Below are 44790 nucleotides of genomic sequence, written 5' to 3'. Positions count from 1 at the left end.
GTTGCTCGGCCAGTGAGGCTGCGAGAGTAACGAGTCTTTGAGTGCGTCTAGGGTCATTTAGATGGGCTTGACCGAACTGTTTTTGTGCCCAGAGGGTTGGCTCTATATAGGTCATGATAATCATCCTTGTCATTGCTTAGATGATCAGATCATGAAACCTAAAAATAGTTCAAAAAAAATCCCCAAGCGTGGCTTAGGGATTTGTGTATAAGAGACAGGCTTACTTAGCTGGCTTTGACTTCTATACGAATTGCTTTCTATGGCACACCGTGACCTTTAGATGCCACCCATACGCGATACCACTGTTCGCGCGTCAGCTCGATTTTCAGTGCATCAACGGCCGTCTTCACACGCTCAATCTTACCAGAACCAATAATTGCAATTGGACTAGATGGTAAACGACGAACCCAAGCGTAAATCACTTGATCAATGCTGTCTGCACCGACTTCTTGACGAATCGCCTCTAGCTCATCACGAACGCGAACCGCTTGCGCTGAATCACCACTGAAGATGCTACCACCACCGAGACAAGACCACGCCATCGGGCGAATGCGGTTCATCTGCAGTTGATCTAGCGTGCCATCATGAGCCACTTCGAAGTTCAATGGGTTGATTTCAACTTGGTTGGTCACTAACGGCTTACCGAGTCGAGATTGAAGCAGTTCGAACTGACGCGGTGAAAAGTTAGAAACACCGAAGTGCTTAACTTTACCTACTTTGTGTAGCTCTGCGAACGCTTCTGCTACTTCATCGGCATCCATTAACACTTCAGGGCGGTGAATCAACAATACATCGATATCGTTAACACCTAAGTGCTCTAATGAGTTATTTACTGATTGGTAAATATGCTGCGCGCTGGTGTCATAGTGATTGATCTTACGATCTGGAGTGTGGTCACCACATAGGTTGATATCGCACTTGGTGACGATTTGAATATCATCACGAAGGCTTGGTTCAAGCGCTAAAGCCTCACCAAACAACTTTTCACATTGGTAGTTACCGTAAATATCCGCGTGATCAACAGTTGTGATGCCAAGATCAATATGTTGCTTCAGGAAAGTCAGGCGTTGTTGCGGGGTCATGCCCCACTCTGCTGTACGCCAGTATCCTTGCACCAGCTCAGAAAGTTCTGGGCCTTGTGGCGCTATCGTTACTCTTGCAACCATGGGTTGTCTCCTTTATCAATACTGAACGTATCCTAATCTCGTTTTACCGAAGGCTCAACGTATAACAAATGGCAAAGCTAAACGCTTATTAAAAATGTGAGAGCCGCAGAAAAACGAACACTTAAATGAATTATAACTTGCTGTCTGCCCGCGAGCCGTTCTCCTGAAAGGCTTGTTTAGCCTAATAAATAACGAAACTATCTATAAATTTGAGTAATTAAAAACGATTAAGTTCAACCGTTAAGTTGTCACCATCACTCTGTAACTGAATCCAAGGAGAAGTAGAGCTAGAAGAAGATAAGCTAGGCACATTCCACACACTCAGTTGCTCTGCTGAACCGTGAGGCGCGTTGATGAATTCGACCAGCTGTTTATCCACCTTATCGAAACCAACACCTTCATTTCGAGCTTGTTCGAGTTGAGCTGTAACATCGAATTCATCTTCACCAATACGAATTGAACTGAGAGCAAAGCCATCTTGGCGAAGGTATGCCTGAAGCTTTGTGTAACTTAGGTCCGAATATGGCAGGTTTAAGCGAACTGTTTCAACGCTTGAGTCGCCCAGTTCCAGTTCCACATACACATCCAGATCGTAATATTGGGTTAAGTCACTGCATAACAGCGTATCTTCGATCTCACCACAATCCATCAACTCGATGTCGTTAATATAGTTTTGAGAATTCGGCTGACTTGGGCTGCTGTTAAATACTGTTCTTAGCCACCAGCTTTCGGTTGCTTGCGCTGAAAATGAAATAGCATTGAGGGACAGCATTAGAGGCAAGATTAGAACTTGAAAGATTTTCATCGACTGGGCTTATTTAGCGCTATATGAAGTGTCCATTATACGTGACCAAACGACAAACAACTGCTCGAGTCGCAAATTTTAGGCGAAAAAAAACGGGCATACATGCCCGCTAGATAATTTCATCACCGAATAACGTAATCCGTCACGTTGAGAACCATTACGAAAGAGAGAATATCACTCTCCCACAACAGTTACAAAATGACATACCCATTACTTGTAGCCACCTTCAATAGCAGGCTCTTCAAGCGACAATCTGACTTTGTTACGTTGAATAGCTTCTGGCGGCAAGCTGATGAAGCCGTATTGGTTCAAAACGACTTGATGATCTTGTGACAAGGTAAGCCCAACAAAGAACTCCTCTTGTTCCGTAAAGCCTTTGCGATGCGCTGGAATATTCAAGTACATGTAATAAACCGTTGCTAACGGGTAACGACCAGAGAGGATCGTTTCTTTGTTTAGGTCGTAGTTCACACCTAGGTTATCAACCACGCTCAACCATTTCACATCAGAGATCTGATCTGAGTAAACGGTGTAACCAATGGCGGCATCTTCGTCTTCAATCTTATTAATCAGATCAGGTAAATCCGCTAAGAACTGAGTATGGGCATATTCTCCTTCTGTTCCACATTCGACCCAACTTGAAAAGGTAGTATGGCCTTTCAGGTTGTGATCAATGGCAAAGGGCAACATATGAGTATCTAGGCTTTCACCGTTACGAATATCACTACTTGCTGACCATTTTGGATGTTTAGGATCGTTAGAACAACCAAACACATCAATTAATTCAGCGACGGTGATTGATGTCGCAGGGTTATTTTCATTGGCTAGAATCGCAATCACGTCAGCGGTAAACATCAGCTCTGTTGGCCTATAACCGTAACGCATATCAAACCTTGCCATCTCTTTGTCAGTCCACTTTTTGGAAGTGATACCAACACGCGAGCGCTGCATGATCATCTGTTCTGGGACGCTGTCACTCAACAAGATTTCTAAGTCGATCTCTTGGCTCTTAAGCAGATCTTCTACAAGCCCCTGCATATTCGGCTCAATCGCGACCAAACCAATGTCACTGGCATCATTTGCAAATGTCGATACAGAGAACAACGCAGGTACAGCAGCAAGCAGCAAGCCCGATTTATTAGCTAGACATTTCATTACTGGCCTCCTACTGGATCAATCGACGTTTTAGACTCAACATCGCTATTACTATCGAGCTGCATTTCTGAAGTGAAGATGTTCCAAGATGGGTTCACTTCCATGCTTTCTGTTTTAATCACCGCGATCGTTCTACGCTTACGCTTGTGAAGATGCTGAGTTAAGCTGGTTATCTGAGTAAACTCTTGTTCAAAGATTCGCTCACCATTGATGCCTCTATCAATCAATGCGTCTCGAATCACGCCCGTTCTTTTCTTGGCCAATGCTTTGTTATACACGTTTGTACCTTCAGCACTGGTATCTCCGACCAAGGTAACCGAAGCATCAGGCTGCTCTCCTAGTAAACGCACCAACTCATTTAATACAGCGGTATGATCAGGTTTAAGGTCATACTTATCAAAATCAAATGCCACACTTAATACTTCAACGTCTTCGACAATTTTCCAATTGGCACACCCTTTAATGTCTACCGTTACACCTTCTGGCGTATCGGCACATAGATCTCGCTGGTTAATCACACCATCTCGGTCATTATCCGCTAAGTCATCAATTTGGTGGCGTGTCATTGTCGTATCAGGCGTTTCTGCACATCCCATTAGCAAGATAGAGCTAAGTAGCGCTAGTTTAAAATATCTCATTACTTATTCTCCCCTTGCCACTCTTCTGGATGTTCAATCCTCAACGCATACGTCAACATACCCATCGCATTTAACACTCGATAAGCCGCTAACGTTTGATCATATTCAGTGCTGATGAAGTTTCTTCGAGCCAAAAACACTTCTACTTTTGCATCCAGTACATCAAGAAGGCTTCGTCTGCCAACATTGAATTGCTGGATATAGCCAAGCTCTGCAATTTTCGCTGCATCAACATTCTGTTGAAGTAAGGATTTTTGCTGCTCAAGCATTTTGTAAGCGTTCCAAGCCAGTTGTGTACCTTCTCGAACCTCACGCTCTGTTCGTAATCGGATCGCCCTTGCCTCTTCCACTCGCCAAGCTGACGATTCAACCCTGGAGTCGGTAGAGAAGCCATTAAACAGGTCATAATCCATCGTCAACATGATACGTGCATCTTCATCGACACCGCCTGGCGGGTTAGATACGTTGTCATTCTTATTGGCATGAAGCTCAAGTTTTAGTTCTGGGTAGTAATCCCCTTTCTCGCGGCGCATCTCTTTACGAGCCGCGTCGATATCAAGCAAAGAGGCTTTGATTTCAGGGTGATTCTCGACAGCTTGTTCAAGTGCGACCTGTGCTGAGCTTGGTAATAGAGCGTAATCAAACCGGGGGTAAACCAAGTTCACCGCAGGTTTGCCAACCAAGCGTAGATACTGAGTTTGCAAATCAAACAGGTTGTTCTGAGCGGCGATAAGTGAAGACTGCGCGGTCGCGACACGGGCGGAGATTTGAGCCAGATCCGAGTTGCTACTCAAGCCTTTGCTCTTTTTATCTTGGATATCTTGATAGATCTCTTGGTGCTCTTTTACATTACGCTTAGACAATTCAAGTAGCGTCTCTGCTTTTAGGATATCGAGGTAATTTCTCACCACATCTAACGATACGTTTTCAGCTCGCGAAATCAGAGTTAGACGCTCAGCTTCTGCTTCGAACGTCAGTCGATCGACATTCGATGTGGTTTTAAAACCATCAAATAGTAACTGGGATACTTTAACGCCAATTTCCGTTCTCGTTAGGCCTCTATCATCGCTATCGAGTTTGCTGCCACTGTTGTAGCGTGTCTCTTCATAGCCTGCTGCCGCGTACAAGTTCACTTGTGGCATATACAAACCACTCGCAGCGTCTCCGTCTCTGACCACCGATTGGTATCGGGAGTATTGCGCCAATATCTCTGGGCTATAGTCGATGGCAAAGGCCACGGACTCTTCTAATGAAGCTGCTTGAGACAGCCCACTCATTAGCAAGCAAGAAGAGAGTAAGAATTTTGAATGCATTACACTTCCTTTTATATTTATGCTTTAACCCACTTCATCGTTCACGAAGTGAGTTTTCCTTAGCTCGTAAAATAGGTTTTAACCAATAACTCAATACTGTTTTCTCTCCGGTTAATATATCGACCGCGACTTGCATCCCTGGGATAATGCTAAAGGCAGAGTTTTGTTGCTGGTCTTCGTTTAACTGAATATGGGCACGATAATAGGCGTTTCCGTCTTCCGTTTGTAAGGCGTCGGCACTCACGTAAATCACCTCGCCTTTAAGTCCGCCATAAATGACGAAATCATAGGCCGTGAATTTAACTGTCGCACCCAGCCCGTTATGAACAAACGCGATATCTTGCGGAGAGATTCTCGCTTCAACAATCAGGTCACTGTTTGATGGGATGATCTCAATGATTGGCTCGCCGGGACGAACTACACCACCAATGGTACGCACAAAGATCTCTTTGACTGTGCCATCAACGGGCGCAACAATTTCGGTACGCTTGAGTTGGTCGGCAATCGCCTGCTGGCTTTCGTTCAGCTGCGCTATCTTGCTCGCCACTTCATTCAACTGGCCTTGCACTTTGGTACGAAAATCTAAAGCGATACTTCGATGATCCGCTATCGACTCTGAGTAGGCAGCTATCTGCTTCTGCGCTGCTACTTTTGAGCTAGCAATATCACCTTTGAGTTTGACTACATCACGGTTGAGTTTAAGTAGCTCAACTTCCGCAACAGCACCGCTCGCTACCACGTCTTTCAGCATGTTGCGCTCACGAATCACAATCTCGAGGCTGCTTTCAAGAGTCTGGATATTATTAAACGTATCGACACGAGCTTGGTCTTGTTGCTCGATACGAAGTGCCGCCTCTTCCAGTTCAGACTTCAACTGTCCTAAACGTTCTCGGTAGTTCGCCTTGGCATTCATTAACGCAGGGTGGCTTGATACATCAACCGCAATATCTTGAGGCACCAAGACCACTCGCTCATACCACTCTTTCGCATCGTTATTTAAAACGACCGTCGACAGCTCAGCCTTTAATCTTAATTGCTGAGCAAGCAAGGTATCCGCTTGTTGAGCCGACTCTAAAAACGCCGCCTTAAAACGTGTGTCTTCTAACTTAGCTAGAGGTTGCCCCTTCACTACAGATTGGCCTTGTCGCACCATGATCTCTTGAACCAGTCCACCTTCTAAGCTCTGAATGGTTTGCACCGAAAGACTTGGAACGACTTTACCTTCACCGATCACGACTTCTTCTAATGTTGCCCACGTAGCCCAACCGATAATTGATACAATGAGTAGAGCACTCAACCAAATCAGCTTTCGAGAGCGGAATGCTAAGTGGTTGTTGGTCCATTGAATATCATTACTCATGACGACCTCCCTTCACCACAGATACCGTCTTAAACCGGCTCGTACCTTTAGGTACACTTTTCTTCTGTAAAGAGAGAATTTCTTTAGGTTCACCTTCTGCCACGATTTGACCTTTATCCAATACAATCACTCGATCACACATCATCAAGAATGAAGACTTATGGGAGCTGATTAGCATTGAGGTTTCTCTCGGCATACTTTGAAGTGCATTAAAGAACTGAATCTCGGCCTTCTTGTCTAGCGCGCTGGTGGGCTCATCCATGATCAATAACTTTGGACAACGATACAGAGCTCTCGCAATGGCAACGGCTTGGCGCTGACCACCAGAAAGTAACCGACCACCCTCACCGACAGGTGTTTCAAGGCCATTGCTTAGGCGCCCCATGTAACCATTCAAACCCGACTGTTGAAGAGCTTGTCTTAGCTTTTCTTCATCAACGTTGGTCGCACCAAGCGTAACGTTGTCGTAAACACTGCCAAAAATAAGATTAGTGGTTTGCCCTACCCAACCCATGCCACTACGCAGAACGCTGGTTGGCCATAATTGCCCATCGATTTCTTGATAGAAAGCTTGTCCTGTTGTTGGCAAATACTGGCGCGCAACAATCGATAGTAGAGTTGTTTTACCCGCGCCTGCCGCACCGACAAGACCAACTCGCTCACCCGGTTTGATCTCTAGGGAAATCTCCTTTAATGCAGGGCTTTGAGTCTCTGGATAAGTAAACGTCACTTCATCTAACCTAACCCCACCATCAAAGTCTCCTTTGTCGATAACTTGGTGTTTGGACTCTTCCTGAGGTAGCTCCATAATCTGATTCAGCCCTTCAACGGCCGAACGTGTTTGCTGGAACCTCAGCAATAGAAGAGAAAGCTGGTTCACCGAACTTGCAGCGCGCCCACTCAACATCACAACGGCTATCAAACCACCCATACTCAGCAAGCCTTCAGAGATCTGATACACGCCGAAGATGATCAGAGTGATGGTAACGATCTGCTGACTGGACTGAATAGAGTGCGTCACGATATTGGAGTAATGACGAGATTGAGTCTGCCATTGAGAGAGCGACGAAATCGTCTGTTCCCAACGCTTCTGGGTAATACCCTCTGCATTGTTTTGCTTGATATCCGGAAGGGTTGTTAAGCAATCAAACAGCTGGGCTTGTCTTTGTGTCGAGAGACGTGCGGTTTCATCGAATGTTTTCTCGACCTTGCCTTTCATCGCGATGCTCAGCACAATCAAAACAAGCATGATCGCGACAGGTATGAACATCATTGCGCCACCGAGCCAGCCGATAAGCAGTAGGAATAACAAAGTGAATGGCAGATCGACTAAAGTGACTAACGAGATAGAAGTGAAGAAATCTTTCACGCTATCGAAGTCTTGAAGCTGTCTGGCAAATGCGCCTACCGATTGAGGTCGATTTTCGAGCTTCATACCAAGGACTTTCGAGAACAGCTGAGAAGACAACTTGTTATCAATATAGCGCCCAGCCATATCAGTCACAGAGCTTCGTGAGCTTCTCAATACCCAATCAAAAATAACAACGATACCAACGCCTGCTGCTAATACCCAAAGCGTGTTAAACGCTTGGTTTGGCACAACACGGTCGTACACATTCATGGTAAATAACGGAACCACTAGCGCAAGCACGTTGATCAAGAACGAAGCGATAAACAGATCGCGATACCAAGGCTTCACTTCTTTGACCACCCGCCACAACCAACGGGTGTTGGATTTACTGTCATTGCGCTCATGTGCCTGAACACGGGCGTCATCAAGCGCTTGAGCACCCACTTGCCAAACAAATGCATCCACTTTAATGACTAAGTCTTTAAGGAGAATTTGTTGGCTTAAGTTGGATTCACAATTCAATACTTGAAAGTCGCCAACGGAGCTTTGGGTTACGACAAGAGGAGACCCTGTCGCGGACTCAACAGCAACAACAGGGAACTGACATTGATTCAATAATTCTTTTTTAACGTGGCTCAGCGTTAACCCCGATTTCTCAATCGCTCTTGGAAAAAGGGATTCATTGAGCCTGCCTTCATTTAAAGGTAGGCCAGACACTATTTTGGAAGGGTGACTGCGAACATTAAAATGCTCACACAACCACTCAACACAAGCTAGCCAGCTGTCTTTTTGTTCTACCAATCTAAACTTCCTTTTATAGACTGTACATCTAACTTACAGCGTTAAATTATTGTCTTCTATCATTTTTTGTAAAATTTGTGCTTCTAATGCACTGCTACTGTCACCTTGATACAGATCGTCGTACGTGACATCAGCTAGCAAGATGTTTTGTTGAACGTCTTCGTCACCATTAGGTTTAATAGAAATGGTCACACCTTCACCAGATTCTTCTAAATCTAGATATTGTGTTGCCCCTAGCCCTGTATTAAGCCCTAGGCTTCCCAAAATACCCGAGAGGTCAATTGCATCAGTGTCTGGAGACGCATCAAAATCTTGAATCACATCGTAGCTTGGTGCTTCTGCACTCCCTAAGCCTGAAGATGCGAACACAAAATTGTCAGAGCCTGTACCGCCAATCAACAGATCGTTATCATCTGTCGCGGTAATCGTAGAATCCCCTTCAGCGACAAACTCAATCGATACGGTTTGGGGTAACCCGACCGCTTGGTTATTGCCTATCTCTGCAGACGGCTCTATCGTTAGGTCAAATTGATCACCACTGTTGTAGCCCCCGGTAATCGCTAGGTTAGGCACATCTGCCAAGTCCACCACATATTGACCATCGACCATAGAGCCGTGTGAGAACGTCAAACCTGCGGGAATATCATGAATTGTAATGAAGCCCACTTCTGAATCAGCAGGGTTTACAAGAGAAAGGTCTAAACCAAGAGGAATCGTGCCACTTGCTTCTGCCACGATCGAAGAATATTCAACGCTCAATAACGGTGCATCAGGCTCTGGTGTGATAATAAGCGTCATGTCTTGCGAGCTCGGGTCACCCGTGTCGACCACTAACTCACCGAGTACCGTATTTTGATCAACCGTTCGGCCGGTAATCGTAATATCGAGGTTACCAAACGCATCGCCTGCAAAGAATTCGAGCTCATCAACAGAACTTGCTTTAACGAGGATCGTCGCCTGTATGATGCCACCAACACGGGTGAAAGAACTGGTTTCTGATCCAATTCGAATTCGGTCTAACCCAACTAACCCTGATGGGTCCGAAGTTCCATTCACTGTTACCGTAATCGCTAAAAACTCATCACTGTTAGTTTCAAAGCTATTGGCATCAAGAGGAATCACGATGCCATCATCTTCACTTCCAGTGAGCTGTTCAGGTAAATCGAAGAACTCAACTTTGTCACCTATAGGGTTAACACCTACAGTAAATTCAGATTGTGTATAACGGATATCCGTCGTACCAATTTCTTGAGTAATCGCCTCTAGAGACAGATTAATGTCACCACTAAAGTCTCTTGGTGGCAGAATGACTAGATTAGATAACTGACTTGGATCTAACTGCCACTCATAGGTAGGGTTTCCATCGAAGGTACCGCCATCAGCACCATTGTTTGGAACCAACTCATAGTTGTCTCCGATTTTAATAGCGACAACTGCGCCTTCAGGAACTCCCTTTAACGAAAGCGACATGTTTTCAGAACCATCTTGGTCAATGAGCTCTGCGCTAAGTGATGACAATGAAATGTAGTTATCCTCGTCGCCGACTATATCCTCTGTCACCAAGTTCGCCGCATCAGCGACTGGCTCAACGGTGATCGTGACTACGGTCGTTTTATCTTGCGTATCCGTTTCAACGACACAATCCGCTTCATCGGTAATATTTGCAGTTACCGTGAAGGTGATATCGCCGCTGTAATGTTCAGGTGGTGTTACCAACACATCACTCAAGCGGCTAGGATCCGTTACCGTCCAAGTACCATTGCCATTATCAACTAACAACCCGGTGTCAGTTGGAGTTTCAGACAAGGTCGCTCCATTCGAAATGCTCACCGTTAGAGAGTTAACGGTTTCTTTACCGGTAGCGCTATTGCCTTCACCAGTGATTAATTGTCCATCTTCAACGCTATCACCAAGAACCAGTTCAAGGTTAAGGTCTGTCGCGATGTCTTCTTGAATGGTTGTGGAGTCGGCTTCAACCGTAATGTCATCGACCACAGGCAGAACTTGGATACTAATGGTTTGGGCCGTCGTCACCGTATCACCGCTACATGGTGAGGTCTCAATTGTCTCTATGGTGAAATCAATACACCCTGCAAAATCTTCATCCAAGCCCGTTAACGTTAGTTTCGAGAGTCCATCTGCAGTGATCGAGTAACCAACTACTTCGCCAGCCGCGTCATATTCCGCAATAACACCATCACCCGAAATCTCGACGCCTTCAGGAAGAGAATCGGCAGGAATATAGAAAGAGATCGTATTGTCTGGGTCATTCGCTACATTAGTATTGAGCAAGCCCGTTAAATCGATATCTTCACCTTCATTAGTCTTAATATCACCACCCGGTTGAATGGGACTTGGTGGGCCAACAGGGTCACAAGAACCGCCACCGCCGTCATGACCAGTAATTTGCAGCGGGAAAGTCGCATCAATATATCTCGCATCATCACCATCAATCACACGAGCACGAACCACAATATCCAGTACCGGAGTATCACTTGGGCTGGAAATCGTCGCATTATCTAAAATGTACGCTGCGAGTTCTTGGAAAGAGTCACTCGTTAACCCATCCGCCGATATGATCCAATTCCCAGAGCTATCTTGCGCAGCACCATTAGGGTGCTCAACAATCAACGAATTGCCGTCGGGAATCTCGATCAAAATATAATCTAGGTACTCTGACCCATCGATATCCGCGTCGACGAACGTCACGGCGTTAGAGATATCAACAGGCGAGCCATCTGTACTCTGTAACAGCTCTGTAGAGCCTTCTAATCGAGTATCTAGCTCGACACGAGCATCGACAGTCACGCTAATGGATCCGGTAATATCTTTAATATCCGTTGCACCAGTTGGAGAGGTATCCGTGACTTCATAGGTGATAGGAATTGAGAATGTTCCGCTTAAATCTTCTGTCGCTGTAACAGAAAGCCTGCCGCTGCTTAGAAGATCCGAAAGCGTTGGCGTTGTTGAGTCCAGTAGAGTATCCAAATCTAAGCCTGAAGCTGGGACCTGAATAACACTCCCATCAAAATAAAGAGTGAGATCTGCAGGTAGGCTATCAATGACATATCCCGTCAAGGATTCGCTGCCATCAATATCCTGATTCACTGAAGGTTCAAGGTTCAGGCCGATTTGACTGTCTTCGATGCCTTGAGTACTGACCACTTGACCGTCTTCTTGATCAACGACCGGCGCTAGCTCTACTTTAAGTGTCATAGGAAACTCGCCCGAATCACCATCGGGCTCAGTTGAGATAGCAATAACGGTCAGTTCTAATTCACCACTAAAATCAAGAACTGGCTTGAGATACAGATCATCCAGTTGAGCGTTAGAGACTTGGAATACGGGCCCTGTCACATCATCAACATACGCAATCGTCAGCGATACTGGTTCGCCCAACGCATCCACCAGCAAAGTGCCTTCAGGAATGTTAGTAAGCAGTATGTTGATCTCTTCTGAAACATCGTCATCCGTCGTTTGTATGAGGAAGTCGAGCTGTATTAACCCATCTTCATTCAAGACCGATTGGTTGCTGATGACTTTACTGTCACTGTCGTATTGCCAATGACCATTACCACCGTCTACCGCGATAGGTTCATCCACAACACCTTTCAAAAAGATATTGATGGTTTTTGTATCACTTGACGCTTGCCCATTGATAGGAATAAGTGAATCGATCGTCGACTCAGTCGCTATTGCTGTTACGTCTATTGACAGATCTTCAGTAAAGGAACTGATGTCTTCTTTAGGCTGAATATAAGCAACACCATTGGCGATAGCTTCGGCAGTGACTGAATAGGAATTATTGCCTATCTTTGCGGTACCATCACCTTCAACAGACCAGCCATCTTGAACTTGGATAATATAACTTAACGATTCAGAACCATCGGTGTCCGCCAAAGCGCCTTCAATAACGTCTTTGAGGTAAATAGCTTCATCCTCTAGTCCCTTGTAGTCTTTAACAGACACATGAGGAGTATCAGCATCAGGTGAAATATCGACAGTAACGGTATGTACAATACTTGCCGTTTTATCATCTGGGTCAGCGAATGAATTGCCAGACTCTGTTGCAACCGCAGTAATCTCAAACTCAAAGCGACCCGCTAGGTTGTCGTCAGCCCTGATTTCCATTTTATCAATCTGAGCCTGTGTGTAAGATTTCCCTTCTTTGACTGCGTTGCCATTTAACGTCAAATTCAAGCCGTCAGGAATCCCACTAATCTGGTAGCTCAATGTTTCTGACGTATCTTGATCCACCAGCTGAGCTGTTATGTCCAAACTGACTGGGTCTGAGTCATCTTCTACTGAATGATAGGAGAATACGGAAGCCGACCAATCCGGTGCATCAGCCACCGGTAAAACAGACACTGCAACATCAGCCGTCAGTTCTTTAGGATCCGTATCAGTGCTAATGATTGCGTTGATCGCTAGGATAACCGTTGAGGTGGTATTGGATTCATGAAGCGCGGGACGATAAGTCAACTGTCCATTAGGCCTAGTGAACTGACTATCAATCGCTGCCAATTGACTTCCAGACAAGGTGACCTTGCCGTCTACAACTTGAAGCAACACCCCATCAAGGTACAAGCTACCACCGTTTAGCGATGCTTCTGAGAACTCGATAGCGGTAACAGTTTCACTTTGGTCAATATCACCAGTTGAAACACTAACGACAATTATCGCATCGTTATCTTCTGTGGTTTCCGAATCTTCATAACGGATAAAGCCTTCGTTATCATCTAGAACAAGTGTGGCACTACTAGTGACTTCATCGCCGTCTGTATCTCGGACTAGGTACTCAATTTCATCCACTAACTTAGGATCATTTGGATTTGTAGCTACATTTTGATTTGTAATTAATTGATAGCGACCATCTGAGTGAAGCGTAAACTGACCATACACGGTACCATCAAAACTATTAATCAAATCAATCTCGATTGACGTAATTGCATCAGTAAAAGTGTAGGTAGCACCACGATATTCGAAGCTAACAATGACGGCACCATCAGCCCCAGTAAACTCTTCGGTGAGGAATTGGCCACTCAGATCATCTCCCTCAACTAACTCGATAGAACCATCTCGAACAGTCGGCACATCATCTTTTACGTTGACAGAATAAATAGCAGGATCTGAGCTGTCTCCATCCGCATCATTGACCACTAACTCAAAATTCAGTTCTAACTCGTTCTCACCATTATTTCCATACTCGTGATCTAATGGTGCATAGAGATCAAACTCAGTGGTCCCATCATTATTAAAGCGAATCCTAAATACGTTATTGCCGTCAGTGTCTTGCCCATAATACCAACCATCAGAATCAACAGCTTGAAGGGATATCGCTTTACCGGCACTGGTGTAGCCAAGTGAATCAAAAGCAGCGGTGTTGACCGTGACAGAAACAACATCATCAGAGCCTTCGATAATACCCAAAGATGGGCTACTATCTTCGACTCCAACTGGCTGACCATCTCCTAGCAAAGCATCTTCATCAACTGAGATGCTTCCAGTCACCGAAATTTCAGGGTCTTTACCGTCATAGATTTTTATTTCAGATTCTTGCGTGTCTCTCGAACCATCGGAATCAATGGTGACGATAAAAGCTGGAATCGTCAGTTCAGTGTCTTTTGAACCAGAGCCATGATCAATGGACTGATACAGCTCAATAACGACATCAACGTTTGTAGAGCCATTGGCTTCAAGGCTGAAAGGATCGGGAAATTTGATTCTGAAAACAGCATCGCCGTTACTAAGAACCGCATCAAAGGTACCATTGCCGTTATCGCGCCAAGTTAGCGCTTCACCATTGCTGGTTACCGCAACACCATCGTTATCTAGAACAGCTGGTGTCGTTTCTACATCCAAACCCAAGAAAACCAGAGAGTCATTGCCCGCGGTAACAGCTAAGCTCACGTTTGCTGTTGACCCAACTCCCGATGGAGTACTATCAGCAACAGGAATTTCACTCAGTTCAACCGTTCCAGAGCCAATCGTTGGCTCACCGCCATCAGTCACTGATACATTCAGGGTTAATTTGGTTTCATCGTTGTCATCATCTCTAGCGGTAACAACAAATGGAAGTTGGTCTGTAATGTTATCTTGGTCGAGTCCCTTAAAGAGTTCAAAAGTATAAGTAACATCAATATCCGCCTCACCTGAAGGAGAGGCAAAGCTCAAGGTGAATGCTTTATTGTCAGCACTTTCAGAACCAACATAGCCAGTAAGTTCACTTCCATCCGCAGAGACCACATAAATGATCTGTACACCGCCACTAAACAACTGCGGCTGATCTCCAACATCAAAAAATACAGACTCAACAAAGTCACTTCCGACGTTGAGATTGAAAGTGCCAGTATCAGAGACACTGCCATTAATAAGATCAGATTCGTCCACAGCAGCATTGCTAGTTGAAGTTAGTGCCGGGTCGACTCCATCTTGGATAATCCAATCAAACTGCCCTTGTTCCAGAGCAGTACCATCTAAGTCTTCTCCATCGATGATAAGTGGTAAGGTAATAGAATCGTTGCTGATCAGGTGGTTTATAGGCTGATCTAGAACTAATGTGACGTCTGCGAGAACATCAATCCCACTGGCAACTGCGCTCAACGATAGCGTGAATATCGTTTCACCATTTGCTTGTGCGGTAATCGTTTTACCATCATTGGCTAACGTGTAAGTTAGAGGAAACTCCTCGTCCCCAGTCGTAAAACCCAGAGCATCTAACTGCACAAGGGTATTGGCATTAAATACAATCGAGGCGGGATCTGGATTGTCTGAACCTGCGGAAACAGTAAACTGACCGACTACAGTTTGGACTCCATCAGATACGTCACCTTCCGTACTGGTCGTTGTCCCATCTACCACTAATCCCGCATCACCATCGAAAATATCGATAACCGCGGTGCCATTTCCGAAGTCGTTACTGCTATCGCCAGCGACGTAGTTGAAACTGATGCTTTGAGCTACCGTGTGATCTAAGTTTCTGTTGGCGACAAACGTCCAGTGACCATTTGCAAAGACGGTTAAAACACCTTCATCAAGAGTAAATGAGACCGGAGCGCTGCCTGAAATTGTTTGTGTCGTCCCATCAACTTCAACGCTTCTTATAGTTAGCTGGGTATCGAGATCGATGTCGTTATTCAACACGTTCCCTGACGCAATCTCACCCTCGATCATTTGATAAGACTCATCAAAAACCAGAGGTTCAGAATCTTTGATGACAATAGGTAAACGTCCTATCACTAACTCCGTTGTACCATCAGCATCGGTTTGCAAACCTTCGATGAGCAAAGCCGTCAGAATTGAATCTAACCCAGCTTCCTGATCAATCGCCTTATAAAAATTGATATTTACGTTGCTGCCGGAAATTGACGCATCGAATACTTTTTGCCCATCGCTTCGTGTGCCAATGAGGCTTTGTTTATCAGCCGATACAGCAACGGTTATCGATAGGGTTTGAGAAGTTAGTGACTCTGCGATGCTTTGATCATCGCTAAAAGAGAAGTCCGCATAATCGATGCGAATATCAGAGGTCTGAGTTTGATTTCCAAAAATCCCGACAACAGTTTCTGAGAACACAACCGACTCGGGCAGTATAATGCTTGGCATATCATCGATAGCTTGATTGCCTACCGTATTGAAAACTTTGGCATCAACCGTCCATTCTGACGCCAAGTTTAGGGACGAGACATCTATATTTTCAACAACCCAATTACCTGATGCATCAACAACACCCTCAAACACAAGAGTCTGAGAGCCATCATTAACTTCAATATAAACAGGAAGACCTTCGGCAACATTGGTTGTGCCTTGCATGGTTGTAAGTTGGCCGCCACGAAATGCCAAAATACTAAAACCGTCTAGCGTATCAATGTCTATAACAGGCGAAACAGTATCAATAACAATTTGCCCTGCGCTATTTATTGCAGAAGCAGGGTTACCGGCAACGTCAACAGTGTCAGCCTCAATTTGAATGCCACCATCGGAAAAGCTGGTTAGATCCACGCCTTCAACTGACCAAGCACCATCAATCACAGTTGCCGTCAGAACAATGACATTCGTTGTGCTGTCAGAAATACGAATATTGACCGTTTGGCCATCTTCTACGTTCTGTACCGTACCAAAGAATTTAGCCGACTGAATTTCGAAGCTATTGAGGACACCGTCGCCACCATCATCAACCGCAGCGGTGATGTCCGCTAGCGTATCTTTCACGATCGTGTCGGTCGCTGTTGTAGGGTTTCCAGCAATATCGATAGTATTGGCAACAACGGTTAGCTCACCTTCTGCAAAGCTTGAGTAGTCTTGAAGAGTCAGAGTCCAAGTTCCGCCGGATACTTCCGTTGTGTATTCTTGTATCGTTCCTTGGCTATCGGTAATTGAAATGTTGATGGTTTGCCCATCTTCTACATTGGCAATCGTACCAACTAGCTCCCCATTCGATATTTCAAATTGATTGTAAAACTCATCACCAAAGCCATCGAAGTCAACCTCAATGTTGGCTAATGTGTCTTTGATTGTGGAATCGTTAGCTGCAATGCTATTGCCAAAATCATCAGCAATGACAGCATCGACTTGAAGATCCCCCTCCTCCAATGAAGAGAGGTCGACGCCATTGACGACATACGTTTCATCGCTTGTGATGGCTGTGGTGGTTACTGTGTTTCCGTTAACATCAGTGATGGTCAGAACAACGGTACGCCCGTCTCGAACATCCACTGCCGTGCCCGTAATCGTGACACTTGGTACTTCAAACTGATTTTCGTAACCGTCTCCACCATCCAAAATATCAACGGTTAATAGTGCACTAGGTAACAGAATATCAAGGTTACCCTCATTCGAGGTTGTATCTTCGTCGGCATATTCTGCAGGACGCGTATCAAAACCCGCCTCAGCGAGCGTTTCATCTAAGGTGGAACGAACATAAACAATAAAAGAGGCGCTGGAACTAGGTTGGTCATTTACTGAGTTAGGCTGTTGAGGTGCGCTTTCAATGTTGTTGACGAGTTCGGTGACCACCTTTTCCAACTGTTGTTCAACTGCGGCGATTTGCGGTTCGGTTAGGGGCTGAGCCTCTTGTAAATTCTGAGGTTCAATGCTGACGACTTGCACGCCTTCAACTTTTGGCTGCGTAGCAGGTAATTGAAGCCAAGTCCCATCAGGGAATACTTGCCACACAACACCACCAACTTCGATATATAAAATAGGATCCATCCTAAACCTCTTCCTTACAAAAACGCTGACCTTGAGAACATCAATTTACTCAATAAAAAACCGGAGAAATCAGCACACTCTCTTTAGTTAATACTAGCAAACAACAAACCATTAACAGTTAATTATCACTAATACGCTGTAAAGTAAACCGATAGGCTGTGACTGCATTCAGTTATATCTATCGTCACAAAATACATTCAATGAATGTGTCATAATTTTGAAATTACTGGTTAATTTTCAAGGAATGTCATGACTGCAACGAACTATCTCAATCAATTGAATCAAAAGTATCTTGCGACTCATAAAGCGAAAGAAGACTTCTTTTGGGATACATATATGGGGATCAGTGACGACCACGATGGTTCGACACTCGCGCAGACTCAGTGGACGGAATTTCTAAGCTCTGCCGAACAGATTACTGCTATCGAAACGCAACTCGCTGCTATTGATGAAATTCAAGATCCTCTCGAAAAAGAGAGTGCGCTGACAGGCTTGAATGGTTGGTTGGCGACCTTTAGATCTCACGCTATTGAGTCTGAGCAGTCACAGAAGCTTAAATCCGATCTCATAAAGTTTGAGGCTGAACTGTTTGAGAAAAAACAGAATCATGTAATGACTTACGTAAATGAAACAGGTGATGAAACAGAAGGATCGCTGCCCGTTTTAGGTTCAGCCGTTAGAAGTAATGGTAATGAACAAGTTAGGCTTTCTGCACATCAAGCATTATTAGATTTAGAGCAATGGCTGCTGGTTAACGGCTTTATTGAGCTGATCAAAAAACGTAACCAATTTGCTCAATCACTGGGGTTTAAAACCTTCTTTGATTACTCGGTGGTAAAAACCGAACAGATGACGACAGAACAACTGTTTACGATTCTGGATGACTTCGAAGCACGCACGCGTGATAGCCATCAGCAAAGCCTAGCCAATTTGGCAGAGCAGAAAGGCGAGAATGCACTTCAAGCCCATAACTTTACCTACTCTTTTGCAGGTGACGTTATGAATGATCTTGATCCTTATGTTCCGTTCTCAAAGTCACTTCGACGCTGGATTGAATCTTTTGGTCGCCTCAACATCGAATACTCTCAAGCGACATTAAAATTGGATCTGCTTGATCGTAAAGGTAAGTACCCTAATGGCTTCTGCCATGGCCCTATCCCTTCTTTCTATGACCAAGATGCTTGGGTTGCGGCCCAAGTTAATTTCACTAGCAACGCTAAGCCCGATCAAATAGGCAGTGGCTATGATGGGATTAACACACTATTTCACGAAGGTGGTCACGCGGCGCATTTTGCTAATGTAAAAATGAACTCCCCTTGTTTCTCTCAAGAGTTTGCGCCGACTTCGATGGCTTATGCTGAAACACAATCCATGTTCTGCGACAGCTTGTTAAATGACGCTGACTGGCTAAAACAGTACGCTCTAAATGCGGACGGGCAACCTGTGCCAGATGATCTAATTAAAGCCATCATCGACAATAAACAGCCCTTCCGAGCTTACCAAGAACGCAGCATTCTTGTGGTTCCATATTTCGAGCGAGCCCTGCACGAATTAGCTGATGAAGACCTCACGCCTGAAAAAATCACGGCACTTGCTCGTAGCAGTGAAAAGGCAATTCTTGGATTGTCTTGCAGCCCTCGTCCACTAATGGCGATCCCTCACTTATTGTCTGATGAAGCATCTTGCTCATACCAAGGTTATCTATTGGCTCATATGGCGGTGTATCAAACACGAGCTTATTTCACCGACAAGTTTGGTTACTTAACAGATAACCCAGAGATCGGGCCTTTGTTGGCGAAACACTATTGGCATAAAGGCAATAGCGTGAACCATAACGGTACAATCGAAAGCCTGACTGGGGAAGGTTTTAATGCCAAATATCTCGCTGACGAGTGTAACTTATCGCCAGAGGAGGCTTGGGCGATTGAGGAGCAAAAAATCAAACAGCTGTCGACAAGAGAACGTGCACCAGTCGCGGATTTGAATGCGAAGGTATCGATCGTTGATGGAGCAACTGAATTAGCGAATAATGCAAAGTCGAATGACCAAATGTGTGATGATTTTGAGCACTTTATTATTGAGCAATACGGTCGATAGATTGAGTTTTAATGCTAATGAAAAAGGCAAAAATGAGTAGTGACATAACTCATTTTTGCCCCATTGTAAGCTAGACCTTTTACTCATTCATATCCTGTTCATGGGGTTTTTCCCTACTAGAAGTTATCCATTCTTCTAATGCAGTTCGCCGTGAATCCCCGTGTTGTATCACGGGGGTAAATTCGACCAACCTATAGGCACACGCAATTCAATATTACTTTTTAGAGCATTACAAATTCACTGTGATGTATGTTCTGATTGCGTTAAACTGTAAGTAGTTCAATATTTAGGAAAAACATCATGATAATAAAAGAACTGCACTTAAACGGAACTAGTCTCGGCTCCAAGGTCAAAATTAACAATGTATCTTTTGACCGTCTTAATGTTCTTGTTGGTGTTTCGGGTGCGGGTAAGACAACTATCATTTCAGGTTTAAGTAGCTTGATAAGTTTAGCTGAAGGTGGAAAGTCTAGAACTATAGAGTGGACTTTGCATTTTGAAGATGACCTAAAAAGAAATGTTTTTTGGAAAGGACAACTTTCTCAAGCTATTGAGTATGATGCAGAAGGGAAAGTATTCAGTAAATTTGTCAATGAAAGTCTGACAATAGACGGCACCCCCATTTTTTCTAGAGACGAAAAATCTGTTATTTTTTCTGAGAAAGAGCTTCCACGTTTAGATGATGATAAAAGCTTACTATTTCTTTTAAGACAAAGTACTGAACTAAAAGACGTTTTCAAATCGTTAACATCAGCTGTACTAATATCCGTAGACTCTGAACTGTTTTCAAACAACATGACTGTGCCTTTAATTGACGGAAAAATTCATAAGGAAGTACTAGCTCGAAACGGAAACCTTAGTATTAAGAAGCTATCAGCTCAATTTAAAGAACTAACATGTAGAGAGAAGATCTATTACGCATTTAAGTATGATAAAGATGCTTTTGATGAACTAGAATTCATATATACAAACATATTTCCAGAAGTAAAAAAAATAACTCCACGTTTAATAAAGACTCATACTGAAAGTTCAGATGGAAGACGAGTCATATTCATTGAACTAGACTTAAAAAATGGCCAAAAAATAAATCAATCCCAGATATCTTCAGGGATGTTTAAAGCTATGATGCTCCTTTCTGAATTACAGTTCGGAAACAATAATTCACCAATAATCATCGATGAAATTGAAAATAGTTTAGGTGTTAACTGTTTACCCGATATATTGTCAGAATTACAACAAACATCAAATCAAGTAATCATTACATCCCATCACCCAAGGGTGATCAATGATATACCAAAGAGCTTTTGGAAAGTTGTATCGAGAGGAAAAAACGGCGACATAACTACATACCCAGCAAGCGAAGTGCTTGATTTTGATAGTAATCATGACAATTTCCTTTTACTTATGAATAGCAATATCTATCGAGGGTATGAATGAAGCTATATTTCTTAGTAGAAGGACTTTCGTCAGAGATGCAAGTCTACCCTGAATGGGTTAAGCACATAATACCTGATTTAGAGACATTCACTAAGTTTAGTGATTTTAAAGCATCTAGTTCGGGGTGCTTCTTTTTTTCAGGTGAAGGTTACCCTTCTATATTAGGCCATATTGGGAATGCTATAACTGATATCACTGATGACGGCAGTGTAGATTACTTCTTTGTAATTTTAGATGCTGATGAAGATAGTGTTGATGTTAGAAAGCAATTCATATTGGATGAAGTAAATAAAGTTGAATTGCCTGAGCGATTACATGTTGTTCCTGTAGTTCAAAGTCGTTGCTTCGAAACTGTTTTGTTGGGTAATTCTAGTGCAATACCTCGGTTTGCAAAGGCAGAGCCTTTGATCAGCTACTTTCAATATTATAATGTCATCAAAGATGACCCTGAACTGATGGGCCGTTATAATGTTGATTTTACTCATTCACAATTTCATGCCGCATATGCTATGAAGGCCTTGAGAGAGAGAAGGATTAACTATTCTAAATCTAACTGTAGCGCTGTTGCTAACCCTGATTATTTTTCGAAAATATGCTTACGTGTAAAAGAATCAAAACACCTATTGTCTTTAGTACCATTAATTGAGGCACTTGAAGAAGTAGCTAATAAGATGAAATAGGCATGATTAAGCTTTAGGGTTAGTGATTATTTAATAGAGGGCAAATGCCCTCTTTTTATTTTAACCTCGATATTGACCTAGCAATTTTTAGAAGTTGTGTAGAGGTCTTGATTTCCAATTCAGATTGAATCCCCAATAAAGCAATTCCTGCTAGTATTTTCTGTGGCCTGACAACTTGTCCAGTTGGCAATTCCATTCTGTCATACAACATTTTGAATTGCTCCCAATCCTCACAGACGCTGAGCTCCCGACCTTTGGCCATTCTCATAAGCCTTCTACACTCTGGAGGGATTGGGTTACCTTCATCCCAACCCGTGACAGTCCTCACAGATTTAAAACACAGTTCAGCGACCTCTTCCTTGGTCATTTGGCATTCTAATTCTCGAAAAATGTAATTCTTACTCATTTCGCGATACTTCAATGATAAAACCCCTAAATACAAGAGTTTGCACTACATTTATAAGATATGCACTATTAAACATAATCAGACAAAGTGCGCACTGTACGAAGGCGCACTAATTGACAAGTTTGCCTTATAAAAAGTTATTCATGAATTGCTAATATTAAATTTTGCGAAAATGATTTCTGTCCAATAGTTACTTAGGACAAACCAACATACTACAATAGGAAATTTTTCCGGCTTAGTTATTCGTTATCTTCACTCAATGCAAATTTGATCTCGTCAGAAGAGAACCCCTTTCGACTTAGCATCGCGTAAGCCTTAGAGCGTTCTTTATGATCGTTTAGGTCATAAGGCTTCTTCTGCAACTGTTCTAAACAAGAAGAATAGAAATCTAGCTGCTCTTCATTAATCAATCGGTCGATGAGCGATGACAGCTCACTTGTGTCGATTTGTCGTTGTCTAAGTTCTTGCTGAATGGCGGTCAGGCCCTTGCCTTTACGAGCATACTTGAGCACCTCTTTTTCCAAATCGGCTTTCTCGGCCTTAATTTGAATGTTACTTTTCAGTTGATGCGCTTGTGGGTGCTGGTCAATCGCTACCTTAACTTGTTGATAGCTAAAGCCACGCTTTTGCAGTGTCGCAACCAGCTTTTCACGGCTCATGGTAAAGCTTGAATAGTAGTGGTTGATTCGGTCTATCAAGATGGTTTGTTCATCAATAGACTTTTCGAACGACACTTTATGGATTGCATCAGAAATCACTGAATCGGTCAGCCCCTTCTTCTTCAGTTTTTCGACAATGTATCGAGAACCGAATTCACCAGAGAAAGCTTGTTCCACGAATTGTTCTGCAAACACTTGGTCAGACTTGAGATACCCGAAGCCTTTCAAAGTATTCAACGTTTCATCGATCCATTCTTGATTGTCGGTTTTCACTTTGAGCTTCGCCACTAACTCGCTTTCCGTCATGTCTCTCTGAGTTAAATGCCACATCGCAGAGTTCATAACACTTTCAATTCGCGTCGCTTTTCTTACCGTTGTATTTCTAGTATTCGTTTTTTGCTGTGAATCGTCCATTCGATTTCAACTTTCCAGATTAAGCCTACCCCATCATAACGTAATTCTAAGGTGGTTGAGTGACATAAAAGAATGAAGCTCAACATAAGCGGCAGCCAATAAAAATGGACGCTTGTTCAGCGTCCATTTGATATCACATTAAGAATGATGGCTCTAAGCCATGCTTAGCTTTTTCGTAATAGCTTTTCATACTAGATCTTTCGTTTAGTTCTCTTCGTGATTGTAAATATGTACATCTCGTTGAGGGAATGGAATCGTGATGCCTTCTTCATCGAAGCGTTTCTTCACGGTTTCCGTTACATCCCAGTACACATCCCAATAGTCATCAGTCTTAACCCAAGGTCGTACTACGAAATCAACAGAAGACGTATTCAAGGTATGAAGCTTGATCATATGCTCTGGTTTTTTCAACACTAGAGGGTGTGCAAGAATGATGTCGTTCAATACCGCTTTCGCTTTATCGATATCATCTGAATAACCAATACCGAAAACCATATCAACACGTCTTACACGTTCTGCCGTGATGTTGTTGATCACGTCACCCCAAATCTTGTTGTTTGGGATCACCAAGCGTTGGTTATCAATGGTTTGAACAGTCGTCGATACTAAGCTCATGTCTTTTACCGTGCCTTGCACGCCTGCCACTTTAACCATGTCACCGACGTCATAAGGACGGTAGATCAAGATCATCAAACCCGATGCAAAGTTAGATAGTGTGTCTTGCAATGCGAAACCAATGATGACACCGGCTACACCGAAACCAGTAAGAAGAGGTGCTAGCTCTATCCCTATTTGAGACAGTGCGATAAGCAAACCAATAAACACGACCGCTTTAGATGCGATGGATACAAAGAAGTCCTGCATCAATACACTGAAGTCCATTTTAGAGTGCGAAACACTCTTACGAACGGTTTTGCGAGCCACGTTAGCAATAAGGCGAGTTACATACAAAATACCGAGAAACAGAGCAAGTTTAACGATAAAAGAAGGGGTATTTTCAAAAGCCCATGAACTGAACGAACGAAGCCAACCATCCAACAGCTCCAGTGCAACATCAACATCCAACACATCGGCGTTAATGTCACCTGTCGTCGCTAGCAAAACACGTTTGTACGAAGTCACATCCACGCCAAACGGTTCCATTAGCGTGATGGTTTCTTCTAAGCTCGCCACCATGACACTGGTTCGCTCACTGAAGCGTTCAAGCTCAGTTTTAATCGTCGCTTTCTCTTCTTCACTTACATAAGATAACCGGCGTTCTAAATCTTGACGTTGTGTATCCGTGTATAGAATTGCATTAGTAAGATATTGAGAACGAGAAACAAGTGCCGTTTTGAGCTCACCTTCAGGAACCGCAACATCAACATCACGCTCTTTCGACCAATCTAATGTCTTAGCAAGCTGCTGATAATAGACATCCATCATTCCGATTCGTTTTTGAATACGCAATTCAAGGCGTTTTTTAGCGTCACCTTCAGCTGAACGGTTTTCTTTACTCATTGAAACGATTTTAGTTTCATTCAACGACAGCAATTTTTGTAGCAGTTCGACCTGCTGAGCAAGAGTGACATCCAGCCCCTCTTTTTTATCTGACGATAGCTGTGAAAAAATCTCTTCGCGTAGGCCCTGATTCTTACGCCTTAAGATATCTTCAAGAAAGGGCTTCTCAGCATCATGCGCCGTTTCTAATGTTGCTAGATCGAGCATTAACTGATCTTGTACTTCTGCGATTTTCTCAACGCTCTGCGCATAACTTCCAAATGCGACAAACGCCAACATTAACAATAGACAACGCCAAACCTTCATCATATTAATTCCTATCACTGTCTAAATTGACCCTATAAATAGTAGTAAAAAGAATATGGATAACAAGCATTTAAACGTATGTTATGTTAAAAATTCGCAAATTATCAGCCTGCTTCTAATATTTGAGAGTTCCAATCCCCTCTTATGACCTGTAGAGTACGCATCCAACAAAGAACAACAGCCAATATCTTCATTCGAGCACAGCACTAAAGCGCCCTAAATACGATGTTGGCTCACAGCAAGAGAGCATAAAAATGAACAACGAACTTGATATTATTGAGTCTCTAGAAGAACTAGAGCAATTCCTAATTTCAGTGGAAGCTGGCGGTTTAGGCCTTGAAGGCGTTGAAGGTGTAGGCATGGCAACCAATAATTCAGATGGTCGTCACTTCGTTGCTGTATTCAATAGCAGCCACAAAGTTCTGCTTGCTCGCTGGATCACCAAAGAGGTGTTTGATAACGGTAAAGACTTGGTACGTAACGGCCCTCGCCGCACTCACTAAGCCTTTCCAATAGCACCAATGATTAAAGCCCAACACGTTCACTGACGATCTGTTGGGCTTTTTTGTATCGCCTCATCTTGGTTAGACCACTCGATACAGAATAATTAGCGATAACTTTCAGTTGTTGTGAACTTTAGCTAGAACTCTAGGTCGTATTCGCGTGAATTGGTGTTTATGCGTCGTTTATCGTGTACCTGCCGTTTTCCGCGTTTATACATAGTTTCACTTTAACCATTTTATGACTTGTGGCGCGAAGAGAACTTATCTAAGCTAGCCACAATTCAATGAGCTGGCTTTAACTAATAACAAATTTGATTACTGACTAATTTGCTGAACACATCACTACTTTTCTTATCCACAAAGAACCGCCGACAAAAGCATTCGCTTTGGGCGCTCTTCCTTACCGGACTGGTTATCGTAACTTGTCTGGCGAGCACTCTGGCCGTAAAGAAAGTATCGTTATCTGCATCCGCTAATGGTCAATCAGTCCTAGTTGGCGCACAAACTCATACAGAAACCAGTAACCCTCAAACCGACATCGCTTCTTCAGAAAAAATGGCCACTCTATACGCCAGTGTTTTCGGCTTAGAAGCCTCAAAAATGTTAACGTCCCCCAATTCAAGTTCATGCAGCCTAAGTTCAAAAATGCTGACCTTTGCCGCCCCAAAAACCGGCTGGCTGATCCCATTCGTACTTATTATTGCTGTTGCGTTTAACTTACCTCCTCACATCTCGAGATTATCTAGAGACAATCATCGCTCTACTCGACCGACAAAACACCGATTGCATCTAAAGCACTGTATATTTAGAGAGTAAATAACCGGGCTACTACACCCTTTTATTTATTTTTTGGAGATACATTTGTGTACAACACACTACTAACTAAGTTTGTCGATTCATTGGCATTCTCTATGCGTACATGCGCGAAAACCTTAGTCACTGCCCTTTTGGTTATGACGTCATTTACCGCCTTGGCACAGACAACGGGCTGGCTTAGTGTGCCTGAGCATCCGCCTGTTAAAATGCGAATGATGTCGACGGGTGAACAGTCGGATGACGGCTCTAAGATCCAAACCGTGCTCGATGTCGTGCTCGACGGCGACTGGAAAACCTATTGGCGCAGCCCAGGCGAAGGTGGCATTCCGCCAAGCTGGGACTGGTCTGGTTCAACAAACATTGAGTCAGTAGAGTGGCACTGGCCGATACCTAAATACTACGAGCAGCTTGACGTCATGACGTTAGGCTACAAAAAACATGTCAGCTTTCCTGTCACTTTATCCCTGAAAGACAACACGAAGCCTGCGATATTCAGGGCATCGTTTACCTTTCCGTCGTGTACCAATATCTGTGTGTTAACCGATTACGATATCGAACTGCCGATTGACCCACAAACTTTAGCGCTCGATGAAGAAGCGATGTTCTTGTTCAACCAAGGCATGAGCCAATCTCCACGAGAAGCTAATCGCACTTCAGTCAATGGTCTATTTTGGGACAAGAGCAAGCAGCAACTGGTTACTCAGCTGACAAGTAAAAATGGCTGGGATAAGCCGATGGTGTTGATTGACGGGCAAGAAGTGATTGATGACTTCTTCTCTCAACCAAGCGTCCACATCACAGACAATACAATGACGGCCGTATTTGATGTGAGCAACTGGATAGGTGAAGTCGACTTAACGGACCGTAACGTGAGTGTCACCGTTTCAGACACTAATTTCGCCGAAGAGATGACGGCCAAAGTTGGCTCAGAACCGATCGCTTACCAAACAAGCAACAACGGCTTTTTGGCGATGATAGGCTTCGCTTTAATTGGTGGTTTGATCCTCAACATCATGCCATGTGTGTTGCCAGTCTTAGGAATGAAATTAAACAGCATCATTCAAAACCAAGGTGCATCTAATCGTCATATTCGACTCTCATTCTTAGCTTCTGCGTCAGGTGTCATTACATCATTTGCGCTGTTAGCCCTAGGTATGACCGCTCTAAAAATGGGTGGTAATGCAATTGGCTGGGGAATCCAGTTCCAAAATGTTTGGTTCATCGGGTTCATGCTGATCATCACTTTGCTGTTTTCGATTAACCTGCTTGGGTTATTCGAATTCAGACTACCATCAGGTTTAAACACCTGGATGGCAACCAAAGGCGATGACTCACATTCAGGCCACTTTGTTCAAGGCATGTTTGCAACGCTGTTAGCAACGCCGTGTAGCGCGCCATTCTTAGGAACCGCTGTCGCGTATGCACTTGGAGCAAGCTACCAAGAGTTATGGGCTATCTTCATCACGCTTGGTATCGGTATGAGTGCGCCTTGGTTGATCTTTGCGCTATTCCCAAGCCTAACCAAATTGCTTCCAAAGCCTGGGGCGTGGATGTTCAAAGTTAAGCTGGTATTTGGCTTAATGATGTTCATTACCAGCCTATGGCTAACAAGCCTCCTTAGCCCATTCATTGGTAAATTCCCAACTATCCTGCTGTCGCTATTTATCGTGATTTCAGTATTGATTTGGATTGGCCGTAAGTTGGGTCGCAAGGTGCTTATTCCTATCGTCGCAACCACAACCTTGGTGTTTGGTGCTGCATTGATCGTCGGTAGTGTCACCGCTGATAACTGGGCGACTCCGATTGTTGACGATCTCGCTTGGCAAAAGCTGGATGCGAAGCAAATCCCTCAGCTCGTTGATGAAGGCAAAACGGTGTTTGTTGATGTGACTGCTGATTGGTGTATCACCTGTAAAGCCAACAAGATCGGTGTAATCCTTCAAGATCCTGTCTACAGCCACCTACAGCATGATGACATTGTTTTGATGAAAGGTGATTGGACAACACCAAGTGAAAGTGTCACTCAATACTTACAAAGTAATGGGCGATTTGGTGTGCCATTTAATATCGTCTACGGCCCGAGCTATAAAAGCGGTATTCCAATGCCTGTCATTCTGAACAGTGACACTGTCGTTCAAGCCATCGATGCTGCGAGATAACTGATGAAGACTCCCAACAATGAAGAGAAATCTAGCACGACTGAAGACAACGCTGTAAAGGGTGAGGCCAAAAAGCCAAGTCGTCTTAAGAAGTGGGGAAAGGAACTGGTTTCAATGATATTGATCGTTGGCGTGGTTTCGTTCGCCATGGACTTTTATCACAGCAGAAGTATGCCTCAGGGCGATGCGATTCCAATTGTGGGTCAATCGCTCCAAGGCGAAGATATTGATGTTATTGAGCTAAGCAAAAATGGTAAGCCAGTCATTGTCTATTTTTGGGCGACTTGGTGTGGTGCCTGCAAATTTGTAAGCCCAACCATCAATAGCTTCAGCGATTCCCATCAGGTGGTTTCGGTCGCTCTATCGTCTGGTCCAGACGAACGTGTCCAGCGCTACTTAGAGGCGAAAGAGTATGACTTCCCTGTGATCAATGATCTCTCTGGATCGATCAGCAGAAGTTGGGGAGTCAATGTCACGCCAAGTATTGTCATCATCAAAGATGGAAAGATTAGCAGTATCGCAACCGGCGTTACATCCCCTATCGGCCTGTGGTTAAGAACCTACTTTGCCTAAATCGCTCACAAAGAAAAACAGAGCAAAGCTAAGTGAATAAACCGACTCAGCCAGTTTAACAAACAATATTAATGTGAGCGCAACCTAATAAGCGCTCACGATTATCACGAATTTGAGAAAAGACAATATGAAAAAGCATCTGATAAGCGCACTGATTATAGGCTCATTAATGAGTACTAATGCCTTCGCAGAATTAAACAAAGAACAAACTCAACAACTTGAAGAAATTAATCAATTCCTGAAGGAAAATCCATCGACGATCTCTGGATTGCATACCAGTTTAGAGCAGTACGTAGCAGGTCAAGAACAGTCGAAGAAAGCTCAAGCAGGAAGCCATGATTGGTTGTACAACAATGACGCTCACCCAATCACGGGCAATCCGGATGGCAAATCAGTCATCGTTAACTTTACTGACTACAACTGCCCTTACTGTAAGCGCTTGGAAAAAGGCTTGGTTCAATTAGCCTCTGAAAACAGCGACATTAAAGTGATCAACGTGTACTTATCGTTTAAGCAACAACAAGTTGCAGGGCTAGACACCAACGCGGCGCTATACGCGATGAAAGTATGGAAAGATAACCCAGCAGCATTCCCTGAAGTTGATAGATTGCTGATGGCGAAAAGCGGTATTCACTCGAAAAGCTCACTAGAAGCCGTTGCCAAGAAGACGGGAACAGAGGCGGAACTAAAAACAACTCAAGAACAAAACCAGGTTCTAACCACTAACCATCAAACGTTCAGTGCACTCGGCTTAACGGGCACTCCAACCATGATGATGAACGAAAATGTTTTACCAGGGTATGTGCCTTACGACCGACTTAAAGATATCGTGGATGACGCTTTTTAATCGTGCGTAGATAGAGATAAAGACTCGAAAGAGAAGTGAATAAAAGCCGACTCGCGTAACTCGCAGTCGGGTTTTTGATGAGTTTAAGATAATGTTTTCAATATTATTTTTGAAATAGAAAAGCAGTCGAAGTGTCACTATCTTGCAATGGATTCTTAATCTAGCCTCGCTACTCTAAAAGCAGTTCTCTCGATGAGTCCAAGACGTGCTTACTCTAGACAACTGTCCTTTGACCGAGCCTAGCTCGGTCTTTTTTTACGTGTTTTAGATAACAACACAGTGCATTAACACGGAAACGTCCAACCGACTGAGCCTTAACTCAGCAAGCGACAAACAAGCGCACCCGGCTCCCTTAGCGCATCCACGTTATAGCTAAGGACACGTCCGACAGACGGCGCGTGATAACGGCGACACTCATTACCAAAAGCGTCATATTGAATGGCCAATAAATCATCTTGCTCTACGCTCTGTAGAAGCTCAACCTGCGGCAATACAAAGCCACCAATATCAGCGCGGATAGAAACCACATCATTACCCTCGATCCAATCCATGCTCGGCAGCTGCATTTTCTCGGGATGATTTATTTCAACCTCGAACATTTCATAATAAGATAGCATGTTAAAAACACCGTCTACCGCTCGTTGAATCATGTCAGGCTGAGTAAATTTCCCCATCCCAACTTCCACCGTGATGCTCGGAATTCCACTTCGATTCCAAACCGTTTCCAAAATACCTGGGTCACCAGGGTCATTCAGAACACAATCGGGCTGCATCAGCCTCGCCATCTCCAAACATTGTTCTATGCGGTAATCAGCAAACACATAAAGTGGATAAACTGCGCCACGAGTTTGAGTGTGGAGGTCAACGGCGAAGGTGGCATTATGCTTAAGCAAACGCTCCCACAAAGACGCAACAAAGCGCTCCGCAGCCAAGCCATTCGCGTCACCCGGAAAGAGTCGATTAAGATTAGCAGGGCAAGAACCCGGATCCGAAGAGATGAAATCACGGCTATGGTTCAGCAAGCCAGACAGATTCACAGTAGGTACAATCGTTACCGTGCCTTTGAGCGTTTTACCGACTAAGTCCCTGATAATTTGCTGTGCAGCCAACACTCCGTTTAGCTCATCACCGTGAATACCGGCGGTGATCATCAAACTAGGACCTTCTTGACTGCCTTTGAAAACAGAAACCGGCATGTTCTTAGGTTGCCCTAGCCCATCACTGGTGACTTGAAACCAAAACTGGTGCTCTCCAACGGGTAGGTCTTCAACATTCAAGGAGCCAATAACCTGCCTACCTTGTAAAACATCGCCTAAGTACTCTGTTTTCATCCAACGTCTCCATATTGTTGAGCAGAATCTATTCTCTTCTAAGTTTTTGCATCATAGAGGATATCCTTACCAGTACAAGCAGTTAATCAGATTAACAAGCTCTCAGCGCAGCCAAAATTCACCACCATCGACATACGTGATTCCAAGGTAAAACTTGCTAATGTGACCTTTGAAATACACGCAACTTGTATAACTATTCATAGAACACTCAGTCGCATGAAATAAAAGTGCAATAAAATCAACACTTAAAAAAGTTCCCCATTCACGAAAATGTAATTTTATGGAAATGAAAGCTTAATTTATCTGCTCTAAATTAGCTTCATATCGAAACGGAGAGCACATTGCTCACGGATTTTAAAATACAAGGTAAGTGATTATGAAAAAGGCAGTTCTAGCTTCTGCAGTGGTAGCGGCACTAGTTTCAGGTTCATCTCTAGCAGCAACAGTTTACAGCTCTGATGGCACAGAACTTAAAATTGGCGGTCGTGCGGAATTCCGTGGTGATTTCATTGGTTCAGGTGGTGCTGAAATCGACGGTACGATGAAAAACAAAAGCCGTGTTCGTTTGAATGTGGGTGGTACTACAGAAATCACTAGCGACCTATCTGGTTTTGGTTTCTACGAAGCAGAACAAAGCGTGAAATCTTCTGCTGATAACAGTAAGACTGAAAACTTTAAGCAACGTTACATGTATGCAGGTTTTGAAGGTAACTTCGGCGCAGTATCAGTAGGTCGTCAAGATACAGCTGCAGCTCAAATCTCAGAAATGTCGGATGTTACTATCTACTCTGGTGACCAAAAAGCATTCATCAATGCAGGTGACGAGCAAATCAATAACACGTTTGTATACGCTTACGACGCAGACGCACTTTCTCTTAAAGCAAGTTTGATTGCTGGTGAAGACAAAGATACTGACGGTTACGGTATCTCTGGCATTTACACACTACCGATGGGCTTAGGTTTCGGTCTTGGTTACTCAGGTAACGACAACGGTACTGGTAATGGTTCAGCTACAGCATTGATTGCTGGTATTAACTACAAAATGGATGCTTTATACCTAGGTGCAACCTACACAATGGGTGACCTAGACGACAAAGCAAAAACTGAGTTCTCTGGTGTGGAAGTTGCTGCTAAATACAAGCTAACAGACCAATTTGAACTGGCAGGTTTGTACCAAAAACAAGAAAAAGACGCGACACAGAATTTAACTGTAGACACAGCTGACTTCTTTGAGCTGACTGGTACTTACAAGTTCAACAAATCTATCCGTACATACGTTGCTTACCAATTAAACAATCTAGACGACGTAAAAGTTGCAGGTTTAGAAACACAAAGTGAAGACTCTCTTCGCTTAGGTGTACGTTACGACTTCTAATCTAAATCGACTTTAGACACAGACTAAAAAGGTTGGGCAATGGCTCAACCTTTTTTCATATTCAAATATTCTGACTGACTTCATCAATGCTTTTTCTGGTTAAGTGGTGCTAAATCCGTATCATAGGTGAACCACATCAAATAATTAGAAGCATCATGTCACAACACCATCCGATCCAAGGCGCTAGCTGGATGCTAACCGCAGGCCTAGCCTTTGCCGTTATTAACAGCCTAACTCAAATTGCTAGCATTCATTTCGGACTTACTTCTACCACCGTTGCCGTCATTCAATACGCCATCGCGTTATTCGCTATTCTTCCTTACCTAAAAACGCTGGGTATTCGCCGCGCGCTAAAAACCGACAACCTCAAATTGCACGTATTCCGTGTCTTCTTGTCTGTTATTGGTATTCAACTTTGGATATGGGCACTGGCTTACCCAGTACCAATTTGGCAAGGCATTGCCCTTCTCATGACATCGCCATTGTTTGCAACCATTGGTTCAGGGCTTTTCTTAAAAGAGAAAGTTGGGGCTGCTCGCTGGGGCGCGACCTTAGCAGGCTTCGTGGGTGCGATGGTGATTCTAGAGCCGTGGGCTGAAGATTTTAACTGGGCAACGTTATTACCAGTCGGTGCCGCTTTCTTCTGGGCATGCTACTCACTGATGGTGAAAAAGCTCTCTTCACAAGACAGCCCTTCAACCATGGTGGTTTACCTGCTGCTATTAATCACACCATTTAACATCCTGCTTGCCGCGCCAGATTGGCAGACGCCAAGCGGCGGTACAATTTGGGCTATCTTGATTGTTATCGGTGTTATGACGGCACTCGCTCAATGGGCGATTGTAAAAGCCTACTCAGTCGCTGATGCTTCGTTTGTGCAACCTTTTGACCACGCCAAATTACCGCTAAATGTTTTAGCAGGTTGGATTGTGTTTAGTTGGGTTCCACCGGGTCGTTTATGGCTAGGTGCTGCTATTATTATTGCGTCAGTTGCATTTATAACGCACTGGGAAACCAAAAAACCTTCGAAAGTGAAGAAAGTTTAAGGTTGGTGAAATAAATAGTTCGACTGTCCGTTCTATATGGATAAGAGAATTCAAACGAGGCCGTAACCATGAAGAAACCAGTCAAGATTACACTATACCGTTGGGCAGGCAGCTGGGGTCCATTTAAAGTTAATATCCCATGTGGGGAATGTACCCTTACCAAAGACATTCTGAAGGATACTTTTGAGAATGAATTGGCCGATGTCGATGTCGAACTGGAAGTGAAAGATTGGTTGTCTCACTGGTGGGAGCCGCTAAAACTAGGCTCTTGGCATGCTCCAATCCTTGTTGTTGAAGGCAAAGTGGTCAGCCAAGGTGAAGCGCTGAATCGCGGTGTGTTAATCCAATCGGTGATCAAAGAGTGGACCAAACGAGACAGCCTAAAAGGCAACATCGTTTATGGTAAGGCGACCTGCCCATTCTGTGTTAAAGCGAAGAAAATGCTGGATGAAGCGGGTGTTGAATACCAATACCACGATGTCGTAAAAGACAGCGCCGCTTTGTACCGTATGATTCCAGAGGTAAAAGCACACATTGGTGAGAAAACACCGGTCACCGTCCCGCAGATCTGGCTTGATGGTAAGTACATCGGTGGTGCCGATAACTTAGAAGCGTGGATGAAAGAGAATGGCTTAGATAGCATCCCTAATAATGTGGTCGACTTATCCAATCAATCTGCTGGCTGAGTTCATTAAAAGCCATTAGTCAGAAGCTTAATTGGTATTTTTTGTGTCCATCCACAACAAAACAAAGCGATAACTTTCACCAATCGCTAAAACGAAAAAGGCCTTAAACTTCATCGAGTTTAAGGCCTTTTAAAATTCCGTTTTTGAAAATGCTTATTTAGCCATTTTCTTCATCATTCGCTTAAAGAACGATGGTTTCTTTGGCTTTGAAGTGCCGTACAATGCTTCGTGCATCATGTTTTTTGCTGCCATTTGACCAAGGTATGCGTGGCCTAGTTCGTAATTCATGCTTATCTCCGCACATAATCAACTTTCTTTAGCGCGGATTCTACACTTAAAACGCCCAAAAACAAGATCTAAATCACACTTTAATGCAATATTAAGCATTCATTTGCAATTAGCCTAATTTTGTCTCTGTGTTAATCAGCATTGTTTTTGTATATCAATGAGTTAACCTAAATTCTGGTTTGAGCTTAATGCTCCATTCCTAATAACAACCCAAGACATTGATTTAGACACTGATAAAAAAAGCAGCTCAATAGAGCTGCTTTCTAAAATGCTTTACTGAGAAACCTAGCTGCGCTTTGGCTGTCTGTAAGTTTTACCGGCAATTTGGTATGTGTCTTTTTGCTTCAATTCAAACATCGTTTCAAAGAACCAAGCTGCAAATTTGATTAAGTCATCGCCTTCATTCATAACATGTTCGATGTACTCTTGCTCTTCGCCTTGTTCATTTTCTTGAAGCGTCACGTGGTAAATACGCTTTTCGCCTTCCACTTCAGCAAGTGCAAATTGACCAGTCAGTGATGCAGCAGCCTCAGCGACTTCTGTATCCTCATTGGATTTCAATAGCTCAAGCGCTTGAGGCAGGCCATCTAGTGCGCAGATAGCTTTTACCAGTACTTCAAATTCATTTTGCTGCATTTTGTTTTTACCTATTCAATGGACCGAAGCATTGTAGAAAACCATCAGCACAAATACAACGTATTAACGATGGTGCGTTAAACGATAGTGAATTTAGTGTTTAGCTATATTCCACTTCAACAGTATCGCCTTTGTTGTTCATTTTGGTTGAAGACCAAAGCACTCCGCCCATGGCTGCGCCAATAATGAGGTAGAACACGCCTAACTGTAGATGAGTCGTGACCCAACTCTCTACTAGATACCCACCCAATAAACCCGCTAAACACATCTGAATAGAGCCCGACAATGCCGATACTGCGCCCGCTTGCTTCTTATGAGGTTCTAATAACATGCTGATTGATAATGGGAACGAAATGCCTTGTGCTATCGCCAACCAAGTAAACGCCCAAACCAAGTTAAAGATGGATAACTCATGAGTAAGAAGCCAAGTTCCCGAAGCCAAAATAATCAAAATCGCAAGGCTCATCAATTGCGGAGTGCTAAACCTACGATTGAGCAAGTTCAAAGCAACGCTACCGATCAGTAAGCCTGCCGAAGGGACAATCATCAATGAACCATACTCAGCGGCGGTCAGCCCCAATTGCTCTTGCATTAAGAATGGGAATAAAGATAACGATACCAAACTCGCCATATAACTCATCCAGTTATAACTGGCGCTGCTTATCACTTGGCGATTCGTTAACAAGCGTCCGTAGTTCTTTACCACTTGGCTGACTTCAAAACGGCTCTTCCCATATGGCAGAGTTTCATGCAACACGAAGTAACCCAGTGTGAATATCGCCAGTAAATACAATAGAACGAAAAGGAACACCACCTGCCAACCAAGGTGGAATGAAATCCAGCCACCAAATACAGGCGCGATGATCGGCATAATCGACGCGGTGATCGAGATATAAGACAACGCTTTGGTAAGCTGTGAACCATCATAGCTGTCACGAAGCACACTTCGCCCAAGAACCGAGGCACTGCCCGCCCCTAAACCTTGCAGCAAGCGACCAACTTCTAGCGCCGTCATATTGTCAGAAAACACAACACAAACGACTGTACCAATCAAATAAACACCCTGACCTAACAAGAAGATAGGTCTTCTTCCCACCGCATCGGACATCGGTCCGTAAAATAGCTGAGACAAGCCAAAACCCACCAGAAACAGCGTGACGAGAAGCTGTACATCTACTTGAGTAGCACTTAAATCAGAAGCAATTAACGGTAATGCTGGCAAGTAGATGCTCACACCCACCTGCCCCGTAGCAATAATCATCATTGCTAAGAGTAACGGTGTTTTTTTAAAGGTCGATTGGCTCAAAAAATTCCCTATTCGTTTGATATTTGTTCATTAGACGAGTTTACATTCAAAACCAATAATTGATAATTAGCTAAATTGGAATTTTATTAAGTCCCAGCAGGAAATAATATGGATTGGATTCTTAACGTAAAAAGCTACGTCAGAGTAGTCGAAGAAGGCAGCTTCAATGGTGCTGCTCGAAAGCTGAACACCACCAGCTCGGCGATCAGTAAAAGAGTGAACTGGTTAGAAGAGCGCATCGGCACCCAACTGTTAAAGCGTACCACGCGATCAATTAGCCAAACCGAAGCAGGTGCGCTCTTTTACCTGCGAGCCAAGGATCAGCTCGACAATTGGCAGTCCATTATTGATGAGACTCGCTCGGTTAACCAAACCCCAGCAGGCCTATTAAAGATCGGCGCTACGATTGCGGTTGGCTCTAAGTTTCTGGTGCAATACATGGACGACTTCTTAGAAAAGTACCCTGATATTAAGGTACAACTCATCACCACTACGCCCGGTCAATTACCCGAGCTTGGCTTGGACTTGGTAATCAGTCGTGAACTAGAACAACTCAACTCATTAAGCTTCAAGAAAACACCGCTGTTTGAACACAGAGCCAGCTTCTATGCAGCACCAAGCTATCTTGCCAAACACGGCTACCCCACTTGCGAGCAAGATTTGGAGCAACACAACTCGTTAATTTGGGGAGAGCGTCCGACCCGTGAAGTAGCGCTCACCAAAGGGCAGCGAATAACGTTAAACGGTAACTTTGCGACCACCAATCCAGAGGCTTTGTTTCATGCTGCGAAGCGAGGAATGGGCGTACTGTTAACCATCAAAGCGATGATCAAAGAGGATCTAAAGCAAGGGACATTAGTTCCAGTATTGCCAAATATTACCGCCGACGAAGTGATGGTTTACGCGTACTACCCTAAGCTTGATTACTCGCACACGCGAACCAAGCTCTTTTTGGACCATCTGAAAGACAGGCTAGACAAAGAGCGTAGCACGCAAGCTCTGTGAAATAAGTCACATTTTAATTTGAAAAGTTATACAACACGGCCAATAATAAACTTGACGCATATAGATTATACAAGTTCGCACATATACAAGATAATACGTATACCGCTTACACAGTGAATCTGGTTAACTAGGGGGGGGGCTATGACTCAACATACGCACAATAGCATGATAGACACAGAGCGCATTGGCCGTTTGCTGAAATTGGAAGGTATCGACCTTTTAGAGTCAGCTGTGCTTACTTTACATCAGACCTTTGATACTCAATACACTAGCATCATTGAGAAGAAGTACTTCCCTGACCAAACCGTTCCTTTGGTGATCGCCCATTCTGATCATGTATTACATGACAAAATCAATGCGCGCCATGGTCACATCTACCAACAAGCCGTCAATCAAAGACACCCAGATTGCTCATTTTCTCAGTACATCGTCCAGTCATTGCCAACATCGGCATTTAGGCAGGAAATCACCTCACAAAACTCCATCGCGATCCCGACTCAAACTCAAAGTGGCGAAGTGATGGGCGTGCTGTTTTCAACGTTCACCTCGCCTCTTAGCCCTGACCAGCAACAAGACGTGGTAAAGCACCATCAATTGTTCGCCGACATCATCATCCACACCTTGCGTGAAATGTGGTTTAACGATCGTTCCGAACAACTTGTAAATCAGCTTAGTTATGAGGTGTCACACGACAGCCTAACCGGGTTACTCAACCGAAGCTGTTTATCAGATACCTTAGAGTCGATTACTCAACAGAGCGTCACTCCGTTTACACTGGCTTTACTCGATATCAATAGCTTCAAAGCCATTAATGATATGCACGGTAATTATATTGGTGACAAGGTGCTGCAGTTTGTCGCAGAAATATTGCGCCGAACTTTACCTGAAAGCAACCTGACTTTCCGGACTGCTGGCAACGAGTTCGCCTTCATCACCTACCATTCTGATCCGATAGCCGTGTGCGAACAAATACTGGCCAAAATTAAGCAGGGCTACAGTAGCGTTGATATCAAGATAGATTTCGACGTCAGCATCGGTATTGCCAGCTCGGATGGAGACAACAAAGACGTTGAGCAAATCATCTTCAATACCAGCTTGGCGCTTAAAGAGTGTAAACACAGCCAAGATACTCATATTCAATGTTATGACACTCACTTAAGAGTTCGTTACCAAAGAAAAACCGAGCTAGTCGCAGCGCTACGAAGTGAGCTGGAAAACCCAATTTCACAAAGCTATATCCCCGACAGCAATGGAATGTACGTAGTGGTACAGCCGATTGTGGGTCAAGGTGAAACGCAATGGGAATATTTCGAGGTACTGACTCGCTGGAAAACCGCCAGACATGGAGACATCTCACCCGTAGAGTTTATTCAAGTGGCAGAAGAGTCAGGGCTGATTGTCGAATTAGGTGAACGCATTATTGAATTGGTGTGCCGCGCTAAAACCACACTAGAGCAAGGCTTGGGCTACAAGGTTAAACTTGGAATCAACTGCTCTGCGCACGAGCTTACTGATTCGAAACGTTATATATCCTACCTGACTCGAACCATTGAACAGCACCATTTTAAGGCGAATGAGTTTGTTATCGAGTTAACCGAAACCGTTCTGTTATCGCCAACACAAGAGACAAAATCCGCGCTTAACTTTCTGAGAGGACAAGGCTTCACGATTGCACTCGACGACTTTGGTACAGGCTACTCCAGTTTGAACTACATCCACAGCTACCCTATCGATTGCATTAAAATTGATGCGACCTTTATTCGAGACTTGTTAACTAGTTCGACCTCAGAGAGCGTAGTATGGCTGATTGTTCAACTGGCCCATAGACTCGATGTATCTTTGGTTGCGGAAGGTGTTGAGAAGCGTGAGCAATTAGAAAAGCTGCACGCGATGGGATGTGACAAGATCCAAGGTTACCTCTACTCACCTCCAATGCGGCCTGAAGCTATCGTTAGCTATGTCGCGCACTCAGAGCCTTTAGTTTAAACCCTTACCGAACCTTCTATTGAGAACTAAAAAGCCGCAAGAGCATCACTTAACACTGACTGTGCTTTGTGATGCTCTTGCGGCTTTAAAACAGTTTAATGGCTAGCTACTTACTAGCATTATTAACCATTGCTAGATTGCGCGTTTCTAACGCTGCCTTCAATAGCTTGTCGGCTTCATCTCTCGCGGCTGTGAATGTCGCTTTTTCCTTTTTAGGCACAGAATCGGCCATTGGGATATTCGCTTTCATCGCATCAACAGGGCGACCACGTTCGATCAGTTCATAGTGCAAGTGAGCACCTGTCACTCGACCCGTTTTACCCGATAGGCCAATACGTTGACCACGAGATACCGTTTGTCCTTTACGAACAAGGATCTTGCTTAAGTGCAAGTAGCGCGTTTTATAAGTGCTACCGTGTTGAATCACCACATAGTTACCCGCATAAGGGTGCTTACGCGTCATAATCACTTTGCCATCACCCGTTGCTTGAACCGGCGTACCAACTGGCGTCGCGAAATCTGTACCGTTGTGCGGTGAAATGCGGCCAGTCACAGGGTGTAAGCGCTTAGGGTTAAACTGAGAACTTTGGCGCCAGCTACTGCTCACTGGGTAACGTTGGAAAGCACGTTGTAAGCTATCGCCATTAGCATCGTAATATTGTCCGTCAGTGTGTAAGTATGCTGACACAACGCGGTTACGATTCATGATCTTAATTGCTTCAATTTCACGTTTTCCGGTTGCAACACCATCAACATATTGCGCTTTTTGAAGCACTTCAAACTGATCGCCAGCACGTAGGTCTCGGCTAAAGTTCAGCTTATCTTTAAGAAGAGTCACAATATGGTCAATCTCAAGACTGCTCAGGCCAACCTTGTTCGCCGACATAGAGAAGCTGCCTTGAATATCACCCACTAAAGGTTTTTGCTTCCACTCGCCCGGAATAGAGATATCTTCAAACTCGTATGTACCATCTTCAAGCAGTCGGTAAACCACTTTATCTGCAACACTAAATTGAAGTTCCATTTTGGAAAGGTCGCCCGTCGCTTCATCACGCCAAAAACGCAATGTGTTACCTGGGCGAAGCGTGTCTAACGCAAGGAAGTTTAAATCGGTTTCCATCACGCTCATCATCGATTTGTAAGAAAATCCAAGCTGAGTGAAGATGCTACTCAAGTTATCGCCCGTTTGAATTTGATACTCAAATGTCGGCGGCTCAATAACGGTAACAGAAGATGGTGACAGAATTGACTCAATAACGGTTGAGTCGGGCAAATCAAGATCGATCGTTTTCGTCAGATCCGATTGTGACGATTGCAAAGCAACACCAATCGCAGCAATAAGTGGCAGTCCCAAAATAGCTACTTTTTTTACAGGTGAAAGCTCAGCAAACGGAGAGGGAAATATTTTTGAATACACGGTAAACAGGTCTTTCTACGATATAAAGGCATAGGATATGCTTTTCAAACGCATAAATCATCAATGCATTGTCATAATATGATGTGAATCTTCCCAACTTAGCCTAAGTCATTGAGTTGCCGTAGATGAAGAGCCACTAGATAAGAAATAAAATTAACCGCTAAATTTAAAAATAAAAAAGCAGAAACGGCTAGTTTCTGCTTTCTATTGGTTGACGTTATTCCGTTTCGAATAATTAATAAACGAAGCGAATTAGTCGCTGGTTTTAAGAAAAGATTATGCGTTTACCGTCGACACTAGGCAGTTGTCTTCACCAAATTCATTTGGGATGTAACGATCGGCATTCGCATCGTTCACCCATTGTTGGTCATCAACTAGGTAGCGGAATTGAAACTCGCCATCTTTAGGTAGACGAGTTTTAAACTTGTAAACCTTCCCTTTGGCCAGTTTTTTCATTGGGGTGGCTTTCCAATCAAGAAAGTCAGCAACGATGGATACAGAGTTCGCTTCCTGAGCTTCTAGCTCGAAGGTCACTTCAACTTCATCTTTCGTCTTAAAAAAACGTTTATTAATCATTCGCAAGCTCCATTTGTAATAATAAGCGGACACAAAGCTAACTGTGTCTAAATTTCATTCATCTAACTAAGATAATATGTAATTTGGCTCACATAAACAACAGATCCTTACATTCACGAAAACGTTATTGCTTACCAATTGATTGCGTATCAAAAGAAAAACTCATTAACACCTTTTCAGAAGGGGGTTCTGCAAATGATTGTTCCGCAGAATGCTGAGTAAAGCCGATAAAACCTTCCCCAGTAAGTTTATTCTGTGATTGCGAACCTGGTTGCTGAGCTACCTCCAATGTCTGAATTTGTATACGATCACCCAGTAAAAGTTGGTCGACTAACACCACACGGCTTCGTTGCTGGTCATGCTTAAACAGGCCTAGATAATAGAAAACACCGCTGCCTTGGTTAGATATCCACATCGGCGCGACAAAGAAACTCGCCTTGCCCAACGTGGCGGCTGAAAGATTATTGGTTTCTACCGTTACCACACCGCGCTCAACACCTGAGTCATAGCGTCCAAACGCGATGGCTCTAGGCTCATCAACTTCATTGATAAAAGCGTAGGCGTTAGTCTCAGGAACTTTAATTGTCCATGGATTGGTCGTCTTCAAATCAAAAACGGTTTCTACGACTGGGTCATAACTCACTTGAGAAGAAGGAAACTTCGCCAAGATCTCTTCATCACTTAAGCTAAAGCGATAAATACCCGCCACTATCACCACAACCAGCATGACAATTGGAATCAGTAGAATCAGAGGGATAGGTAAGATTTTCTTTTTCATGGGCAATTATATTCTTTTGTTTTCATCCAGTTGTGCAGACCATAAAGGGCTTTAGTATAATTATCAATACAGGGTTAACCAGAAGTGGAGCATGGATGGATATCAATCATATTAAAGATAGAAATATCAGAAGTTGCGAATGCCGCTGTGGAGCAGTCAACCTAGTATGCCGAGGTGAACCTCAACGTACATCTGTCTGCCATTGCTATGAGTGTCAGAAACGCACCGGAAGTGTGTTCGGCATTCAGGCTCGGTTCCCAATAGAACAAGTTACACTCAGCGGTGAAGTGACCTCTTTTTCACGCATCAGCGATACGGGTAATGAAGTCACCTATCAGTTTTGTCCCAAGTGTGGCACCACCATGCTTTTGCAGTCAGTTGCCGCCGCTGATTTTTATATCGTCCCGCTCGGATTATTTAAAGAGCAAGACTTCCCACTGCCGAGCTTTTCGGTTTATGAAGAACGCAAACACGGTTGGGTTAAGTTCGACCACCAAATGAGCCATTACAACTAGTTCGTCATTGAGCGTTATCTTTATCTCGTTATTGACCGTTATGTTTATATAGCAACAGTATTAAAACAAACTGCAATACTGTTGCCTAAGATCAAATATCAACGCTTCACAGCGCTAGCGTATCTTTTGTCTAGCGTTATAATCTTGCTCCTCTATTTAACCCAGGGTGAACCACATGATTTCTAAGTTACCTCGCTGGGTTGAAGGAGGCGCCCTTTTGTTAGCTGGTCTTGCTGGCAGTGTTAATGCTATCGGCTTACTTGGCTTCCAACATCAAGCTATCTCCCATATCTCCGGCACCATGTCTTTGCTAGGCAGTAGCCTGCTTACACCGACCTCGGCTTCTGTTCACCTCCTATTGGTGATCATGAGCTTCATGTTAGGTGCGGCGTTCAGCGGGTTCTTTATTGAAAACCAAGCATTGAAGTTAGGACGCCGTTACGGTGTTGCACTATGTATTGAGGGTGGATTGCTGTTTTTGGCGCTGTGGACACTGTTGCAAGGCTATACTTCAGGTCAGTATTTCGCTTCAGCCGCGTGTGGTTTGCAGAACGCGATGATCACCACTTACAGCGGGGCAATCATTCGAACAACACACATGAGCGGGATCATTACCGATCTTGGGATCATGATTGGCGCTCGCTTAAAGGGGATGCCTTTTGACCGCCGTAAAGCCAAACTGCTAATTTTCATTGTGGTTGGCTTCCTGTTTGGCGGCTTAATTGGCGCTTGTCTGTTCCAACGCTTCGAAATCTTGGCATTGGCTTTCCCTGCCTCTTTTGCTTTCATTATTGCGTTTAGCTACTGGTTATACTTGACCTATCGAACTGAAACCCCAGTCAATTTATAAATATCTGGCAATATAACCTCAAACTACGTAACATCCGCAACACTTTATTCTAAACTCTTAATACGTTGCAGAATAACCAGTATGAATATTTAGCGATATTTGATGAATAGTATTGCAAGCGATATTAATACTGGGTAATCTTGCACCCAATGAGAAAATACGGACGTTTAGTGAATAAAAATGCCAAGGATGTGGCTTTTTTACGTGTAGAAATTCGAGAACAATAACATGTCTAACAACAAGAATACTGCTCAAACAGAGAAATCTAAAGGCAGTTTCTGGGTTTTCTTAATCCCATCATTGATTGGTTTATTCCTTTTCATGGCGCCAATCAGCTATCAAGGTGATCTAACCATCCCTGTAGCTATCTTAGCCAAATCAATTCAAGCGGTTTTCGGTGAATATCTAGTCCCTATCATCACTGCGATCGTTGCTTTCATGTCTGTAGCTTCAGTTTTAAGCACCATTTTTAAGCCTACATTCATTACATCAAATTCATTTTTAAACGGCCTTTTCAACCCATCTCCACTGTGGTTGCTGGTTCGTTTAATTGGTGGTGCTGCAGCCGTTATGGCTTTCTTCCAAGTTGGCCCTGAGGTTATTTGGGAAGAAAATACTGGTGGTCTGGTTCTAGAAGGCCTGCTTCCGACACTGTTCTCAGTATTCATCTTTGCTGGTTTGCTACTTCCGCTTCTACTTAACTTTGGTCTACTAGAGCTGTTTGGCACGCTACTAAGTAAAATCATGCGTCCAATCTTCAACCTACCAGGCCGCAGTGCTATTGACTGTATGGCTTCTT

At 43.8% G+C, this 44790-nt stretch carries 34 protein-coding genes (1 of these 34 running past the window's edge); 15 read left to right on the top strand and 19 right to left on the bottom strand.

Features of this window, described 5'->3' with window-relative positions:
• The 9 genes from AB6E52_RS03380 to AB6E52_RS03340 form a co-directional block, all read right to left on the bottom strand.
• A partial coding sequence (locus AB6E52_RS03380) for a transposase DNA-binding-containing protein (RefSeq protein ID WP_372189943.1) occupies positions 1 to 106 on the bottom strand: 106 nt, incomplete at its 3' end.
• A 151-nt stretch (positions 107 to 257) separates the two neighbouring features.
• On the bottom strand, positions 258 to 1166 hold the full coding sequence (locus AB6E52_RS03375; protein WP_102321360.1) for an aldo/keto reductase family oxidoreductase: 909 nt from the start codon (positions 1164 to 1166) through the stop codon (positions 258 to 260).
• Positions 1167 to 1383: 217 nt separating this feature from the next.
• Positions 1384 to 1971: a hypothetical protein gene (locus AB6E52_RS03370; RefSeq protein ID WP_102321359.1), complete on the bottom strand. Its 588-nt coding sequence runs from the start codon at positions 1969 to 1971 to the stop codon at positions 1384 to 1386.
• A 210-nt stretch (positions 1972 to 2181) separates the two neighbouring features.
• A complete protein-coding gene (locus tag AB6E52_RS03365) occupies positions 2182 to 3126 on the bottom strand; it encodes a PstS family phosphate ABC transporter substrate-binding protein (protein WP_017059474.1) in 945 nt (314 codons plus the stop codon).
• Entirely contained in the window at positions 3126 to 3764 is a 639-nt protein-coding gene (locus tag AB6E52_RS03360) for an OmpA family protein (protein ID WP_017059473.1), read from the bottom strand. Before AB6E52_RS03360 ends, AB6E52_RS03365 begins: the two co-directional genes overlap by 1 nt.
• Complete coding sequence (locus tag AB6E52_RS03355; protein WP_102321358.1) at positions 3764 to 5077, bottom strand: TolC family outer membrane protein; 1314 nt, start codon at positions 5075 to 5077, stop codon at positions 3764 to 3766. Before AB6E52_RS03355 ends, AB6E52_RS03360 begins: the two co-directional genes overlap by 1 nt.
• Before the next feature lie 34 nt (positions 5078 to 5111).
• Complete coding sequence (locus AB6E52_RS03350; protein WP_017059471.1) at positions 5112 to 6437, bottom strand: HlyD family type I secretion periplasmic adaptor subunit; 1326 nt, start codon at positions 6435 to 6437, stop codon at positions 5112 to 5114.
• The gene (locus AB6E52_RS03345) at positions 6430 to 8589 is read right to left on the bottom strand and encodes a type I secretion system permease/ATPase (RefSeq protein ID WP_102321357.1); all 2160 of its coding nucleotides are present in this window, start codon (positions 8587 to 8589) and stop codon (positions 6430 to 6432) included. The genes AB6E52_RS03350 and AB6E52_RS03345 overlap by 8 nt, the downstream gene beginning before the upstream one ends.
• A 33-nt stretch (positions 8590 to 8622) precedes the next feature.
• Positions 8623 to 17799, bottom strand: a complete 9177-nt coding sequence (locus AB6E52_RS03340) for an RTX toxin (RefSeq protein ID WP_102321356.1) — start codon at positions 17797 to 17799, stop codon at positions 8623 to 8625.
• Positions 17800 to 18048: 249 nt separating this feature from the next.
• On the opposite strand from AB6E52_RS03340, the gene AB6E52_RS03335 reads away from it, so the two are divergent.
• The 3 genes from AB6E52_RS03335 to AB6E52_RS03325 all read left to right on the top strand — a co-directional run bounded on the left by AB6E52_RS03335 (position 18049) and on the right by AB6E52_RS03325 (position 22013).
• Entirely contained in the window at positions 18049 to 19896 is a 1848-nt protein-coding gene (locus AB6E52_RS03335) for a M3 family metallopeptidase (protein WP_102321355.1), read from the top strand.
• A 300-nt stretch (positions 19897 to 20196) separates the two neighbouring features.
• Entirely contained in the window at positions 20197 to 21333 is a 1137-nt protein-coding gene (locus AB6E52_RS03330) for an AAA family ATPase (RefSeq protein WP_102321354.1), read from the top strand.
• A complete protein-coding gene (locus AB6E52_RS03325; RefSeq protein WP_102321353.1) occupies positions 21330 to 22013 on the top strand; it encodes a hypothetical protein in 684 nt (227 codons plus the stop codon). The genes AB6E52_RS03330 and AB6E52_RS03325 overlap by 4 nt, the downstream gene beginning before the upstream one ends.
• A 55-nt stretch (positions 22014 to 22068) precedes the next feature.
• Here the strand turns inward: AB6E52_RS03325 and AB6E52_RS03320 are convergent, their stop codons facing one another.
• From AB6E52_RS03320 to AB6E52_RS03310, 3 genes are all read right to left on the bottom strand, one after another.
• Complete coding sequence (locus AB6E52_RS03320; RefSeq protein ID WP_102321352.1) at positions 22069 to 22434, bottom strand: phage protein; 366 nt, start codon at positions 22432 to 22434, stop codon at positions 22069 to 22071.
• Between the two features lie 224 nt (positions 22435 to 22658).
• On the bottom strand, positions 22659 to 23492 hold the full coding sequence (locus tag AB6E52_RS03315; protein ID WP_102321351.1) for a RecX family transcriptional regulator: 834 nt from the start codon (positions 23490 to 23492) through the stop codon (positions 22659 to 22661).
• A 204-nt stretch (positions 23493 to 23696) separates the two neighbouring features.
• Positions 23697 to 25301, bottom strand: a complete 1605-nt coding sequence (locus AB6E52_RS03310) for a mechanosensitive ion channel family protein (RefSeq protein ID WP_017062731.1) — start codon at positions 25299 to 25301, stop codon at positions 23697 to 23699.
• Positions 25302 to 25552: 251 nt separating this feature from the next.
• Here AB6E52_RS03310 and AB6E52_RS03305 point away from each other — a divergent pair, with 251 nt between their 5' ends.
• The 4 genes from AB6E52_RS03305 (at position 25553) to AB6E52_RS03290 (ending at position 30196) form a co-directional block, all read left to right on the top strand.
• Entirely contained in the window at positions 25553 to 25801 is a 249-nt protein-coding gene (locus tag AB6E52_RS03305; RefSeq protein WP_017062732.1) for a hypothetical protein, read from the top strand.
• Between the two features lie 911 nt (positions 25802 to 26712).
• A complete protein-coding gene (locus tag AB6E52_RS03300) occupies positions 26713 to 28776 on the top strand; it encodes a protein-disulfide reductase DsbD (protein WP_102321361.1) in 2064 nt (687 codons plus the stop codon).
• Positions 28777 to 28779: 3 nt separating this feature from the next.
• Positions 28780 to 29349, top strand: a complete 570-nt coding sequence (locus AB6E52_RS03295) for a protein disulfide oxidoreductase (RefSeq protein WP_102321350.1) — start codon at positions 28780 to 28782, stop codon at positions 29347 to 29349.
• A gap of 127 nt (positions 29350 to 29476) precedes the next feature.
• Positions 29477 to 30196 carry a DsbA family protein gene (locus AB6E52_RS03290; protein WP_102321349.1) on the top strand — a complete coding sequence of 240 codons (720 nt, stop codon included), beginning with the start codon at positions 29477 to 29479 and terminating at the stop codon, positions 30194 to 30196.
• A gap of 314 nt (positions 30197 to 30510) precedes the next feature.
• Here the strand turns inward: AB6E52_RS03290 and AB6E52_RS03285 are convergent, their stop codons facing one another.
• Positions 30511 to 31527 carry a succinylglutamate desuccinylase/aspartoacylase family protein gene (locus AB6E52_RS03285; protein WP_102321348.1) on the bottom strand — a complete coding sequence of 339 codons (1017 nt, stop codon included), beginning with the start codon at positions 31525 to 31527 and terminating at the stop codon, positions 30511 to 30513.
• 376 nt (positions 31528 to 31903) lie between these two features.
• Between AB6E52_RS03285 and AB6E52_RS03280 the strand changes: the two genes are divergently transcribed.
• The 3 genes from AB6E52_RS03280 to AB6E52_RS03270 all read left to right on the top strand — a co-directional run bounded on the left by AB6E52_RS03280 (position 31904) and on the right by AB6E52_RS03270 (position 34634).
• A complete protein-coding gene (locus tag AB6E52_RS03280; RefSeq protein ID WP_102321347.1) occupies positions 31904 to 32902 on the top strand; it encodes a porin in 999 nt (332 codons plus the stop codon).
• Between the two features lie 155 nt (positions 32903 to 33057).
• Positions 33058 to 33948: a DMT family transporter gene (locus AB6E52_RS03275; protein WP_017062738.1), complete on the top strand. Its 891-nt coding sequence runs from the start codon at positions 33058 to 33060 to the stop codon at positions 33946 to 33948.
• A gap of 68 nt (positions 33949 to 34016) precedes the next feature.
• The gene (locus AB6E52_RS03270; protein ID WP_017062739.1) at positions 34017 to 34634 is read left to right on the top strand and encodes a glutaredoxin domain-containing protein; all 618 of its coding nucleotides are present in this window, start codon (positions 34017 to 34019) and stop codon (positions 34632 to 34634) included.
• 153 nt (positions 34635 to 34787) lie between these two features.
• On the opposite strand, the gene AB6E52_RS03265 is transcribed toward AB6E52_RS03270, so the two are convergent.
• The 3 genes from AB6E52_RS03265 to AB6E52_RS03255 all read right to left on the bottom strand — a co-directional run bounded on the left by AB6E52_RS03265 (position 34788) and on the right by AB6E52_RS03255 (position 36864).
• Complete coding sequence (locus AB6E52_RS03265) at positions 34788 to 34922, bottom strand: hypothetical protein (RefSeq protein ID WP_010431176.1); 135 nt, start codon at positions 34920 to 34922, stop codon at positions 34788 to 34790.
• A gap of 285 nt (positions 34923 to 35207) precedes the next feature.
• Complete coding sequence (locus tag AB6E52_RS03260) at positions 35208 to 35558, bottom strand: hypothetical protein (protein WP_017057980.1); 351 nt, start codon at positions 35556 to 35558, stop codon at positions 35208 to 35210.
• Positions 35559 to 35658: 100 nt separating this feature from the next.
• A complete protein-coding gene (locus AB6E52_RS03255; RefSeq protein WP_102321346.1) occupies positions 35659 to 36864 on the bottom strand; it encodes a multidrug effflux MFS transporter in 1206 nt (401 codons plus the stop codon).
• Positions 36865 to 36972: 108 nt separating this feature from the next.
• On the opposite strand from AB6E52_RS03255, the gene AB6E52_RS03250 reads away from it, so the two are divergent.
• The gene (locus AB6E52_RS03250) at positions 36973 to 37869 is read left to right on the top strand and encodes a LysR family transcriptional regulator (protein ID WP_017068382.1); all 897 of its coding nucleotides are present in this window, start codon (positions 36973 to 36975) and stop codon (positions 37867 to 37869) included.
• Positions 37870 to 38010: 141 nt separating this feature from the next.
• A complete protein-coding gene (locus AB6E52_RS03245) occupies positions 38011 to 39855 on the top strand; it encodes a bifunctional diguanylate cyclase/phosphodiesterase (protein WP_017068381.1) in 1845 nt (614 codons plus the stop codon).
• A gap of 106 nt (positions 39856 to 39961) precedes the next feature.
• Here the strand turns inward: AB6E52_RS03245 and AB6E52_RS03240 are convergent, their stop codons facing one another.
• From AB6E52_RS03240 to AB6E52_RS03230, 3 genes are all read right to left on the bottom strand, one after another.
• Complete coding sequence (locus tag AB6E52_RS03240) at positions 39962 to 41272, bottom strand: peptidoglycan DD-metalloendopeptidase family protein (RefSeq protein WP_102321345.1); 1311 nt, start codon at positions 41270 to 41272, stop codon at positions 39962 to 39964.
• A 276-nt stretch (positions 41273 to 41548) separates the two neighbouring features.
• Positions 41549 to 41848 (bottom strand): isoamylase early set domain-containing protein, encoded by a 300-nt coding sequence (locus AB6E52_RS03235; protein WP_009845720.1) that lies wholly within the window; start codon positions 41846 to 41848, stop codon positions 41549 to 41551.
• 124 nt (positions 41849 to 41972) lie between these two features.
• A complete protein-coding gene (locus tag AB6E52_RS03230) occupies positions 41973 to 42626 on the bottom strand; it encodes a hypothetical protein (RefSeq protein WP_102321344.1) in 654 nt (217 codons plus the stop codon).
• Positions 42627 to 42658: 32 nt separating this feature from the next.
• Between AB6E52_RS03230 and AB6E52_RS03225 the strand changes: the two genes are divergently transcribed.
• The 3 genes from AB6E52_RS03225 to AB6E52_RS03215 all read left to right on the top strand — a co-directional run.
• Complete coding sequence (locus tag AB6E52_RS03225) at positions 42659 to 43141, top strand: GFA family protein (protein WP_170791798.1); 483 nt, start codon at positions 42659 to 42661, stop codon at positions 43139 to 43141.
• 175 nt (positions 43142 to 43316) lie between these two features.
• Positions 43317 to 43991: a YoaK family protein gene (locus tag AB6E52_RS03220; protein ID WP_102321343.1), complete on the top strand. Its 675-nt coding sequence runs from the start codon at positions 43317 to 43319 to the stop codon at positions 43989 to 43991.
• Positions 43992 to 44219: 228 nt separating this feature from the next.
• Positions 44220 to 44790, top strand: partial view of a YjiH family protein gene (locus tag AB6E52_RS03215; RefSeq protein WP_017067418.1) — the beginning only. It continues 800 nt past the right edge of the window; only the first 571 of its 1371 coding nucleotides appear in the window; its start codon is at positions 44220 to 44222; its stop codon lies off the right edge, out of view.

Origin of the sequence: Vibrio sp. 10N.247.311.13, assembly GCF_041467595.1 — a bacterium.
GTDB lineage: Bacteria > Pseudomonadota > Gammaproteobacteria > Enterobacterales > Vibrionaceae > Vibrio > Vibrio crassostreae_C.
The sequence above is the reverse complement of the archived record's forward strand: the minus strand, read 5'-3'. Positions and strand labels throughout refer to the sequence as shown.

Coding starts and splice junctions, on each gene's coding strand:
- AB6E52_RS03375 (WP_102321360.1), bottom strand. CDS start 1,166: ATGGTTGCAAGAGTAACGATAGCGCCACAAGGCCCAGAACTTTCTGAG.
- AB6E52_RS03355 (WP_102321358.1), bottom strand. CDS start 5,077: ATGCATTCAAAATTCTTACTCTCTTCTTGCTTGCTAATGAGTGGGCTG.
- AB6E52_RS03325 (WP_102321353.1), top strand. CDS start 21,330: ATGAAGCTATATTTCTTAGTAGAAGGACTTTCGTCAGAGATGCAAGTC.
- AB6E52_RS03285 (WP_102321348.1), bottom strand. CDS start 31,527: ATGAAAACAGAGTACTTAGGCGATGTTTTACAAGGTAGGCAGGTTATT.
- AB6E52_RS03350 (WP_017059471.1), bottom strand. CDS start 6,437: ATGAGTAATGATATTCAATGGACCAACAACCACTTAGCATTCCGCTCT.
- AB6E52_RS03280 (WP_102321347.1), top strand. CDS start 31,904: ATGAAAAAGGCAGTTCTAGCTTCTGCAGTGGTAGCGGCACTAGTTTCA.
- AB6E52_RS03245 (WP_017068381.1), top strand. CDS start 38,011: ATGACTCAACATACGCACAATAGCATGATAGACACAGAGCGCATTGGC.
- AB6E52_RS03305 (WP_017062732.1), top strand. CDS start 25,553: ATGAACAACGAACTTGATATTATTGAGTCTCTAGAAGAACTAGAGCAA.
- AB6E52_RS03220 (WP_102321343.1), top strand. CDS start 43,317: ATGATTTCTAAGTTACCTCGCTGGGTTGAAGGAGGCGCCCTTTTGTTA.
- AB6E52_RS03340 (WP_102321356.1), bottom strand. CDS start 17,799: ATGGATCCTATTTTATATATCGAAGTTGGTGGTGTTGTGTGGCAAGTA.
- AB6E52_RS03335 (WP_102321355.1), top strand. CDS start 18,049: ATGACTGCAACGAACTATCTCAATCAATTGAATCAAAAGTATCTTGCG.
- AB6E52_RS03265 (WP_010431176.1), bottom strand. CDS start 34,922: ATGAATTACGAACTAGGCCACGCATACCTTGGTCAAATGGCAGCAAAA.
- AB6E52_RS03300 (WP_102321361.1), top strand. CDS start 26,713: ATGCGTACATGCGCGAAAACCTTAGTCACTGCCCTTTTGGTTATGACG.
- AB6E52_RS03315 (WP_102321351.1), bottom strand. CDS start 23,492: ATGGACGATTCACAGCAAAAAACGAATACTAGAAATACAACGGTAAGA.
- AB6E52_RS03260 (WP_017057980.1), bottom strand. CDS start 35,558: ATGCAGCAAAATGAATTTGAAGTACTGGTAAAAGCTATCTGCGCACTA.
- AB6E52_RS03295 (WP_102321350.1), top strand. CDS start 28,780: ATGAAGACTCCCAACAATGAAGAGAAATCTAGCACGACTGAAGACAAC.
- AB6E52_RS03290 (WP_102321349.1), top strand. CDS start 29,477: ATGAAAAAGCATCTGATAAGCGCACTGATTATAGGCTCATTAATGAGT.
- AB6E52_RS03275 (WP_017062738.1), top strand. CDS start 33,058: ATGTCACAACACCATCCGATCCAAGGCGCTAGCTGGATGCTAACCGCA.
- AB6E52_RS03370 (WP_102321359.1), bottom strand. CDS start 1,971: ATGAAAATCTTTCAAGTTCTAATCTTGCCTCTAATGCTGTCCCTCAAT.
- AB6E52_RS03250 (WP_017068382.1), top strand. CDS start 36,973: ATGGATTGGATTCTTAACGTAAAAAGCTACGTCAGAGTAGTCGAAGAA.
- AB6E52_RS03230 (WP_102321344.1), bottom strand. CDS start 42,626: ATGAAAAAGAAAATCTTACCTATCCCTCTGATTCTACTGATTCCAATT.
- AB6E52_RS03235 (WP_009845720.1), bottom strand. CDS start 41,848: ATGATTAATAAACGTTTTTTTAAGACGAAAGATGAAGTTGAAGTGACC.
- AB6E52_RS03365 (WP_017059474.1), bottom strand. CDS start 3,126: ATGAAATGTCTAGCTAATAAATCGGGCTTGCTGCTTGCTGCTGTACCT.
- AB6E52_RS03310 (WP_017062731.1), bottom strand. CDS start 25,301: ATGATGAAGGTTTGGCGTTGTCTATTGTTAATGTTGGCGTTTGTCGCA.
- AB6E52_RS03360 (WP_017059473.1), bottom strand. CDS start 3,764: ATGAGATATTTTAAACTAGCGCTACTTAGCTCTATCTTGCTAATGGGA.
- AB6E52_RS03270 (WP_017062739.1), top strand. CDS start 34,017: ATGAAGAAACCAGTCAAGATTACACTATACCGTTGGGCAGGCAGCTGG.
- AB6E52_RS03330 (WP_102321354.1), top strand. CDS start 20,197: ATGATAATAAAAGAACTGCACTTAAACGGAACTAGTCTCGGCTCCAAG.